Consider the following 54,832-nt stretch of genomic DNA (forward strand, 5'->3'; position numbering starts at 1 on the left):
TCAGCAGAACTTTCTTCCCCGCCTGCGCCAGTCCGATACCCAGATTTGCGCAGGTGGTTGTCTTGCCAACGCCGCCTTTCTGGTTGGCGATGGCGATAATTTGCGTGTTCATTTCAGTTTCCTCCTGTGTCTTGAACAGAAGATGGAATGTAAAGAGGGTAAACTACCCCCTTGGGTTTTCTTAAAATCAAGAACATTTCGGCATCCTTTTGATTTAGGATTCATTTATCACGGTTCTGTACCGGACACTCCCATTGCCTGCGACGCTTTTAACGCTCGGACTGTGGCTGAGTGTAAGTTTTCCCCCTGTCCCTGGATCGTGGCCTCAAGTTATCAAGCTCTTTACCGGCGATAGGGAAGTCGCTCGACCCGTAGGCGTCATAGCGTATCACCGGAGTGGCTCTCCGAGGAACGGTTGTACCTGATGTTCTTCTGAATTTTCAAGGTCCATGAGATGTAACTCTCACTTGTAGGCCACGGCAGAGGCCGTTTGTTGCGCAAAAAATAAAAAAAGGAGCAGAAAATTTTTCTGCTCCCTGTTGTGATAAGGTATAACAACCTTTTATTGTGTGTAGCCACGCTTTTTACTCCAATTTCTAATCAACAGTAAAATCGTGTTGTGCATCTGTTCACTATTGTAATGCGAGGGGAAATACTGCTTGATTTCTTCTTCTTCAACAATCATCTGCTCTCTCTGGTTTGGTTTCTTTTCCGATAAGATACAAACCAAGTAATCTTCTGTAAAGTCTGATTCACTGGCCTTTTTTCGGATGGCTTTTGCCTGAGAAATAGATGGGGTTGCTTTTAGTGCTACCATCACCTTATATAGTAGCTTCTGTTGCTTCTTGTCCAAGTAGGAAATAGATACTGCTGGATTCAATGCCATTTTTCGATTATCAACCATTTCAAGAATTTCTGGTATCAATTCAGTAAGACGGATATAGCGAGAAATTTGGTTGCGACTTTGACCGACTTGTTCAGCAATTAACTCTCTGGATTCTTTTCCGACACACTTCCGCCCAAGTTGGGCGGAAGTAAATCCTTTACGCCCCTGATGGCTCATAGCTACCAACTTCATTTTGTATGCAAAGGCTCTTTCACTTGGGAGAATCGTCTCACGCTGAAGGTTTGCATCTACCATGTTTACAACTGCCTCATCATCCGTCATAGACCGGACTAAAACAGGCATCTCAGAGTAACCCAATACTTCACAAGCCGCTTTGCGTCGATGACCAGAAATTAGTTCATAACAATCCTCACCAATCTGGCGAGCCACCGCTGGATGAATTACACCGTGAATTTCAATGCTCTCAACAAGACGCCGAAATTCCTCATCGTCTCGTACCTGAAAGGGATGATTCTTAAATGGCTTCAGTTGTTCCAAGGGAATGTTTTTTACTGCTTGCCTTTGATCGTCTCGTCTCATAATGGCCTCCTTTACTGAAAGCTGAATTCGTCCAAAATTACGGAACTGGCTGCTGTGAAAATAGCAGCGAGCATGGACAAAATGTATTTTTGAAATCAGAATACATTTTTGCGTTCCCGTTTAGATTTGTACAAACAGCCCAAAATAACAATAAAAAACCCCCGCACATTGCCCAATTGGGAATGTACGGGGGTTTTGGCGATTAGATATAAACCTCCACGGTCAAATCATGCCATTTTGACGGTTTTATGCCGTATCCATGGGATTTATAGAAGGTTTGCGCTTCATCAAATCCAATGGTGAATGACAGAACTCTTACTTGCGGGGGTTCTTGATAGCAGCCTGCGCCGCCGCCAGACGGGCAATCGGCACACGGAACGGCGAGCAGGATACATAGTTCAGCCCGACATTGTGACAGAACTCGACGGAGGACAGGTCGCCGCCATGCTCACCGCAGATGCCCAGCTTGATGTCCGGACGGGTACGACGGCCCTCTGCCACCGCGTAACGGATCAGCTTGCCAACACCGTTCTGGTCCAGACGGGCAAACGGATCGGATTCGAGGATTTTCTTCTCAAAATACGTCTCCAGAATACGGCCCACGTCGTCACGCGAGAAACCATACGTCATCTGGGTCAGGTCATTGGTACCGAAGGAGAAGAACTCCGCCTCCCGCGCAATCTCGTTGGCAGTCACAGCCGCGCGCGGCGTCTCGATCATCGTACCAATCAGATACTTCATCTTGAGGCCGGATGCTTCAATCAGCTCATCAGCCTTGGTCTTGATGACCTTCTTGACAAAGCGCAGCTCATTGATTTCGCTGACCAGCGGCACCATGATTTCCGGCGTAATCTTCAAACCGTCTTCCTTCCAGACGTTGATGGCAGCGGAAATGATGGCTTCGGTCTGCATCTCGGCAATTTCTGGATACAGCACGTCCAGACGGCAGCCGCGGGTGCCGAGCATCGGGTTAAACTCGTGCAGGTCGGCAACCTTGCCCTTGAGCTTGTCAAACGAAACGCCCATCTCGTTTGCCAGCTCCTGAATATCCTCATCCTCCTGCGGCAGAAACTCGTGCAGCGGAGGATCGAGCAGGCGGATGGTTACCGGCAGACCGCCCATTGCGCGGTAGATGGCTTCAAAGTCGCCGCGCTGCATCGGCAGAATCTTGGCCAGCGCGGTCTTGCGCTGCTCCACGGTATCGGAAATGATCATCTCGCGCACTGCCTTGATGCGCTCGGGTTCAAAGAACATATGCTCGGTACGGCACAGGCCGATGCCTTCCGCGCCGAATTTGCGCGCCTGCGTTGCATCGCGCGGGGTATCGCCGTTGGTGCGGACCATCAGGGTGCGGATTTCGTCCGCCCAGCCCATGAAGCGACCGAAATCGCCGGTCAGTTCCGCATCCTGCGTATCAATCTTGCCGAGATATACGTTACCGGTCGAGCCGTCGAGCGAGATGAACTCGCCTTCCTTGACCACCGTACCGTCGGCAAAGGTCAGGGTCTTGTTTTCCTCGGAAACCTTGATGCCGTTGACGCCGGCCACGCAGCAGGTGCCCATGCCGCGCGCCACAACCGCCGCGTGCGAGGTCATGCCGCCGCGGGCGGTCATGATGCCTTCGGAAACCGCCATGCCGTCGATATCCTCCGGCGAGGTCTCCTGACGGACCAGAACAACCTTGAGGCCGGTCTTATGAGCCGCCGCAGCTTCTTCCGCGGTGAAATACACCGCGCCGCAGGCAGCGCCGGGAGACGCCGGCAGGCCGGTGGTAATCGGGGTGGCTGCCTCGAGCGCCTCCGGAACAAACGTCGGGTGCAGCAGTGCGTCAAGCTGCTTGGGCTCCACCTTCATGATGGCCTGCTCCTTGGTGCAGACGCCCTCATCCACCAGATCAACCGCAACCTTGAGCGCGGCCTGCGCGGTACGCTTGCCGTTACGGGTCTGGAGCATATAGAGCTTGCCGTTTTCGATGGTAAACTCCATATCCTGCATATCGCCATAGTGCTGCTCAAGGCGGGAGGAGATGTCCACAAACTGCTGATACACTTCGGGCATGGTGTTTTCCAGCGCGGAAATCGGCTGCGGGGTACGGATACCGGCCACAACGTCCTCGCCCTGTGCGTTCATCAGGAATTCGCCGTACAGCTTCTTTTCGCCGGTCGCCGGGTTGCGGGTAAACGCAACGCCCGTGCCGGAAGTCTCGCCCATATTGCCGAATACCATGGACTGTACGTTAACCGCGGTACCCCAGGAGTGCGGGATATCGTTCATGCGGCGGTAGGTGTTCGCACGCGGGTTATCCCACGAGCGGAATACCGCGCGCACCGCTTCCATCAGCTGCTTCTTGGGGTCCTGCGGGAAGTCCTCACCGAGCGACTTCTTGTAATGATCCTTGAACAAAACGATAAGCTCGCTCATATCGTCCGCGTCCAGCTCATTGTCCATCTTGACACCCTTTTTCTCCTTAACCTGATCGATAAAGGTCTCAAAGGTGGACTTAGGCAGCTCCATCACGACGTCCGAGAACATCTGAATGAAGCGGCGGTAAGAGTCACGCGCAAAGCGCGGATTATTCGTCAGTTTTGCGACCGCGTCGCAAATTTCATCGTTCATGCCGAGGTTCAGGATGGTATCCATCATGCCGGGCATGGAAGCGCGCGCACCCGAACGAACCGAAACCAGAAGCGGCTTCTCCGGATCGCCCAGTGTTTTACCGGTGACCTTTTCCAATTTATCGAGGTACTCGAGGATCTGATCCTGAATATCCGGATAGATCGTCTTGCCGTCCTCATAATACCGGGTGCAGGCCTCGGTTGTGATGGTAAAGCCCTGCGGTACGGGCATGCCGAGTCCGGTCATTTCGGCCAGATTCGCGCCCTTGCCGCCAAGCAGCTCACGCATTTTTCCGTTGCCTTCCGGGAACATGTAAACGTACTTCTTCATTTGGGTCTTTCCTCCATTTCGTTTGGTGCTCTCTTTCAAACACACTTCAATCGCGCAAGAATATTATAGCATGACGAACGCTTTGTGTTCCATTGTAGAATTTCACCGATTTACCCTGCCCTTCTTGTGCAAATTGATGGATGTTATTGCTATTTCCGCAAAATTCAGGGGTTTTTACTTGTATATATTATCATTTCTTTCGCATTTTTAAACAAAAAAATTGAAAATTTTATCATAGTTGTCACTTTTAGCGCGCTTTTTGTGAAATCAAACGAAATGACGAGAGAACTTCATGAAAACCCGCAGGATGCACAAATGCCTGCAAAAGAAAGATCGGCGGCCTGTACCAGACCGCCGATCGGCTGCGAAGAGATACCGGATACGCAGATACCCAATGCCTGCTCCCCGCGAGAATAGGTTTCGATAATTTTGACAGACATCAAATACCCCGCCGAGGAGGTAAAGGCGCCGTCCGAGAACTGATAAAAGGTGTTTCCATTGAGTGCGGCATAGTATTGCAGCATCTGCCGCGTGCCGTCCCCATTCAGGTCGGACAGGCGATAATAGAAATACGTCGTACCGCGATCCTTGACGCTGTCGAGCAGCGGCACGCCGGTAATTATCGAAAAATCCGGCACGGGATACAGCTTGGCATAGCAGTTGGACGCATCCGGCTGGTGCGTGCTGGTATAAACCGCCGGGCTGACCGCCGCGCTCCCCTCCAGTGTCTCCAAAACGGAAATCGGAACCGAATACGACGGCGTACCGCTGCCGCGGCTGCTGACCGTGACGCCAACCAGACGGCCTTGTCCATCCACCAGCGCGCCGCCTGAATTGCCGCTGATGACCGAAGCCGTACTCTCGATGAGCGTTGTGAGATAATCCCCGTTTTTCGGGTTGGTCACCACGCCCGCCGTCACCTTCGCGCTGCCGCCGCCGGGATACCCGAGCGCGTACACGGTGTCCCCCGTCTGCACGTCGTTGGACGTTTCCAGATAGGGCAGACCGCTGCCCACCACGCGAATATGCGAAATATCCGCGGTTGTGTCAATATCGTAGATGGCGACCTCCCGCTTGGTGCCGTCCTGCATTTCCGCGACCAGACGCTGCACCCCGTTGGCAATATGTCCGCAGGTGACCGCATCGCCATTCGCGCTGATGATCACGCCGCTGCCCATGCTGAGCACATTGCCGCGCGTATCATACGAATAGAGTTTGAATACCGCGGGCATGCAGCGCGCAAAAATTTCACTTGCCGTCAGCTCGGTGGAAACCTCCAGCGAGAACGTGCGCCGCAGGCTGGAGTCCGCCATGCGGGTGACGATGGCGGCGGCCTCGCTGCGCTTGATTGTGCCCGTGGGCATAAATCGGCCCGCGCTGTCCGATCCGGTCAGCACGCCCGCGCGATACAGCAGGTAAACCGCCTCCGCATAGGAGGCGGAGGTCGATACGTCCGGAATCGCCCCGTCCGCAATCGTATTGATAGCGCCCAGCGCATCGGTCGGCAACGCCGCGGCCAGCACAGAGGCGAACACCGCGCGCGAGGCCGGCTGCGTATAGTCCGAACGCTCCGCTTGCAAGATGCCGTTTTGCAGCGCATAGTCCACATAGGTTCGATACCACGGGGACGAGGACGCAAATTCCGCGCTGCCGGTGTTGTAAATGCTGTGCAGGCTGGCCGCCAGCTTGACCGCTTCCGCCACGGTCAGGGAGCTGTCCGGCGCAAAACGGGTGGCCGATTGGCCGTTAATCAGGCCGTATTCATACGCCGCGCGCACATTATCCGCATACCATGCGTTGTCCGCCACGTCGGTAAACTGCCCCGGCGTATACATTGCCTGCGCGGCAAAGTTTTCATAGCCTGCAAACGCGCTCGGCAATAGCCCTAACATCAGCGCCGCCGCAACAAGCAGGCTGCATATTCTTTTTTTCACTGCGATTCCCTCCGGTTTCGGGCTGAATACAGACAGCGGAGACGCACTCCGCTGTCCTTCTTCCAGTATAGGCCCGAAGGCTTGTCGGTTTGGTGAACAATCTGTGACTTTTTTTATTTTTCCGCTCGATATGCCGCGACAATTTCCCCGATATACATGGTGTGGTAATCCTTGTCGCCATACCATCTGTCGAGCGTCTCCTGCTGAAGAATGTCCTCGGGCGCGATGTCGCTCTTGCAGCGCTTACGGCAAACCAGCACCAGCTCCGCCTCGGCAAAGGTCGGCTGGCCTTCCACCATGACCGGCGTCAGGCCGCTGTCCTTCATCTTATCCATATCGCGGCCGGACTTGCTGCCCAGCAGGCTGAGCGCGTCGCGGTGTCCATCTTGTAAAAAGGTTAATGTAAAATACTCTGAGTTATCAACAAACTCCTTTGTATAACGGCTGTGGCGGATATAGCAGGTCACCGAAGGCTTGCCCCAAATCACGCCTACGCCACCCCAGCTGGCGGTCATGGTGTTCCACTTCTGTTCCGTTCCGGCGGAAATCAGCATCCACTGCTTGCCGATTAACTCAAACGGGTTAAAATGCTGTTCCGCAATGTTGATTTTTGTAAAAGACATATGGATTCCTCCTTGCATGGTTATGGGATATCGTGCCGCCGCAGCTTCATTTCCTGCCACTCGTCTCTGGTAATCAGGATTTGCCGCGGCTTGGAGCCTTCAGACGGCCCGATGATACCGCGTTCCTCGATCTGGTCGATGATGCGCGCGGCACGCGCATAGCCCAGCTTGAGCCGACGCTGCAGCATGGACGTGGACGCCTGTCGGCAATCCATGATGACATCGATTGCTTCCTCGATCATCTCGTCCTCATCATCGCCCGCGTCGCCGGACGCGCCGCCGCCCTTGCTGTCCGCCTGCTCGGCCTGACGCTCGATATGCTCGAGGATCTCCTCATTATATTCGACCGTGCTTGTCTGCTTGATATGCGCGATGACCGATTCAATCTCATCAGACGAGATAAAGCAGCCCTGCACACGGGTGGGCTTGCCCTCGCCCAGCGGCGCATACAGCATATCGCCTTTACCGATGAGCTTTTCCGCGCCGGTGGTATCCAGAATAATGCGCGACTCAATCTGGCTGGCCACCGCAAACGCGATACGCGACGGGATGTTCGCCTTCATGATGCCGGTAATGACATCGGCGGAGGGACGCTGGGTCGCAACGACCAGGTGCATGCCCGCCGCGCGCGCCTTTTGCGCGATACGGCAAATCGAGGTTTCGACCTCCTTGGCAGCCACCATCATCAGGTCGGCCAGCTCGTCGATGACAATGACAATCTGCGGCAGCACCTGATACTGCTCGGGCGTTCCGCCCTCTTCCTGCTCGGCCTTGGCGCGCTCGGCGCGCATCAGGTCGTTATAACCCACCAGATTACGCACCTGATGGTCGGCAAACAGCTTGTAGCGGCGTTCCATCTCGCCAACCGCCCAGTTGAGCGCACCCGCCGCCTTTTTCGGGTCGGTCACGACCGGAATCAGCAGGTGCGGGATGCCGTTATAGTTGCCCAGCTCGACCATCTTAGGGTCGACCATAATCAGGCGCACCTCTTCGGGCGTGGACTTGTACAAAAGCGAAATCAGCATCGAGTTGATGCACACGGATTTACCCGAACCGGTGGTACCGGCAATCAGCATATGCGGCATCTTGGCAATGTCGCCGATGACCGGCTTGCCGGTGATGTCCTTGCCCACGGCAAAGGACAGACGGCTGCGCGCGTTGGTGAACGCGGGAGACGAAATACACTCGCGGATGAACACGGTATTCACCGTCTTGTTCGGCACCTCGATGCCGACCGCCATTTTATCCGGAATGGGTGCAATGCGCACATTGGCCGCGCCAAGCGACAGCGCAATATCATCGGCAAGCGCCGTGATACGCGAAATTTTGATGCCGCGCGGGATGGTCAGCTCAAACCGCGTGACCGACGGGCCGCGCACAATGCCGATAATCTGCGCGTCGATATTGAATGATTGCAGCGTATCGATCAGGCACTCGGAATTTTCCTTCAGTTCTGCTTCCGCACCGGCAACCGAGGTATGCTTGCCCTTGCTCAGCAGGTCGATGGGCGGATAGTCGTACACCGGCATGGGCGTTTTCTGGTTCTCGTCCATCTGCTCGCTCAGCTCCGCCTGCTCGTTCTCGCTGATCTTCTCCGCCTTTTCCGATTTTTCCGGTTTCTCAGGCTGCTCCGGCTTGGGAGACGGCTCCACCGGCGTCTCCTCCTCCTCGCGGTTTTCCACAAGGTCAAGGATGCTCACCTGTTCACCCGTCGTCTCCTCCTTCAAGGAGCGCAGATACTCGTCCGGCGCCATCGGCTTACCGCCGTGCGCATGGCGCACCGGCGCATCCGGATCCGCCCCCGGCTTGTCCTCACCGGGTGGATCGGTGTCAATCGGGATGTCAATATCCGCCTTGCGGCGGGCGGCGCGCCGCTCCTCGCGCTTTTGGGCATGCGCATTGACCGCCTCATGCACATTCGGCAGCTTGCGCGGCGCCTCGTAGCGTTCACGCTCCTCTTCATCCTCATACTCATATTCGGGCGGACGGAACATTTCCAGCAGCGCCTGCGGCGTGATGCGGCAGGCGACCAGGATCGCCGTGACCGTCAGCACCAGCAGCACCAGCAGCGCCCCCACCGAGGACAGCCCCCACTCCAACACGATATACAGGCCGCCTGCCAGCAAACCGCCGGACTTTCCTTCCGTGCCGGTTGTCAGCAGGGCAAACAGTGTTTTCATCGAAAAATCATATTCATTTGCACAGGCAAACGCATGCACAATGCTGCCGATGAACAGCGGCAGCAGCGCGATGCTCACGCCGCGCAGCCGCACCGGTCCCTTTTGCCGCGCAAACAGCAGTCCCGCCAGCGCAAGCAGCGCAAACGGCAGCAGATAGCTGCCTTTGCCAATCATCGCGCCGATGCCGCTGTGCAGCCAGTCCAGCAGCACGCCGTCAATCGGCAGAATTGCCAGCAGGCATAAAAGCCCAAGCACGCCCCATATTGCGCCCCATGTGGCGCGGGACAGGGCCGGCTCCGGCTCGGGCGCACGCCGCGCGGCTGTTTTTCCGCGCGGCGCGGTTTTCTTGGTTGTGGTTTTCTTTGCAGCCAAAGTGTTTTTCCCTCGCTTTATTTGCTTTCCCGCACAGAGCAGCGTGCGGATGCTGTCGGCCATTGGCCGGTGATTTTCGGATAAGTGCGAAGAAAAGTCCCGTTATCCGGAACTTTTCTCAACCGCCGCGGCATATGCGTCCGCGGACGGCGTCATATCATTTTTATCAGGCTCACCACGATGGTGATGGTGCCTATCAGCGTACAATACACCACGAACGGGCGGAAGTTGCCGCGCTTGGAAACAAAGCGCACCATACGGATCGCCGCAAGGCCGGACAGCATCGCCGCCAGAATACCCACCAGATAGCAGGCGATGGATACGTCACCCATTGCCGCCGCCGGGTCCTTGAACACATCGACCAGTTCCAGAATATTCGCGCCCAAAATGACCGGCAGAGACATGATAAATGCGAAACGCACGGCAAAATCACGCGAAAAACCGCGGAACAAACCGGTGCAGATGGTAGTGCCCGAACGGGACAGGCCGGGCAGAACGGCAAAGCACTGGCCGACGCCGACAATCAGCGCATCCAGCCAGGTGGCGTTTTCCTCGGTCTTATGCTTGCGCGGCGCTTTCTCCGACAGGTACAACACGGTCGCGGTCACCAGCAGCAGCAGACCAACCAGCAGCGGGGAGGAAAACGCTTCCTCCAGCTTACTCTTGATCGGCAGAATCGCAAACATCGGCACAATGGTCAGCAGGAGCATAACGATAAACCGGCGGTACGGATGACCGTTGATTTTAAAGCCGTCATGAATCCAGCCGAAAAACTCCACAAACAGCTCTTTAATATCCTTCCAGAAGGCCACAACGACGCTCAGCAGCGTACCAAAATGCAGCAGGACATTAAACAGCATGTAATTGGTTTCCACGCCGTCGCCAAACAGGGTCTGCACCAACACCAGATGGCCGGACGATGACACGGGCAGAAACTCGGTCAGGCCCTGCACCAGACCCTGCAAGATAGCAAACCATAAACTCATCAGATATGTCTCCTTTTGATGGGGCAAATATTACATACGAAATTATTATAGCATATCTGCACGCCGAATACCACCATTTTCCGCAAAAATGCTGTGTTTCACAGGATTATCCGTTCTCCGCCAAAATCCGGTCGATTGCCGCGGCCACACCGTCCTGCGCATTGGTCAGCGTCTGCCGCTTGCAGATTGCCTTGACCGCGTCGTTGGCGTTGCCCATGGCGATGGGCAGCGCAACCGCGCGCAGCATTTCCAAATCGTTTTCGCTGTCGCCGATGGCCGCTGCGTGCGACAGGTCGGTGCCCAGCTCCCGACACAGCATGCCAAGCGCCGTGCCCTTGTCCGCTGCGGGCGTGACCACTTCAATATTATCCTCCGCCGAGCTCATCACGCGCACACCCGGAATCTGCAAAATCTGGTCGCGCACCATCTGCAGGGTGACCGGCTCTTTGCTGCGGGCGAAAATTTTATCGACCGATACCTGTCCCTCGGCGATAAACTCCACAATCGAAGGCACGACCCGCTTGACCGCAAGATACCCCTCGTTGGAGTTATATTTGTCAAATTGCATTTCATCACGGGGGGTGATGAGCAGCGTCTCCCCCACGTAGACCATGACCATCAACTCGATACGCTCCACCGCCGCCGCCACGCGCACGGCAACCTCCCACGGCATGGACATACGCATCATGCACCGTCCGGTCGACACGCGCGAAATTGACGCGCCGCCCGCGGTCACCATCAAATCGTCCGTCTGCATCTGCACGGCAAGATCCCGCGCCTCGCCGCAAATGCGTCCGGTCGAAATCACGACATGCACCCCCGCTTCCCGCGCACGACGCACTGCGTCAATCGTCGCCGCAGACACCGTATTATCCGGTGTCAGCGCCGTCCCGTCCAAGTCGAGCGCGATCAGTTTGATGTCCGGCATGTTTCTTTATCCCCCTGTATCTTGCATTTCCTATTCAGGATACCGCAGCGGGCAATAAATTGCAAGCACGGAAAACGTCAAACATTTGTTCTTGTTTTTTCTCGATTTCTCGGCTATTCTTTGGCTCATGGGAAGACAAGCAAATCCACCCCCAGAAGGAGTTGATGCCATCTTGCGAAGTTCAGACGACCCCGGGAGACTTGTCGAGATACTCTACGAGATCGCCGGGGACGCCGATGCACCGGCCAACAGCCGACTGAGCGCGATCAAGGAGATCCTCGACCGGACAGTCGGCAAGGGCGCGATGCTGGTGGACGAAGAGCAGGGACCTGCGCCGATCGAAATCGTGTTTCGGGTAGTCGACGATACGAATTCCCCGTAACCCGAAGGCAGGCGACATTCGTACAGTCGGGCGCGTTTGAAACGCTGTTCGGCGGTGCGGCGGGCGGCGGCAAAAGCCACGGTCAGCTGCTCGATGCGCTGCGCTTCGCCGTCTGCTACCCCGGCTCCCGGCAGCTGATGCTGCGGCGCACCATGCCGGAGCTGGAGCGCTCGCTCGTGCCCGCGTCGCTGCGGCTGTTCCCACAGTCGATTGCCAGTTACAAGGTCAGCGACCACCTGTGGCAGTTTGCAAACGGCTCAACGCTTGAGTTCGGCTACTGCGACGCGGAAAGCGATGTGACCAAGTACCAGAGTGCGGAATACGACGTTTTGCGTTTCGATGAGTTGACCCACTTCACCGAAAGCCAGTTCACCTATCTCATCTCGCGTGTGCGCGGGGCCAACGGCTATCCCAAGCAGGTCAAAAGCACGACCAATCCGGGTGGCGTGGGGCACCAATGGGTCAAAGCGCGATACATTGACCCGATGCCTCCCGACACCGAAACCAAGTTTGACGGCGGCTCTCGGCTATTCCTGCCCGCGCGACTCAAAGACAACCCCTTCCTGCGCCGCGCGGACGCAGGATACGAAAAGCGGCTGCGGCTGCTCTCGGTACGCGACCGCCGCGCGCTGCTCGACGGGGTATGGGAGCTGGATGAAGGACGTTACTTCAGCGAGTTCAGCCCTGACCTGCATGTCGTGCGGCCGCACGCCATCCCCAGTGATTGGCGGCGGTATCTGACCATCGACTATGGTCTGGACATGCTGGCGGCGCTCTGGATTGCGCAAAGCCCGGACGGGTACAGTGTCATATACAGAGAGTTATATCAGTTCGGTTTGATTATCTCAGAAGCCGCAGCAGCCATACTCGCCTGTGAGTTGTCCGGCGAGCATATCGACTGCCGGCTGGCCCCGCCCGACTTATGGAACCGGCGGCAGGAGACTGGCAAAAGCGCGGTGGAACTGTTCGCGGACTGCGGACTGGATTTTGACAAAAGCAGCAACGAGCGCGTGGCCGGCTGGCTGGCGCTGCATGAGCTGCTCGCCCCGCGCAAAGACGAACAGGGGCAGCCCCGCCCGCGTCTGACCATCTTCGACACCTGCCGCAACCTCATTCGCACACTGCCTGCCTTGCAGCACGATGCGCGCAACCCGTCCGATGTGGCAAACACGCCGCACGAACTTACCCACGCGCCCGACGCGCTGCGCGGCTATGCCGCGACCGTATACGAGCCGCCCGCCCCCAGCCGCCCCACGGCGTATGACTGCGAAGTCGGCGAATTTCTCGCCTATTAGCTCCAGGGGGTATCCATGCCCTCTGGATACGCCAAAAGTTCCAGCAGAACCTTTTGGCGATACCCCCCGGATCGCCGCCAAGCGGCTTGGGTCAACGTATATTTTCCGCGGCAAAGCCACGAAAAATATGGATTGCACGTCGCTTTGCTCCCTTTATCGAGTATTTTCACGGATTTACGAGGAGGAACCCAATGACCATTTTACTTTACTGCATCGGCGCGGCACTTCTGGTGCTGACCGGCGCGGTCGTGTCCGGCGGTCTGCGCCTGCCGCACCGTCCCGCAAAGAGCGACAGCGACACGCCCACATCCGTGGACGATGCGCTCAGCCGCGATTTGGCCGCGCTGATGGCTTACGGACGGGAGGACAGCAGCGATGAAATTTGATCCGTCCCCCGCCGCCATCTGGCGGAAATACGAGCGCGACCGCGACTATAAACGCTCGATTGGCTTATACGACCGCGTGCGCCGCAACGAGGCGTTCTATCTCGGCCGTCAGTGGGAGGGGCTGCGCGTGCAGTCACTCGACCCGCTGATTTTCAATGTGCTGCGCCGCTGCGTCAACCTGTTTGTATCCATGCTGGTCTCGGACGACGTCGCGGTACGCGCCCAGCCGTTCGACATGGACGATGACGGCCGCAAAACCGCCCGTGTGCTCGAGCGCGCGTTCGCGTCCGCGATTGAACGCTCGGGCGTGAAAGCCCTCGGCCGTCCGCTGCTCAAGAACGCCTGTGTCGACGGCGACGCATGCTTCTACATTCACTTTGACCCCGCGCTCGAAACCGGACAGGCGGTGAAAGGCGATATCGTGGCCGAGCTGATCGATTCTACCAACGTCTGCTTCGGCAATCCGGCCTCCGACGAGGTGCAGCGTCAGCCGTATCTGATTCTTTCCATGCGGCGTGACGTGGATGAGGTGCGCAGGGAAGCGCGGGAAAACGGCCTGTCCGCGGCTGAAGCGGACGCGATTGTGCCGGACGATACCGAGGACTATCTGCGTTATCGGTTAAACGGCGAAAACGACCGCGTGACCGTGCTGCTGCACATGCGCAAAACGGAAAACGGTATCGCGTTCACCAAAACCACGCGCACCGCGACCGTCATGCGCGAAAAGGTGCTGCCCTACCGCTATTATCCGGTCACGCACCTGTGCTGGAACCGCGTGCGCGGCTCGTGCCACGGCGAAAGCCCGCTGACCGAGGCCATCCCCAACCAAATCGCTATCAACAAGCTGTACTCCATGTATGTGCAGTGCATCAAGCAGGTGGCCTTCCCAAAAATCATCTACGATATGACCCGTTTCCCGAATGGATGGTCAAACGATGTGGGCAAGGCGGTCGGCATGCGCGGCAACCCGAACGAGGCCATTGCGACCGCGTTCAAAGCACCCGATATCTCCTCACAGGTGCTGGGGCTGCTCAAGCAGATGATGAACGACACCGCCGAGCTGATGGGCGCGAGTGAGGCTGCGCTCGGCACGGTCAAGCCGGACAACACCTCGGCTATCGTTGCTGTGCAAAACGCGACCGCTGCCCCGCTCGAGCTGACCAAGATGGAGTTTTATCGCTTCACCGAGGACTGGGCGCGCATCTTCCTCGACCTGATGGGCGCGCACTACGGCACCCGCACGCTTGTCGTGGCCGACGAGCCGGGCGAGACACCCTATCGGCAGAGCTTCGACTTCTCCCAGCTCGCCGGACAGGATCTGCGCTTGCAGGTGGATGTGGGCGCGGCGAGCTACTGGTCGGAAACCATGCAGACCATGACCAACGACCATCTGCTCGAAAGCGGCGTCATCACCGACCCGCTTGTGTATTTGGAAAACGTGCCTGATTATCAGGTGCGCGGCAAAAACGACCTGCTGCACGCACTCCGCATGCAGCGACAGCAGCAAAAGGAGGCAAATACAAATGCAAACCAAGCAGAAACCGACCAGTAACCAGATGCCCGGCGCAACCCCTGCCGCGCCTGTTGACCCGTTTGCGGTCGACGCCGCGCAGACTGCGCAGATGCCGCCCAACGAGCAGGCGGCGCAGTCCGGACAGCAGACCTATCCGGTGCCGGTCGACGGCGAAATGCGTGAGCTGACGCTGGATGAGCTGATTCAGGCGGCAAGTCTGGGCCTGTCCAAGCAGAACGCTTACATTCGCCGCAATCGCGCGGCAAACGGCATGCCCAACGGCCAGATTTACGCCGCATTTGTCGAGGAGTATCCCGATGTGCGGCCGGACGAAATCCCGCCGCAGGTGTGGGAATGGGCGCAGCAGGAAGGCTCGCTCGTCTCGGCCTACCGCAAATGGGAAATCCTGACGCTCAAGGACGAGCTGGCCGCGCTCGAGATGAACCAGAAAAACCGCCGCGCCGCGGTCGGTCCCGCGCAGTCGGATGGCGAACCGGCGGGTGTTGACCCGGTGACGCTGGCGCTGCTGGGCAAGTAAACGAACAGTATAAACAGGAGGTATTATACTTATGGCTATCAATCTTGCAACCAAATATTCCGATCAGATTGCAGAAGTATTCACCCGCGCGTCCTTTATCAAGGGCAAGACCGCCGAGACTTTCGACCTGACCGGCGTGAAAACCCTCAAGGTATACACGCCCATCACGGTGGAAGAGGTCGACTACGACCGCGATGGCGGCCTCAAGCGCTATGGTGACGTGACCGAAATGCAGGACGTTGTGCAGGAGCTGACCATGACGCAGGACAAGGCGTTCACGCTGACCATTGACAAGGGCAACAACCTTGACCAGAATCTGGTTAAGAACGCGGCCGACATGCTCCGCCTGCAACTGAACGAAAAGTCCACGCCCGCGGCGGACAAATATGCCTTCCAGCGCTTTGTCACCATGGCGGGCACGCTGGCCGAAAGCGACAAACCGACCAAGTCCAACATCATCTCCAAGATTGCGGACGCCTCGCAGGCGCTCGACGACGCGCTGGTGCCGGATGACAACCGCTATCTGTATCTGACCAGCGAAATGTACAAGCTGGTCTGCACCTCGGACGAATTCGCGGGCGTGGATGTGCTGGCGCGTCAGTCTATCGCCAAGGGCGTCTGCGGCGAGGTGTTCGGTATGAACGTCGTGCGCGTCCCCAAAAGCTACCTGCCCAGCAACGTCTATTTCCTTGTCACGCACAAGGATGCGGTGCTCATGCCGTACAAGATTGCGGACGCGAAGGTACACGAGGACCCGGTCGGCGTGTCCGGTGCGCTGATTGAAGGCCGTCACTACTACGACGCCTATGTGCTGGGCGCAAAGTGCGGCGGCGTGTATGCGCTGGTCGAGACTGGTTCGATTTCCGCCGCGCCGAGCGTATCGGGCGGTAAAATCACCGGTACGGGCACGATCCGCTACACGCTGGACGGCTCGGATCCGCGCTATTCGGATTCCGCGAAGGACTATGTTCTGGATACCCCGCTGTCTCCCGAGGATGGCTGCCAGATTCGTGCTTATGCGGTCGATAGCAGCAAATATCCGTCTCCCGTAGCCGCAGGTAACTAAAAAAGCCGCCCCATAGGGCGGAATAGATAGGCTCCCAGCCTGACAGAAAGGCGGCTGCACTGCTTTGAAAGCCGGTCGATGTACTGTTTTGCCTGCACCAAATCCAAGCCTGTTTTCTCCCGCAGGGATTTGACCGCTTGCACCATCTGTCTGTTTTGCTTCATCTGCTCCCATTCATTTTGTAATATTTTATTGATATAATCCGTTTTGTATTCATTCTGTCCCATTTGAGCCACCAAGCCATCCAGCCGCTCTTCCCCTATTCGCATGCGCCGCCGCAGCGTCTAAAAAGATAAGAAGCCTGCGAGCATCAGGGCTGCTATCGCCAGCAAAAGCAGGTATTCCATTACCTTGTTTAACCAATCGTATATGTTACGCGCGGCGCAAGTGGCTCAACAAGCGGTAAACTTTTTTATATCTGCCTTTCTGTCAGGCTGGGAGCGATTTCTTACGAGGAGGAACTCTATGACCGGAACTGAATGTTACTACGCCGCGCTCAACCTCTTGAGCGAAACACGCGACACCGGCGCATACTATGAACAATTTGCGCTCGGCGCACTCAATCAGCTGCTGTCGTGCAGTCTGCGAGAAATCAACGCGCTTCGCACGGCGCAGCGCGAAGAGGCGCTGACCGTGCCGCCGCGCTTGACTGCGCTGGAAGAGGACATTCCCGCGGATGACTGTCTTGTCAGCGAATGTTTCCCTTATGGTTTGGCTGCGCTGCTCGTGGCCGACGATGATAAGGCCAAATTCAACTGGGCGGCCTCGGAATATGCCGAACGTCTGCTGCGTCACTGCCCGGCGCAGTTGACCGCCGTACAGGAGATGATCTGATGCGCGCCTATCAATTCCCGCAGACCGAGGTCGTGCGCGAAACGGTTGTCAGCAGCTTCGGCGGCGTGGATTTCCGCACCCATCCGACCAAGCTGTCGCTTTCGCGCTCCCCTGATATGCAAAATCTCATCTGTGACCAGAATGACTATCTGGTCAAGCGCACGGGCTGGCAAACCAAATTCACCTTTGAAGGCCCAATCTACGGTCTGTTTCCCCTGCCGGACAGCGCGGGGTTCGCGGTACACGCGGGCAAAAAGCTGTATATCCGGCCAATCAACGGCACGCAGACCGAATTGTGCACGGATATGAACGCGGACTTCTCTCAGTCTTTCGTGATGAACGGCGTGCTCTATCTGCTTGACGGCATGACCTTCCGCGCCGTGCGCCGTAAACAATCCGGAGATGGCTGGGAGGCTGTGCGCGTGCAGGACATCGCCTATGTGCCGACCACAACCATTTCCGCTCAGCCGACCGGCGGCGGCACCAGCCATGAAGCGATCAATTTGCTGACTCCCAAGCGCATCAACACCTTTATCGGAAACGGATCGGCGACGCAGTTTCAGGTGGATGCAAAGGATCTGGATGATGCCACGGTAACTGCCGCGGTCAATAACAAAGCGGTGACGGTTTCATCCGTCAACCGGGCAACCGGTCTGGTGACGCTTGCCGCCCCGCCTGCAAGCGGCAACGGACTGGCAAACGTCGCCATCACCTTTTCCAAGACCGTTGCGGGTTATGCCAACAAAATCAACCGCTGCCGCTTTGCCGGTCTGTACGGCGGCAAAAACGACACCCGCGTATTCCTCGCGGGCAACCCGGATGAGCCTGCCTGTGACTGGCAGAGTGGGCTGTATGACCCCACCTATTTTCCGGATACCGGTTATACCCGCATGGGCACGGATGCCTCGGCAATTGTCGGCTATCTCAAACAGTATGAAAGCCAGCTCATTGTCAAGGCTGGCGGCGCACAGGAATCCGCCAGCTACCGACGTACGTTTACCCTCTCCGACGACGGCACGGCGCTTTATCCGCTCACGCAGGGCGCGCAGGGCGAAGGCGCGATTTGCTCGCGCAGCTTTGCCTCCCTGAACGATTTGCCCGTGTTCCTGTCCGCCCACGGTGTACAGGGCGTGTTCGGCACGAGCGTTGCCGAACAGCGAACCATCCATTCCGTATCGGATGTGGTCACGCCCCGTCTGGAAACAGAGCCGGGGCTGGAAAACGCTTGCGCGATTGTATTTGAGGGCAAATATTATCTGGCCATCAATGAACATGTCTATATTGCGGACGGCACGCTTGCCGATACCGACGGCAGTCCCACATGGTTTTACTGGACCAATGTACCCGCGCAGTGTCTGGCCGTTCTGGACAACGAGTTATGGTTCGGCACAGCGGATGGCAAGCTATGCCGCTTTCGGCAAGCGGAGGAAGATAACGCCTACTGCGATGATGATGCCGCCATCGACGCCTATTGGCGCACCCCCACCCTTCCGCTCGGCGACTGGGGACGGGTGAAAACCGTGCGCGACGTCATCCCCACACTGATGCCACATTCACGCTCAGGCGCAACCGTACAGTACGAAAGCGAGGACGGAAAAGTTCTGGCGCTCTCGCGCAACATGGATTTGTTCTCGTTTAAAACACTGGATTTCTCACGGTTTTCTTTCCGCTGCATTCCGGGTGCACTGAGCTACCGCACCCGCTACCGTCAGCATCGCATGCCGCTGCTCGCTGTGCGCATCGGCAACGACCGGATTGGCGAGCCGTTCGGACTGCTGGCGTTAACCATCCGGTGGACAACCGGACAAACCATTATCTAAGAAAGGAGGAGGTTTCGGATGGCAACCAGTTACAACAAGGATTTTGACTATGCTGAGGCGATTGCGAGCACACAGGATGCCGGTGAACGGCAGCAGCTGCTTGCCGCGCGCCAGAGCAAAATCGAGGGCGAGGGGCTGGCAGGAAAGGTTGCGTCCAATGACGCTGTTTCCACCTGGAATGGCGGTTACCGTCCCTATTCGGTCTCCAGCACGGAACGCGGCGGCAGCGAGGTCAGCCGATTATACGATGCAGCCGAACAAGCACGGTTGCAGCGCTTGGAGGCTGCTCGTACACGCATCCAACAACAGCTTCAGAGCAACCTATCCGCAATCGAAAGCGATTATATCGCCGGCATGAGGCAAACCGATATCAACGCACGCCAATCCGTGATTTCCAACGAGGAAACGCTGGCTGCACTCGGTCTGAACATGGGCGCACGGGGCGCCGCCGCTACCTCGGGCGCTGCGGAAACCAGCCGCATTGCCATTGACAACCAATACCGCAGCGATCTCAACGCGCTGGGTCAGGCGCGTCTTGCCGCGCGCGCCGCCGCACAGGACAGCGCCTCCGCGCAGCAAGCCGCTTTGGAGAACGATTATTTCACCGCCTCGGAAAACGCGTCGCTCCAGCAGGCACAGTCCGCGCTGACGCAGTTCAACACCGACCGGAATTACAGCCTGTCGGTCGCCGGACTGACCGGTTTTCTTAACGGCACGCCTACACTGGCCTATCGGGATTATGCTTCCGGTTTGACCAGTCAGGCGCAGACACAGGCTTACGAACAAGCCTTCAATCGCTGGAAAACATCCGGCTACGTGCAGTCGGGTGACGCCGCTATTCTCGGTGTGCCTGCCGGCACGCCGACCGCGGATGCCAGCTACAAAAACGCCAGTCTGTCCTTACAGCAGTGGAAGGCCGGATATTGGTATTAACATACATTTTTCTGTATAAAAAGCCGGTCTCTGCATTTATCGCAGAGACCGGCTTTTGAAAGAAATGAAGATGTGGGCTAAGTTATTTAATGTTTTACACCATAGTTGTTCGTTATTCTACAACGGAGCAATCAATCATCTTGTATAAACAATCATATCACAGCCCTATTCTGAGGTCAACACTTTTCTCTTACAAATACTTGTATAATTTCTTATATGTTCCATATTCTTGGATTTTTATGCCTTTTTCGTGGAGAAATCTGTATTTTCGACCGACATCAAATTTACTCTCCGCAAAGCAAAAGCCGTTCATCTTTCGATGAACGGCTTTTAAACCTATGCGAATACTTACTTGTTCTTCAGGTTGAAGAAAGCGTCCTTGCCGAGGTACTTTGCAACGTCCTCGCCCAGCTCTTCCTCGATGCGGAGCAGCTGATTGTACTTGGCAACGCGGTCGGTACGGCTCGGTGCACCGGTCTTAATCTGGCCGGCGTTGAGCGCAACAGCGATGTCAGCAATGGTAGCATCCTCGGTCTCACCCGAACGGTGAGAAACAACCGCGGTATAGCCCGCACGGTTTGCCATCTGGATAGCATCCAGCGTCTCGGTCAGAGAACCGATCTGGTTTACCTTGATGAGGATGGAGTTTGCAACACCCATGTCAATGCCCTTCTTCAGGCGGGTGGTGTTGGTAACAAACAGGTCGTCGCCAACCAGCTGGATCTTGTCGCCAAGAGCCTTGGTCAGCATCTCCCAGCCTTCCCAATCCTCTTCAGCCATGCCGTCCTCGAGTGAGATGATCGGGTACTTCTCAGCAAAGCCCTTCCACATCTTAACCAGCTGCTGCTGGGTCATCTTCTTGCCGGACTTGGGCTGGATATAGCACTTCTCTTCGTCGTTCCACCACTCGGAGGAAGCAGCGTCAATTGCAATCATGAAGTCCTCGCCGGGCTTGTAGCCAGCCTCTTCGATTGCCTTAACGATAACCTTGAGCGCGTCCTCATCCTTCTTCAGGTTGGGAGCGTAGCCGCCCTCGTCGCCAACGCCCGCAGCCGGGGTGCCGTTCTCCTTGAGGGTGCTCTTGAGCTGATGGAATACCTCTGCACAGCGGCGCAACGCCTCACGGAAGGACGGAGCGGAAACCGGCATAATCATGAATTCCTGAATCTCAACGTTGTTGGTCGCGTGCGCGCCGCCGTTGAGAATGTTCATCATGGGCATCGGCAGGGTCTTGGCATTGCAGCCGCCGATGTAGTTGTACAGCGGCAGGCTCAGTGCTTCAGCCGCAGCCTTGGCAACCGCCAGAGATACGCCCAGAATAGCGTTTGCGCCGAACTTGGTCTTGTTCGGGGTGCCGTCCGCATCGATCATTGCCTTGTCGATAGCCTGCTGATCGAGTGCGTTCATGCCGATGATGGTCTCAGCGATCTCGCCGTTGACAGCGTCAACCGCCTTCAGAACGCCCTTGCCATTGTAACGGGACTTGTCGCCGTCGCGCAGCTCGCAAGCCTCAAAGATACCGGTGGAAGCGCCGGACGGAACAGCCGCACGGCCCATATAGGCGCCGGTGTCGCCCTCAACGTAAACCTCAACCTCGACGGTCGGGTTGCCGCGGGAGTCCATAACCTCGCGGCCGAGTACATCAACAATTTCAATGTAGCCCTTCATAATTCTTACTCCTTTTTATTTGAAATTTGGGGGTACGCAATAAATAATTACTTGATGAGCAGGCTGTGGCCGGTCATTTCCTCCGGCTGCGGCAGGCCCATCATCTCGAGCAGCGTCGGCGCCAGATCCGCCAGCACGCCGCCCTCTGCCAGCTTGCCCGGATGGCCCACCATCACCAGCGGCACCGGATTGGTCGAGTGTGCGGTGAACGGGGTTACGCCGTCTGCATCGAGCATCTGGTCAACGTTGCCGTGGTCGGCGGTGATCAGGCACTGACCGCCCATCTTGAGGATGGCGTCCACTACCTTGCCCACGCCGTCATCGGTCGCTTCGATGGCCTTGACGGCAGCATCGAACACGCCGGTATGGCCGACCATATCGCAGTTGGCAAAGTTCAAAACGATTACGTCATACTTGCCGGACAGGATGCGCCGCACGCACTCCTCGGTCACGGCAGGCTCGCTCATCTCCGGTTGGAGGTCGTAAGTGGCCACCTTGGGAGACGGAATCAGCGCGCGGTCCTCGCCCGGGTATTCCTTCTCCACGCCGCCGTTGAAGAAGAAGGTAACATGCGCGTACTTCTCGGTCTCTGCAATACGCAGCTGGGTCAGACCCTTGTCCGAAATATACTCGCCGAAGGTGTTCTTCAGGCTCTGCGGCTTGAAGGCAACCTCAACGCCGGCGATGGTCGCGTCATACTGCGTCATGCAGACGTAGTGAATGTTGCGGCGCTGGCGCTTGAAGCCGTCAAACTCATGGTCGACAAACGCACGGGTGATTTCACGCGCACGGTCGGGACGGAAGTTTGCAAAGATGATCGCGTCGTCATCGCGAACGGTCGCGCCCTCGGTCACGATGACCGGAACGACAAACTCATCGGTGACGCCCGCGTCATAAGACTTCTGCATGGCCTCATGCGCGGTAGCAGCGTGCTCGCCGATGCCCTCGGCAATCGCCTGATAGGCTTTTTCCACGCGGTCCCAGCGCTTGTCGCGGTCCATCGCGTAGTAACGGCCGGAAACCGTGGCAATGCAGCCAAGCTCCAGCGTATCGATCTTGTTCTGCAGACGGTCGATATACTCGATACCGGACTGCGGAGGCGTGTCACGACCGTCCATAAAGCAGTGGAAGCATACCTTGCGCAGACCGTTGCGGCGCGCCAGCTCGAGCAGCGCGAACATGTGGTCAATGTGCGAGTGTACGCCGCCGTCGGACAGCAGACCAAAAATGTGCAGCGTGGAATCAAACCACTTGCACTGGTTGATTGCGCTCATCAGCGCCTCATTCGAGAAGAAATCGCCGTCCTGAATGGACTTGGTGATGCGGGTCAGCTCCTGATAGACGATGCGGCCCGCGCCAATATTGGTGTGGCCAACCTCGGAGTTGCCCATCTGGCCATCCGGCAGACCAACATCCAAGCCGGAAGCGCCGATATATACCAGCGGGTTTTCCTTGAAGATACGGTCAAGATTCGGAGTGTTCGCCGCCTCAATCGCGTTACCCTTTTTCTCTTCGCGGTGACCAAAGCCATCCATGATGATCAGCGCGGTCGGCTTTTTCGGCTCGTCCGCCTTGTTTGCCGCCGCCTTGCGGGTGGTGGTCTTTTTGGCAGCCGTTGCCTTTTTGGCAGCGGGCTTTTCCTCCGCCTTGACTTCCGTCTGGGAAGCCTCTGTCACGGCTACATTTCCCTCTTCGATTGCCGCCTTGCTCGGCACATTTTGCTTTTTCATACTCTTACTTACTCCTTTACAAAGGCGGACGAAAGGGGACAACGCTGTTTCCGATGTCCCCTCCCGCACGCACGGCGCGGGGAGTAAACCCTCACCGTAATTCTTATCTTATTGATTCGCTGCTTCGACAATGGTGGCGAAGTCAGCGCTCTTCAGGGAGGCGCCGCCGATCAGGCCGCCGTCAACATCCGGCTGAGCCAGCAGCTCGGCTGCGTTCTTGGCGTTCATCGAACCACCGTACTGGATGGTGATACCGCGGGCTGCACGCGCGCCATACTTCTCGCGCAGGCAATCGCGGATAGCGCCGCAAACCTCGCCCGCCTGCTCGGCGGTAGCGGTCTTGCCGGTGCCAATCGCCCAGATCGGCTCGTAAGCGATAACAACCTTCTTGACATCCTCCACAGCAACGCCCTGCAGAGCGATCTTAATCTGCTTGCGGATAACCTCCATGGTTACATCCTGCTCGCGCTCGGTCAGGCTCTCGCCAACGCACAGGATCGGACGCAGGCCGTTTTCCAGCGCAACCAGAACCTTCTTGTTGCAGGCCTCGTCAGTTTCGTTGAAGTACTGACGGCGCTCAGAGTGGCCGATGATAACGTACTTCACGCCCAGTTCCTTGAGCATATCAGCAGAAATCTCGCCCGTGAACGCGCCGGACTTCTCAAAATGCATATTTTCCGCACCGATGGCAATTTTGGAGCCCTTGGCCGCCTTGACAGCAGCCTGAATATCGGTAAACGGCACGCAAAGAACCATCTCGCACCACTTGGTCTTGGAGAGCAGCGGCTTCATCTCTTCGATGAGGGCCTTTGCTTCGCTCGGCGTCTTGTTCATCTTCCAGTTGCCGGCGATGATGGTCTTACGGTATCTGCGATTCATTTTGGTTTTACCCCTTTCAAACTTTTCGACGGCGTATCCGTCCTGATCAATATGTACTATAGCGGGGCAGCTTACGCCCCGATATAAAGTACATTTTCGCGCAAAATGCGCAAATTACTTGTCCTGCAGGCAAGCAATGCCGGGCAGCTCCAGACCCTCGAGGAACTCGAGAGACGCGCCGCCGCCGGTGGAGATGTGGGTCATCTTGTCCGCAAAGCCCAGCTTCTCAACCGCAGCTGCAGAGTCACCGCCGCCGATGATGGAAACCGCACCGGAAGCCGCGATTGCCTTTGCAACCTCCTTGGTGCCGACAGCGAAGGTGTCAAACTCGAATACGCCCATGGGGCCGTTCCAGACAACCGTGCCGGCGTTCTTAACCGCATCGGAGAACAGCGCAATGGTCTTCGGGCCGATGTCCATGCCCATCATGTTGTCCGGCAGCTGGCCTGCTTCGTAAACAACCGGCTCCGCGTCCGCACCGAAATGGTCGCCGCAAACCGTGTCAACCGGCAGCAGGAGCTTGACGCCCTTTTCTTCCGCCTTCTTGATCAGGCCGAGCGCCAGATCCATCTTGTCGTCTTCGCACAGCGAGGTGCCGATCTTGCCGCCCTGCGCCTTGGAGAAGGTATAGGCCATGCCGCCGCCGATGATGACGGTGTCGCACTTGTCGATCAGGTTGTTGATAACATTAATCTTATCGGAAACCTTCGCGCCGCCCAGAATAGCAACGAACGGACGGGCCGGATCGGAGAGCGCCTTGCCCATGATGGAGATTTCCTTATTGATGAGGAAGCCGCAGACAGCCGGCAGATAGTCGGCAATACCGGCGGTAGAAGCATGCGCACGGTGGGACGTGCCGAATGCGTCGTTGACAAAGATTTCAGCCATATCGGCAAACGCCTTTGCCAGAGCGGGATCGTTCTTGGTCTCGCCCTTCTCGAAGCGAACGTTCTCGAGCAGAACCGCCTCGCCCGGCTTGACTTCCGCCGCGAGCTTCTTGGCATCCTCGCCGACGACATCCTTAGCCAGCTTCACTTCCTGGCCGAGCAGCTCGCCCAGACGCTTTGCAACCGGCGCGAGAGAATACTTCATATTAACCTCGCCCTTCGGACGACCGAGGTGCGAGCACAGAATCACAGCCGCATTGTGATCCAGCAGATACTTGATGGTTTCGAGCGACGCGCGAATACGCTTGTCGTCCGTGATGTTGCCGTTCTCATCCTGCGGAACGTTAAAATCGCAGCGAACGATAACCTTCTTACCGTTTACGTCGATGTCCTCCACGCTCTTCTTGTTATACTGCATAAATATCCCTCTCCCTTTCTGAATATAAAAGTTAGCGATACGGAGCAAATTTCCGGCCTTCCCATAAAAAGAATTCCGTTTCCATTACAAAATTATACTCGTTTCTCCCGTGATTCGCAAGCCAAATTGTGAAAAACCTTATCTATCCGTTCTCTTTTAGAGGATTTTTGCGTTTTGCCGGAAATAATTGTGAAATATTAAACAATATGACCAATTGACCTTAGCCGCGAGGCTGTCCATAAAATGCAACGGCAATCGCCTGCGGGCCGGTATTGGTCAGCACGGACGGCCCTATCGGACTGCGCCGCACATTCATAAAGCCTATCTCTGTACGCAGGCGTTTTTCCATTTCATCGATACGGGCAGCCGGTATATCACCGTAAAGCAGCAACGCCACCTGTCTTTCCGGCTGCACCACACGAGCGGACACCTTGCGAATGATGCCGCTGACCAACGCCTTTTCTCCGCGCACCTTGTCGCAAACCTTGACCTCGCCGCCGCACACATGGCTGATGGGCTTGAGTCCCAGCGCCTCGCCGACAAAGGCCGCGCCGCCTGAGATGCGTCCGGATTTTTTCAGATGCGTCAGGCTGTACACCCCGAGGAATGCTTCCACGCGATTGAGCCGGCTGTTCACCACGCTGCAGATCGCATCAAAGCTGTCTCCCTGATCGCGCATCTGCGTTGCCATCACCACGATATGTCCATAGATATAGGTATAGGTAGCCGAGTCAATCAGTTCAATCCGCATCGCCTCGCCCGCCTCCTCGCGGAACATGTCGCGCGCAAGGCAAGCCGCCTGATAGGTTCCCGAACCGTTGGCATTGATGAGCACACCCAAATAATGCGTGCAGCCGCGCGCAGCCGCACGCCGGTAGGAATCCAGAAATACGGTCGGCGTGATCATCGCGGTCGTCGGAATCTCCCGGCTGCTTTCAAGCAGCTTGCAGTATTCCTCGGGCGTGATGTCATAGTATTCGCGGATGGTTCTCCCCTCATGCGTGAGCGTGATGGGAATGATTTCAATGCTGTGCGACTCCACCAGCGCCTGCGGGATATCCGCGGACGAGTCGGTCATAATATGTATTTTTTCCATGTTTCCCTCCTTATCCCCGCGGGAATGGTCCCGCTCTCCTGAGGTTTTCAAAACCGGTCTGCCGCAGCGCTTCAAACGCAATCACCGCCACCGAGTTGGACAGGTTGAGGCTTCTCGCACCCTCGCGCATCGGGATGCGCACGCAGCGTTCCGGATGCGCAATCAGCATCTCTTCGGGCAGTCCCTTTGTCTCCTTGCCGAACAGCAGATAGTCGCCGTCGCGGTATGCCGCTTCATGATAGGCGCGCGGCGCCTTGGTGGTCGCGTAGAAGTAGCGGCCGTTTGGGTTCTTCTCAAAAAACTCGTTTAAATTTTTATACATGCGAACGTCCAGCAGATGCCAGTAATCCAGCCCCGCGCGTTTCATCCGCTTGTCATCGATTGCAAAGCCGAGCGGCTCTATCAAATGCAGCACGCAGCCCGTTGCCGCACAGGTGCGGGCAATGTTGCCGGTATTCTGCGGAATCTCCGGCTCGACCAGAACAATATGCAGCATATGTCTCTCCTCATTTTTCAAAGCTCTTTTTATTTTAGGCGATACCCATGCATTTTTCAAGATATTTGCTGTTTTTTCGCAAAAATAAATCCCCCAATCAGAAAAGATTGGGGGAAAATAACACTCTGTTATGCAATTTCCGCGTAAACGCCGTAAACATATCCTTGCTCGGCGGCCTGCTCATCAGTCAGCACCTCGCCGGTAAGCCGCATACCACTGCCGTCATCCGGGTAGGTGACGCCCAGTTTGCCGGTGTGCAGGGTGAGGGTCTGGGTGTCGGTCGTTCCATCGGTGAAGGTCACCGTGACGGTCAGCACCGCGCCGTCAAATTCGTCGATGCGGCCGTGCCACGCTTCGCGTAGATCGGCATTGGGATCATACGGCTTGGGCTCGCCCCAGAATCCATAACTTACTTCCGGATCATAGTCGTCCACAAAACCGTTTTCCAGCTTCCAACAGGCATCGATCTCGGATGCATTCTCTGTTTCGCCTAAACCGTATGACATCACCTCATCCGCGCCTTCCAACCGTGGGTCGGATGCAGCTTCCGCTGCCGCAACAGCGGAACTTTTCCCTGCCCGCAAGGCCTCTTCCGCCGCTGCCGTCATCTGATAATATGCATCTACATCAAAACCGGTCAGCGTCTTGGTGCGATACAGACCACCTTTATCCATCGACGCGCTCACGCTTTGGATATTCTCGCCTGTCACCTTGAACAAACAGCCGGAGAAAAATCCTTTTTCTGGGTCGTCCACGCCAGCTCCATCATCGAACACAATCTTGCTGTTCTTTGGCTCCAGCACCTCCCCTGTTTCCGCAGCATACGCCACGATGCCGAACGAGTGCGCGACCGCCTCAGCCACTGCATCGGAAGCGGGCTGGCCGCTTTGCTGCGACTTCCAAACCGCCGTGCCGCCGACCACCACGCCGAATGCACATGCCACGGCTACAATCCTCTTTGCCATGCCGAACCGGCGGCGCGGCGCAGCTGCCAGATGCTGCGGTGTGTTCTGTTGCTCTTCCCGACGCGCCTGCCGCGCTGCTGCAAGGGTGCGCTCCTTCAGTTCATCTGGCGCTTTGATATTCTTCAGTCGGTTCCAGTTGTTCCGGTTGTCCATCATCATTTCCCTCCAGTTCGATTCTCAGTTTTTTGCGGGCGCGGTGCAGGCGGGTGCGCACCGTCGCGGGGCGGCAGCCCACCAGCGGCGCGATTTCGTCCGTACCATACCCCTCGACGTAGTGCAGCCAGACCACGATACGCAAATCGTCCGGCAGTGCGCGCACCGCCTGCCAGAGTTCGTCGTTTCCGTCTTGTGCCGGTGCTGCGGCATCTGGAGCGGCCTCAAGCGGCGCAGTGCGCCGAAACCATGCCGACCGACGCAGGTCGTTGCAGCAGTTGACTGTCACGCGCAGCAGCCACGCCTTGAGATGCTCGTCATCGCGGAAGTCGGTTGTGTCGCGCAGCAGCCGCAGGAATACCTCCTGATACACGTCCTCCGCATCCGCGCGGCTGTCCAGCCGGCAAAGTGCCAGCCGATACACCGCGTTGCCGCAGCGCTCCATCGCGTTACACAGAAATGTGTCTGAACGCAGGTTGGTTTGCATCTTGCTCCATCCTCCTTTCTGCCAACAACACGAGGAAAATTGCCGGATTGTTCCCAATTCCGCACTTCCTTTTCCCCCTTTTTCGTCGCTGTCCAACCATTCTTTGTTAATAATGTTCATTTTTACCGCCCTTATATGGTCATATTGAACAATAATGCTTCGCATTTTTCAGAAATATTGAATAAATTTCATCTTGCAGTTTTATATAAAATCACTATAATAGAATTATCAAATCAAGTGTGAGGTCAACCGCTTGTTGTTCCACATCGGTGCCGATCACGCTTCACGCCGCGTTTCCTGTTAAGATCGCGCTTTCCTTTTTTGACAGTCTCCAATTACCTTTTCTCTTTTATACTATTCTCTTTCACGGGGCTGCCCATATGGGCAGCCCTTCCTCTTTGCCTTGTTTTTCCCACACAGGAAACGGGCGGCATCCTTCGATGCCGCCCGTTTTGTTTTCATGGTTTATTTTGCAAAAAATTGTCGTGTCTGCTTGATATTCTCGTCGATTGCTGCGCGCAGCGCCTCGGCTGATTCAAAGCGTTTTTCCGGCCGCAGGAACTTGTGCAGCTCCACATGAACCATCTTGCCGTACAGGTCGCCCGCAAAATCGAGCAGATGCGGCTCAATGGTCGGCGCACCGCCGTCCATAAACGTCGGCTTGATGCCGATGTTGGTTGCCGCAATGTAACGTTTACCGCCCACCAGCACACGCGTCGCATACACGCCATAGGGCGGCAGCGCCATTTCAGGCGGCAGCGCGAGGTTGACGGTCGGCACTTGCAGCACACTGGTTCCCACTCGCCGACCATGCTCGACCACACCGGTCACGGTGTACGGATGACCGAGGAAGCGTGCCGCACCCTCCATGTCGCCCTGCGAAATCAGCTGTCGAATATAGGTCGAGGAGACCACAATACCGTCCACCTTAACATCCTCAATGCAGTCATAGCCGATACCGGCCTTGCGACATTCCTCTGCCATGCCCTCGGCATTTCCCTTTCCCTTATAGCCGAAACGGTTGTTGCGGCCCGAGATGAGCCAGCGCGCACCAAACTGCTCGATGAGCATTTTGTGAATGAAATCGCGCCAGTCCATGTGCTGCATATGTTCGTCAAAATGGCCGAAGATGACCTCATCCACGCCGCCGAGCACTTTGATTTCCTCGCGGCGATAGGCATTGGCCGTCAGCAACGGCACCTGACGCCCCAGCACCACGGAATCCGGATGTACGTCAAACGTGAACACTGCGCTTGTGCCGCCAATCTGCTTTGCGCGCTCAACCGCGCGCTCCATCAGTGCCTGATGGCCCAGATGGACGCCGTCAAAATAGCCCAGCGCAATCGCACGCGGCTTTTGATATTCCCGCATAGGGTTGCCCCCTTCTGAACACCTGCCCGCAGGCAGACTGTATTATTTGAAATTCTTATAGACAAACAGGCCCAATCCGCCTTTATTGAGCACGCGCACCTGTCCAAGCAGGAGAAACTGCTTTTGATGGTACACGCGGCACAACGCACTTTCGGTTTCTGGCATGCCTGCCGCCTGACGCGGAAAAACCACCGCGCCCCGCGCAATGCGTTCCGCGCCCTCGTCAGTAAGTGTCACCGCGGGATATTCGGCAAACAGGCCGTCCACGGGCAGCAGTAAATCCTGCACCGTGCCGTCCTGCATCGCCCGCTCAACCGCATCAAACGTGTGGCAGGCATCCAGCGGATACGCTCCCGCGCGCGTGCGCACCAAGCTGTGCATCACTGCCAGCGTACCGAGCGACACGCCCATATCATGCACCAGCGTGCGCACATACGTTCCCTTGCTGACACGCAGCCGCAATGTGCCCTGCTGAGTATCCTCATCGAAATCCGCAAGTGACATCTCCTGCACAAAGATATCACGTGCGGGCCGCTCCACCTCCTTGCCCTTGCGGGCAAGGTCATAGAGTTTTTGGCCATTGACCTTGACTGCCGAATACATCGGCGGCACCTGCTGCTGCGCGCCCAAAAAGCGCGCCGCCGCCTGCGCGACCTCGTCGCGCGTCGCGGTTCGGCCGCTGCGGCGCAGCGTTTGGCCGGTCACGTCCTGCGTGTCGGTTTCATAGCCGAGCGTGAAGCCCGCAACGTATTCCTTGTCCTGCGCGGCGGCGAAATCCGCCGCTTTGGTCGCCCCGCCGACAAACACCGGCAATACACCGGTCGCCATCGGGTCGAGCGTGCCGCCGTGCCCGATGCGCCGCGTGTGCAGGATACCGCGCAGCTTGGCGACCACATCATGCGAGGTAAACCCTTGCGGCTTGTCCATCAGCAGGATACCGCAAAGTTCAGTTTGCTGCATGGTACTGCTCCCGTGCGGCTACAAGGATAGCTGCCTTGGCCTCTTCCATGCCGCAGTCAAAGCTCGCGCCGCCCGCGCGGATATGTCCGCCGCCGCCGCATTTCCTGCAAATGGCCGACGCATCCATTTCCTTGGTCGTGCGCACGGATGCCTTGACCGTTTTATCCTTGTTTTCGGTCAGCGTGATACCGATTTGCACGCCCTCGATCTGCCGTGTGAGCGACGCGATCGAGTCCAAATCATCCATATCCGCGCCCGTGCGGTCGATATCCGCGCGCCACAGCACCGCCACCGCAATCGTGCCGTCCTCATAGAACTCCATCGTATCAAAGATGATGCGCTCCATCTGGAAACGCGGCATGGTCTTGGTCTCAAACAGGGCGCGGTTGATTTCGCCGCCGTCGATACCCGCGGTCAGGCACGCCGCCGCGACCGCGTGGGTGTGCGCGGTCGTATTGGAGAACTTAAAGCATCCGGTATCGGTCGAAACGCCAATATAAACGCACTCGGCAATGTCGGTGGTCAGCTTCACGCCGAGCGCCATAATCACGTCATACAGCACCTCGGCGCACGCGCCCGCGTCCGGTCGAACCAGATTTTTCTTGCCGAAACCGAGATTGGAGCGGTGATGGTCGATCACCAGATCGACCTTGCCCTTGTACTCCTCCGCCGTATCCGGAAACAGCTTTTCCTCCGCAATGTCGGTGGAAACCACAAACCGCGGCTGAAAGCCCTCGGGCGGATAGCAGGGCACGATGAGCGGCGCATAGCGTTTGGTGATCTCGGGATTTTGCAGAATAAATGCGGTCTTACCGATCTGCCGCAGCGCACGGCACAGCGCGCCCGCGCAGCCCGTGGTATCGCCATCCGGGCGGCGGTGGCACAGGATGAGGATGTCGTCCGCGCCTTGCAGCGCCGCGGCAGCGCCCGCAACGTCTACGGTCATTCCTCGTCCTCCCCTCCAAGCTTGCCTTCATTTTTCAGTTCGTGCAGCATTTCTGAAATATGCGCGCCGTGGGTAATCGAGTTGTCCAGCTCGAACACCAGCTCGGGCGCATAACGCAGCTGCACCCTGTGGCCCACCTCGCGCCGCAGCCAGCCCGCGGCGGATTTCAGGCCCTTCATGACCTCCTTGGCCTGCGTTTCGCTTCCCAGTACGGAGATATAGCACTTGGCATAGCGCAAGTCGTTGGTCACTTCGCAGTGCACCACCGAAACCAGACCGTTCTGCACGCGCGGGTCCTTAACTTCACGCATGGCTTCGGCCAGTGCCTTCATGACTTCTTCCGAAATGCGGTCAATTCGTGTAGACAAAATACATTCCTCCTTTTATGAGGGATGGGTAAATTTGCGGCGCGCATCGCGCCGCATGTATTCCGCTTTCTCTGGAGAGAAAGCGCAAAAAGCCGCGACATGTGCGTGGCTTTTTGCCGCCCGTGCTGTGCCGTGTCTCACACGGCACAGCGCCCTCGTTTGAAAGCGTGCTTTCAAATGAAGCCCGTCAGGGCTTTACTTCCTCCATCACGAAGCATTCAATGATATCCTGCTCCTTGATGTCGTTATAGTTTTCAATGCTCATGCCGCACTCGTAGCCGGATGCGACTTCCTTGACATCGTCCTTAAAGCGCTTGAGCGTATTGAGGTGGCCCTCGTGGAACACGATGCCGTCGCGCACCACGCGCACCTCGGCGTTGCGCTGAATCTTGCCATCCTGCACATAGCAGCCGGCAACCGCGCCCGCGCCGGTAATCTTGAACACCTGACGCACTTCAGCATGGCCGAGCACCACTTCCTTGAACTTCGGCTCGAGCATGCCCTTCATCGCCTGCTCCATTTCCTCGATCGCGTCATAAATGACACGGTACATGCGCATATCCACGCCCTGCTGTGCAGCAGAGTCGGTTGCGGTGCGGTCAGGACGCACGTTAAAGCCGACAATGATCGCGCCGGACGCTGCGGCAAGCATAACGTCGGACTCGTTGATTGCGCCGACCGCGCCGTGGATAACCTTGACGCGCACTTCGTCGTTGGTGAGCTTTTCGAGCGACGCACGGATCGCCTCAACCGAACCCTGTACGTCGGCCTTGACGATGATGTTCAGCTCCTTCATCTCGCCTTCCTGAATGGAAGCGAACAGGTTGTCGAGCGTGACCTTGTGGAACTGCTTGTTGCGCTCTTCCTTTTCCTTGTCCTTACGCTGCGCAACCAGCTCGCGCGCCATCTTCTCGTCGTCTACCGCGTCGAAGATATCGCCCGCGCCCGGTACCTCCGCCAGACCGATGATCTCAACCGGAACGGACGGGCCGGCTTCCTGAATCTTCTTGCCGTCGTCGTTGGTCATCGCGCGCACACGGCCAACTGCCGTGCCTGCAATAACCGTATCGCCCGCATGCAGCGTGCCGTTTTGTACCAGCAGCGTCGCCACCGGACCGCGGCCCTTGTCAAGCTTGGCTTCGATAACCGTACCGTGTGCCTTGCGGTTCGGGTTGGCCTTGAGGTCTGCCACCTCAGCGGTCAGCAGCACCATTTCGAGCAGATTTTCAATGCCCTGACCAAACTTTGCCGAAATCTGGCACACAATCGTGTCGCCGCCCCACTCTTCAGGCACAATTTCGTACTCGGTCAGCTGCTGGAGCACGCGGTCCGGATTGGCGCCCGGCTTGTCGATTTTGTTTACCGCCACGATAATCGGCACATTTGCCGCCTTGGCGTGGTTGATCGCCTCAATGGTCTGGGGCATCACGCCGTCGTCCGCCGCCACGACCAGAATCGCAATGTCGGTAACCTGTGCGCCGCGGGCACGCATGGACGTAAACGCCGCATGGCCCGGGGTATCCAGGAAGGTGATCGGCTTGCCATCCACCGCGACGCGGTATGCGCCGATGTGCTGGGTGATGCCGCCGGCCTCGCCCTCGGTCACCTTGGTTTTGCGGATCGCATCAAGCAGACTGGTCTTACCGTGGTCTACGTGACCCATAACAACGACAACCGGATCGCGGGGCTGCAGTTCGTCCTCGCTGTCCTCGTGCTCGTCAAACAGACGCTCCTCGATGGTAACGTGCACTTCCTTCTCGACCTTGCAGCCCATTTCCTCGGCAACGATTGCCGCGGTATCAAAGTCGATGATCTCCGAGATGGAGGCCATGACGCCCAGCTTGATGAGACCCTTGATAACGTCCGCCGCGGTGCGCTTCATACGGGAGGCCAGCTCGCCGACCGAAATTTCGTCCGGTATCATGACCTTAACCGGAATCTTCTTGAGCGCTGCCATCTGCTGCTGGCGCTGCAGGCGCTTCATTTTCTCCTGCTCCTCCTGACGGCGCTTGTTGCCGAAGGGCTTGGAGCGCTGGTCGGACTTCTTGGTCAGCTTCTGCTTTTTCTGGCCACGCGATTCCATGCGCTCGGCCTTGGCGTCCACCAGCTTATCGACATGGTCGTCATACTTGGCCAAATTGACGTCGCCGGTGCCGCGGGTATCGATGCGGTGCACCTGCTTGACCTTGCTGCTGGCCGGCTGCGCCGGTTTCTCGCTTTCCGGATTGGTTTCCTTCGCCGTGCCCGCTTCCTTCGGCGCATCCGTTACCGCCTGCTCCTTTGCCGGCTTTTCCGCCTTTTCTGCTTTGTCGGACGCGCCGGACGATGCCTGACGGTTGAGCACCTGCTCCAGATCGGCAACCTGATTATGCTGCGTCATATATTCAAAGATAACGCTCAATTCCTCATCGCCGAGCACCTGCATATGGTTTTTAGGTGTGGTGCAGTACTCAGTAAGGATTTCCGTAATCTCCTTGGTAGATGCACCGAAATCCTTTGCGACCTCGTGTACGCGATATTTATTCTCTATTGCCATGGGCAACTCCTCCTATACACTGTTCTTCGATACAGCCGTACAGGCTGCATCGAGAGGGGACGCACCGCGTGAAACGCGGATGCGTCCGAAGCTGCGCAAAGTTCCGATGCGCGAAACTTTGCTCCGCTCTGGTATCCCATACGCCGGCAAAGCCGGTGTAGGGGATGAAAATCACCGCTCTGCTTTGCTGCGCGGGGATTTTGTATGAAAGACGCGCTTTGCGCGTGGGTTTTTGGTGGGTTTGTGCTGCGCGGTCGGACGGCTGCTCGTTCCCGTCTTGCGGAAATGGCCGCTGCCGTTTCCGCTGTGCTGCGAGGCCGTGCGTCTGCGTTCGTCCGTCCTGCGCTGCGGTTTGGCAGGCCCGGACGGTTTTTCGTCCGTCTTAGCCTGTGTCTCCCGGTCACGGGGTTTCTTTTTGCCCCGTCTCGACTGGATGCGCACATTCTTTTCGCTCAGCTGCGCCGCTACAGTCTCATATTGCGTATGCGTCGCGGCCAGCTTACCGATGGCCGCAGCCGCCATGCCAATGTCGCTGAGCGCGCACACGGCGCAGCCGTTCTTGCCAATCGCCGCGCCCAACGCCTCCTTGCCGTGCGGCAAGGTGATGCACGGCACGTTCGCACGCTCGGCGTACATTGCCGCTTTTTTGGCCGTGCTTTCGCCCGCGTCCGCGGCTACCAGCACACAGCGCGCTTTATGGTCGGCGCAGAGCTGACGCACCAACTCATCACCAAACGCCAGCTTACCGGCGCGTCGCGCCAGCCCCAGCATACCGAGACAGGGATCACTCGCCATGCGCACCCTCCTGTTCCATCTGCTGCTCCAGCTGGTCGTAAACCTCTTCGGGAACCGATACGGACAGTGCGCGCTCAATTGCACGGCTCTTACGCGCCTTTTTCAGACAGTCCGGCTTGCCGCACAGATACGCCCCGCGACCGGGCGCTTTGCCCTTGAAATCCAGCGTGATTTCACCTTCGGGTGAACGCACCACGCGGATGAGTTCACGCTTGGGAAAATGTTCGCGGCAGCCAAGGCATTGCCGCATGGGGATTTTCTTCTGCACCATATTCTGCCGCACCCCCGTTTTGTTATTCGCCCTGCGAAGCGGGAGCGATGTCAATTTTGCAGCCGGTCAGCTTGGCGGCAAGGCGCGCGTTCTGGCCTTCCTTGCCGATGGCCAGCGACAGCTGATCATCCGGCACAATCACGCGGCAGGACTTGTTGTCCGCCTGCATAGTCGCGGAGATGACGTCCGCCGGCGCAAGGGCCGCGGAAACAAACTGCGCGGTATCCTCGTTCCACTTGATGATATCGATTTTTTCGCCGTTCAGCTCGCCCGTGATATTGGCCACGCGCGCGCCGCGCGTACCGACGCATGCGCCGATGGGGTCGACGTTCTCCTCGTGCGACACAACCGCTATCTTTGTGCGATTGCCCGCCTCACGCGCGATGCTCTTGACCTCGACCACGCCGGAATGGATTTCCGGTACTTCCAGCTCGAACAGGCGCTTGACCAGTCCCGGATGCGTGCGGGAAACCACAACCTGTGGGCCGCGCGTGCCACGGCGCACTTCAATCAGGTAGACCTTGAGGCGCTGACCCTCGACCAGCTCCTCGCCGCGCACCTGCTCGGTGGCGGAAAGCACCGCTTCGCTCTTCTCGCCGCCCGAAACCACATCCAGATACGCATTGCCCGAGCGCGGGTCGATGCGGGAGATGACGCCGGTCAGAATTTCATGCTCCTTGCTCTCAAATTCTGAAATTACCATGCCGCGCTCCGCTTCGCGGATGCCCTGAATGATGACCTGCTTGGCAGTCTGCGCCGCGATGCGGCCGAATGACTTGGTCGGAATATCAATGTCGATAATGTCGCCCACCATCGGGTTTTTCTTATATTCCGCGGCCTCTTCCAGCGTAATCTCCTCATACGGCTCGTAAAGATCCTCCGCCCTGACCACGGTTTTGCGCACATACATTCGGATGGTTTTCTTGTCGCGGTCCGGCTCGACAAATACGTTATCCGTCATGCCATCGTTGTCGCGCTTGTATGCGGTGATCAGCGCCTGACCCACGCGGTCCAGCATGTAGTCCACCGGGATCCCCTTTTCCTTTTCGAGCTGCTCCAGCGCGTCAAAAAATTCTGCGTTCACCATTTTTTCCAATCAAACTCCTTACTTATATCTCAACCGCAAGCCGTACCGCGGCGATATCCGCCGGCTCATAAACCGTGCGCTGTCCGCCGGTTTCCAGCGTTACATTGCCGTTTTCATAGGCAATCAAGGTGCCTTCGACCTGTTTTGCTCCGTTTACCGGCTTATAAAATCCAACCTCGACCGGGTGGCCGAGAAACGCCGCGAAGTGCTCGGGCTTTTTCAGCCGCCGCGACAGCCCCGCCGAGGATACGCACAGCGTATAGGACGGCATGCTGTCAAATTCCTTTTCGTCCAGCATCGGGTCAAGCGCGCGCGACACCTGCTCGCACTGGTCGATATGCACGCCGTCCGGATGGTCGACGGTGACGGTCAGCATATACTGTCCGCCTTCCTTTTCAAATTCCACGTCCCATAGGGAAACGCCGGCCTGCTCGCACAGGGGACGGACCAGCTCCTCCACGCGGGCGACGATCTGCTTTGCCTGCAAAGCCATCCCTCCTTCAAAAAAACTCCAAGCAAAGCGTAAGGAGTGGCTTTCGCCACTCCTTACGGTTACTTTCTTACTGAACGTGCTTAGTATATCACGTTTCCGCTGTAAATGCAAGGTATTTTCGTGCAGAAAACACGTTTTTTCTAAAATTTGTTTGTTATGCCGGTCATCTTGCACATAAAAAATGTTATCCAGTAAGCACGCTACTGGATAACCTTTTTCAAAGCAGTCTTTACTTGACCAGCTCAATGATCGCCATTTCGGCAGCGTCGCCGCGGCGGGGACCGGTCTTGATGATGCGGGTGTAGCCGCCGTTACGGCTTGCATACTCCGGCGCAATCTCAGAGAACAGCTTTGCCACTACAGCCTCCTTGGTGATGAAAGCCATCGCCTGGCGGCGGGAAGCCAGCGTGTTCTTCTTGCCAAGGGTAATCATCTTCTCCGTCAGCGGGCCGACTTCCTTGGCGCGGGCAACAGTGGTCTCAACCTTGCCGTTCTCCAGCAGGTAGGTCACCATCGCACGCAGCATCGCCATACGGTGATCCGTCGGACGGCCGAGCTTGCGATTGTTAGCCATTCGTGTTTACCTCCAAAATAAAGTAAAGGCGGCGGCGCGGCTTAACGTGCCGCCGCGTTGTAGTTCTTATCATGAACCGATACGGTTATGCGGCAACCGTCCGGATCATTCCTCGGACTTGGCCAGATGCAGGCCCATGGCCTCCAGCTTGCCGATAACCTCTTCCAGCGACTTGCGGCCCAGATTGCGGACCTTCATCATGTCCTCTTCGGAAGTGTTGATCAAATCCTCGACGGTGTTGATGCCTGCGCGCTTGAGGCAGTTGAACGAACGCACCGAGAAGTCCAGCTCCTCAATGGTCATTTCAAGCACCTTATCGTGCTGCGCTTCAGCCTTCTCCACCACCGTGGACTTGGAGCCAATCTCCTCGGACAGGTCGACGAACAGGTCGAGGTGGTCGCGCAGGACCTTCGCGCCGAGCGAAACCGCGTCGCGCGCGGTGATCGTGCCGTCGGTCCATACCTCGAGTGTGAGTTTATCATAGTCGGTCAGATCACGCACACGGGTATTTTCCACCGTGTAGTTGACCTTATAGACCGGCGTGTAGATCGAATCCACCGGAATGACCCCGATAGAGGTCTGATGCTGCTTGTTTTTCTCAGCCGGCACATAGCCGCGGCCGGAAGTCAGCGTGATCTCCATGGACAGACGCGCGTCGCTCATCAAGGTAGCGATGTGCATGTCGGGATTGAGAATCTCAACCTCGCCGTCGGCATGGATATCACCGGCCTTGACCTCGCCCTCACCGGCGGCCTCAATGTAGACCGTCTTGGGGCCGTCGCAATGCAGCTTGGCAATGATGCCCTTGATGTTCAGCACAATCTCGGTCACGTCTTCTTTAACGCCCGGAATGGTGGAAAACTCATGCTGCACGCCGGCAATCTTGATGCTGGACGCTGCCGTACCGGGCAGCGAGGAGAGCAGGATGCGGCGTAGGGAGTTGCCCAGCGTGGTGCCATATCCGCGCTCCAGCGGCTCTACGACGAACTTACCGTAAGAACCGTCCTCAGCGAGCTGTTCACAGTCAATACGCGGCTTTTCGATTTCGATCATTTGGTACCCTCCTTCACATTGGTTGGAAACTCTAAGCGGAGCAAGCGAAGCAGACGCCTCGCCAGCTCCAAAAGCGAGGGTCTATTATTTCGAGTACAACTCGACGATGAGGTGCTCTTCAACATCGTAGTCGATGTCATCGCGGGCCGGCATCGCAACGATCTTGCCCTCGAAGGAGTCCTTGGCCTTGTCAATCCACTTGGGGCAGGCCTTCTTACCGTTCTCCTCCAGCAGGGTCTTGAACTTGGTGGAGGTGCGGGACTTCTCACGGACAGCAACAACATCGCCCGGCTTTACCTGATAGGACGGGATGTTGACGCGCTTGCCGTTTACAGTAAAGTGCGCGTGGTTTACCAGCTGACGCGCCTCGCGGCGGGTGTTGGCAAAGCCCATGCGGAAAACGACGTTGTCCAGACGACGCTCGAGCTCCTGCAGCAGGATAGAACCGGTGATGCCCTGCTTGCGGTCAGCCTTCTCGTAGTAAGCACGGAACTGCTTCTCGAGAACGCCGTAGATGAATTTTACCTTCTGCTTTTCAGCCAGCTGCATGCCATACTCGGACTGCTTACGGCGGGTCTGCTTGGGCTGACGCTTGGTGGACTTGGAGTAGCCCAGAACCGCGGGGGAGAGACCAAGCGTCTTGCAGCGCTTGAGAACGGGCTGTGTATTCTTAGCCATTTATCGGTTTCCTCCTCTATTAGACTCTTCTTCTCTTGGGCGGGCGGCAGCCATTGTGCGGGATCGGGGTTACGTCCTTAATCATGGTAACCTCGAGGCCGGCAGCCTGCAGCGCACGGATCGCAGCCTCACGGCCGGAACCGGGGCCCTTGACGTAAACTTCAACAGTCTTGAGGCCGTGCTCCATCGCAGCGGCGGCAGCGGTCTCAGCTGCGGTCTGCGCCGCGAACGGAGTGGACTTACGCGAGCCGCGGAAGCCCATTTCGCCGGAGGAAGCCCAGGAAATCGCGTTGCCGTTCAGGTCGGTGATGGTAACGATAGTGTTGTTGAAAGAGGAACGGATGTGAGCCGCGCCCTTTTCAATGTTCTTGCGCTCGCGGCGGCGCGTACGGGTCGCCGCGCCCTTCTTCTGTACCTTAGCCATTTATACGTTCCCCTCCTTACTTCTTCTTGTTCGCAATGGTCTTCTTCGGGCCCTTGCGGGTACGCGCGTTGGTCTTGGTGCGCTGGCCGCGAACCGGCAGGCCGCGACGGTGACGCAGGCCGCGGTAGCAGCCGATTTCAACCAGGCGCTTGATATTCAGGCCGATTTCGCGGCGCAGGTCGCCTTCGACGTTGTAGTCGCGGTCGATTACTTCACGCAGCTTAGCGGCTTCTTCTTCAGTCAGATCCTTGACGTGGGTATCCGGATTGATACCGGTCTTGGCAAGGATTTCGTTGGATGTCTTGCGGCCAATGCCGAAGACGTAGGTCAGGCCGATCTCCACGCGCTTCTCGCGGGGAAGGTCAACACCGGCAATACGTGCCATATTTTCTATAACCTCCGATTTGTTACACTGAGGCGTGTTGGCAAACACAGTATAGGGACCGCCTCCGCCCCTGCAGCGCCGCACTCGCCGTGCGTGCTTGTCGTGTTCACGTAAACCATCATCCCGCGCCTTATGCGCGGCAATTTATCCGAAAACGGGAAAACCCGGTTTTCGTACTGTTGCGCCGTCAGGCGCATTTCATCAGGCAACCGCCGCGCAGTTGCCGTAAAAACCCGCGACATGCGCGTGGGTTTTTACACAAACCGACGGAGAATTGTGCCCATAGGGCGCGATTCGCAGTCGGTAAACTCGATCGAAAGCGTGGTTTCGATCGAAATCATCCCTGCTTCTGCTTGTGCTTCGGGTTCTGGCAGATAACCATAACCTTGCCCTTGCGGCGGATGATCTTGCACTTCTCGCAGATCGGCTTTACAGACGGTCTTACCTTCATGACATTTTACCTCCATCAAAATTTTTGGTGGGATGGGACACCGGCATAACCGGCGACCGCTGGCGCTCGGGTCACATACGCGCCTCCGCCCGCTTTTTTCTTACTTGGAACGCCAAGTGATACGACCGCGGGTCAGGTCGTAGGGCGACATCTGAACGGTGACCTTGTCGCCGGGAAGAATACGGATAAAATTCATGCGGAGCTTGCCGGAGATATGGGCAAGGATCTTATGCCCGTTGGGCAGCTCCACCTGAAACATCGCGTTAGGCAGCGCCTCTATGACGGTACCTTCCAGTTCGATTACATCATCTTTTGCCATTTACGGGATACCCTCCTCGGTCAATTTGCGTCCTCCGCCCCCGTCCAGAGGGCGAGCGCTTTACGGATATCGCTGTTGGTCAGGCGGCCGTTTTCCAGCAGCTTGTGCTGGGTGCGTTCATCGCACCGGCCCTGACGGCTGACATGCCGGCGGCGCTTGCGCTTCGGGTTTTCCGCCCGACGGCCGCGCCCGTTGGCCAGCAGAAGAAACTCCCCCTCTTCCGCGACAACCAGCATCAAAAGCCCCTTATCCCTTCCGGTCAGCGACAGGACAATGTCGGCTGTATGAGTCTCTGCCATTACAGCACCTCGCCGTCGATATTGGTCATAATCTCCGGCTCTCCATCTGTGATGGCAATGGTGTTTTCGTAGTGGGCGGACAATTTGCCGTCCTTGGTTTTGACGGTCCAGCCGTCCGGCAGGACCTTAATGTCATACACACCCACGTTGACCATGGGTTCCACTGCGATGGTCATACCGCGCTGTAAACGGAGGCCGTGGCCGGGGCGGCCGAAATTCGGCACTTCGGGGGATTCGTGCAGATTCTCGCCCACGCCGTGACCGACGTACGCACGCACGACCGAAAATCCGTTTTTCTCCACATAGGCCTGTACGGCCGCGGAGATATCCGAAACGCGATAGCCCTCGCGGGCAAATTTGATACCCTCATAGAAGCTCTGCCGGGTCACCTCGATCAAGCGCTTGGCTTCGTCGCTGACCGCACCGCAAGGTACGGTGCAGGCACAATCGCCATGGAAGCCGCCGATATAGGCGCCAACGTCCACCTTCACAATATCGCCCTCGTTGACCACGCGGGTGTCGGAAGGGATACCGTGAATGACCTCGTCGTTGATCGATACACAGGCGCTGCCGGGAAAGCCGGCATAACCGAGGAAGGAGGGCTTACCGCCCGCCTGCTCGATTGTTTTACGGACAATCCGGTCAATCTCGCCCGTAGTGACACCGGGGTGGACGGCGTCCGCCGCCGCCTTACGCGCAATGGCGGTCAGGCGGCAGGCAACGCGCATCCGTTCGAGCTCCTGCTCTGTTTTAATGCGTATCATATCTTACAGACCCAGCGCGGCAACCGCGAGCTTTTCGGTTTCCCGAATGCCCTGCGCGCCGTCGATGCTCTTGAGCTTGCCCTGGGCCTCATAATAGCCCTTGAGCGGCTCGGTCTGCTCGCGATAGGTTTCCTGACGGCGCTTGACTACGTCCGGCTGGTCGTCGCTGCGGATAACCAGCTTATCGCCGCAGATATCACATACGCCTTCCACACGCGGCGGGTTGGCATCGATGTGGTAGGTTGCGCCGCAGCGCAGGCACACGCGGCGACCGGTCATACGCTTTGCAATCACCTCGTAGGGTACCTCGAGGGAGAGTGCGCAATCAATTTCGGCAATCTTGTCCAGCGCTTCCGCCTGCGGAATGGTGCGCGGAAAACCGTCGAGGATGAAGCCGCTCTTGCAGTCACGCTGCGCGATGCGCTCCTCGAGCAGGTTGATTACCAGCTCATCCGGCACAAGCTGGCCGGCATCCATGAAGCCCTTGGCCTTCTGGCCGAGGGGGGTATTGTTCTTGATTGCCTCACGCAGGATATTGCCAGTGGAGATGCTGGGAATGCCCATCTTCTCAATCAGATAGGATGCAAGCGTTCCCTTGCCGGCGCCCGGAGCGCCCAGTAAAATCAATTTCACTTTCTAATACGCCTCCAGCATTATTCCAAGAAGCCCTTGTGATGACGCATGAGCATCTGCGCCTCCATCTGCTTGACCGTATCAAGCGCAACGCCGACCACGATGATGACCGAGGTGCCGCCCAGCGCCACATTGGACAGCGTGGGAGAAATGGCACCGACAATCAGCGGCAGAATCGCAACGACTCCCAAGAAGAGCGCACCGACAAAGGTGACCTTGCCCAGCGCCTTGGTGATGAAGTCCGAAGTCGGCTTGCCCGGACGGAAGCCCGGAATAAAGCCGCCGTTCTTCTTGAGATTGTTGGCGATCTCGATCGGGTTGAACTGAATGGATGCGTAGAAATACGCAAACGCAAGGATCAACAGTGCATAAACCACGATATAGAATGGGTTAGACTGTGAGAACAGGTTCATGATATGATAGCCGACCGTACCCGACTGCGGCTGCCAGAACATCGAAATGGTCTGCGGCAGGGAGAGGATGGACGATGCGAAAATAATCGGCATAACGCCGGACGCATTGACCTTGATCGGCAGGTGGGTGGACTGGCCGCCGTACATCTTACGGCCAACCACACGCTTTGCGTACTGTACCGGAATGCGGCGCTCCGCATTGGACATGAACACAATGAACACCACGATGGCCAGACCGATGACAATCATCAGCACAGCCGACAGGATGCCCTGACCGCCCGTCTGCACGAGGTTCCACAGCGTGCGAACCAGAGACGGACCACGCGAAACGATACCGGCAAACAGGATAATCGAAATACCGTTGCCGATGCCGTTCTGGGTGATATGCTCGCCCAGCCACATGATCAGCGCGGTGCCCGCGGTGAAGGTCAGGATGATTGCAGCGCCGGCCAGTGCGCCCGTGTTGGACAGGAAGCCCTGGCTGCGCAGCAGCGCGTAGTAAGAGAAGCCCTGCAGAAGGCCCAGGATAACCGCCAGATAGCGGGTCCATGATGCAATCTTCTTGCGGCCTTCCTCGCCGCCGTCCTTAACCATGCGCTCGAGGGCGGGGATGGCAACGGTCAGCAGCTGCAGAATGATGGATGCGTTGATATACGGGGTGATCGACATGGCGAAAATCGTCGCCTGTGACAGACCGCCGCCGGTAAACATATCCAAATAGCCGAGCATCGAACCGCCGACAGCAGCCTGCTCAAAATACTGCGCCAGCAGCGTGGTGTTGATAAACGGAACGGGAATGCACGAGCCAAAGCGGAAGATCAGCAGAATAAACAGCGTGTACAGGATCTTCTTGCGCAGCTCGGGCATATGCCAAGCGTTTTTAAGGGTTTGAAACACCTTAAATCACCTCGGCCTTTCCGCCTGCGGCTTCGATCTTCTCCTTTGCGGACGCAGAGAACGCTGCGGCTTTCACCGTCAGCTTCTTTGTCAGCGTGCCGTTGCCAAGGATCTTGATGCCGTCGAGAGCATTCTTGACGATACCGGCCTCGCGCAGGGACTCTGCGGTGACCTCGGTGCCGTCCTCAAACTTCTCCAGAGCGGAAACATTGACCGGTGCGTAGGTGGTGCCGAAAATATTGTTGAAGCCGCGCTTGGGCAGACGACGAGCCAGAGGCATCTGGCCGCCTTCAAAGCCGGGGCGGACGCCGCCGCCCGAACGGGCCCACTGACCCTTGTGACCGCGGCCTGCGGTCTTGCCGTTACCGGAACCAGCGCCGCGGCCCTTGCGGTAAGCGGGCTTTGCAGAACCCGCGGCAGGCGATAATTCGTGAAGCTTCATGGGTTACGCCTCCTCTACAACTTCGAGCAGGTAACCGATCTGCTTTACCTTGCCGCGCGTCTGCGCGTTGTCCGGCTGAACGGTTACATCGTTAATCTTCTTAAGCCCCAAAGAATGAGCGGTCGCGATGTGCTTATCCAAGCGGCCGACCAGGCTCTTTTTCAGGGTAATCTTCATGTTAGCCATTGTGAGTTACCCCTTTCTTACAGTTCTTCTACGGCTTTGCCGCGAACAGCCGCTACCTGAGCAGCGTCGCGCAGGCTCTTGAGGCCTTCCATCGTTGCGGTTACAACGTTCTGCGGGTTGTTGGAGCGCAGGCACTTGGTACGGATGTCCTTGATGCCGGCAGCCTCAACGACTGCACGAACCGCGCCGCCGGCGATAACGCCGGTACCGGGAGCGGCGGGCTTGAGCAGAACGCGGCCCGCGCCGAACTCACCGATCACCTCATGCGGGATGGTGGTGCCCTTCAGCGAAATCTTAACGAGGTTCTTCTTGGCGTCCTCGATGCCCTTACGGATCGCATCCGGAACCTCGGAAGCCTTGCCGAGGCCGAAGCCGACCGTGCCCTTGCCGTCGCCAACAACGACCAGCGCCGCAAACTTGAAGATACGGCCGCCCTTAACGGTCTTGGCAACGCGGTTGAGCGCGACTACATTCTCGGAGAACTCGTCCTCGCGCTTATCGTTTCTGTTAAACTGAGCCATGTTTTACCTCCTCCCGACTTAAAACTGCAGGCCGCCCTCACGGGCGCCTTCCGCGAGTTCCTTCACGCGGCCGTGGTACAGATAACCGCCGCGGTCAAACACGACGTTTTCAATGCCCTTGGCCTTGCAGCGCTCGGCAACCAGCATGCCAACCTTCTTGGCTGCGTCCTTGTTGCCGCCGTACTCGGTGAAGTCCTTCTCGGCAGTCGAGGCGGATACGAGGGTAACGCCGGCCACATCGTCGATGACCTGTGCGTAGATATTCTTTGCGGAACGGTAAACGTCCAGACGCGGACGCTCGGTGGTGCCGCTGATCTTTGCGCGTACGCGCTTGTGGCGCTGCAGACGCGCCTTGTTGGAATCCTTCTTCGAAACCATTTAAATTCGCCTCTCCTTTCCTTACTTCTTCTTCGCGCCGGTCTTGCCTTCCTTGCGGCGGACATACTCGTCAGCGTAGCGAATTCCCTTGCCCTTGTAGGGTTCCGGCGGACGCTTCTCGCGGACTTCCGCTGCAAACTGGCCGACCTTCTGCTTGTCAGGACCGGAGATGATGATCGTGTTCGGATTCGGAACGTCGATCGTGATGCCGTCGATTTCGCTCATGGTAACCTGATGCGAGTAACCGAGGTTCATAACCAGATCCTTGCCCTGCTTCTGTACACGGTAACCAACACCCTGTACGCTCAGCTCCTTCTTGAAGCCGTCGGTCACGCCGACAACCATGTTGTTGACGAGCGAACGGGTCAGGCCGTGCAGGGCACGGTTTTCCTTGGCGTCGTTCGGACGGGTGACAAGGATTTCATTTCCCTCCACCGCTACCGTAATGTTCGGGTGGATTTCGCGGGTAAGGGTTGCCTTTGCGCCCTTGACCGTTACGACATGGCCGTCAACCTTGACCTCCACACCGGACGGGATGGCAATCGGCATTCTACCAATTCGAGACATATTTTATACCTCCCCTTACCATACGAATGCGAGGACTTCGCCGCCGACGTTCAGCTCGCGGGCCTTCTTGTCGGTCATGATGCCTCTCGAGGTGGAAATGATGGCAATACCAAGGCCGCGGAGCACCTTCGGAAGCTCCTGCGCACCGGCATACACACGCAGGCCGGGCTTGGAAACGCGCTTGAGGCCGGTGATGGCCTTCTGGCGGCCGTCCACATACTTGAGCGTGATGCGGATGATGCCCTGGGTGTTGCCCTCGACGGTCTCAAAGGACTTGATATAGCCCTCATCGAGCAGGATCTGGGCAATTGCCTTCTTCATTTTGGACGCGGGTACGTCCACGCTGGCATGACGAGCATTGCCGGCGTTGCGGATACGGGTCAGCATATCCGCGATAGGATCAGTGATCTGCATAAATGCTCTCCTTTTCAAGAAGTTTGGGGGTAGTGCAGCAATCGGAGCGGGGCTGGGTTGGGTCCCCTCTTGATTGACCTGTTTGCCTCCCACTTTTCTTTACACTGCCTGTGGCCCTTCCACGGACAGCGGCTGGGGGTTGGCTGTTTTATTGTTACAGCCGATAAGCCCGCAAGGGCGGGCTATCGATTAATTATAGCACGCTTTTTCGCGCATTGGCAAGCAACAAAATGACTATTTTTCAAAAATATTCGGCTTTCGTTCCCGTCAAAACGCAATAAAACGGTATTTGCCGACACACTTCGGCAGCATTTGCGAAAAGCGGGCGCCAGAGCGCCCGCTTTTTGTCGTTTTCAGTCGACGCAAGCCTTACCAGGAAGCCTTGCGAACGCCCGGGATCTGGCCCTTGTAAGCCAGCTCGCGGAAGCAGATACGGCAGATACCGAAATCACGCAGATAAGCGTGCGGACGGCCGCAGATCTTGCAGCGGTTGTAAGCGCGGGTAGAGAACTTCGGCTTCGCCTGCTGCTTGAGGATCATTGCCTTCTTAGCCATGTTGTTTCTCCTCCCTTACTTTGCAAACGGAGCGCCCATCAGCGTGAGCAGCTCTTTGGCTTCTTCGTCGGTTTGTGCGGTGGTGCAGATAACGATGTCCATACCACGGATCTTGTCGATCTGATCGTAGGAGATTTCCGGGAAAATCAGCTGCTCCTTCAGGCCGAGGGCGTAGTTGCCGCGGCCGTCGAACGCGTCGCCGTTGATGCCGCGGAAGTCGCGGACACGGGGAAGCGCTACGTTGAACAGACGATCGAGGAACTCCCACATGCGGTCGCGGCGCAGGGTAACCTTAACGCCAACCGGCATGCCCTCGCGGAGCTTGAAGTTCGCAACCGACTTGCGGGCGTGGGTGACAACCGGCTTCTGGCCGGTGATGGCTGCGATGTCGCGGACAACGGACTCGATCACCTTGGAGTTGCCGTTGGCTTCCTTGCCGCAGCCGACGTTAACGACGATCTTATCGATGGTCGGGATCTGCATCGTGCTCTTGTACTGGAACTTCTTCATCAGAGCAGGCGCAACATCCGCAGTATACTTGGCTTTCATATTCGGAACCATTTATTGCTTGCCTCCTCTTCTTAAAGCGTCTCGCCGCAGTGCTTGCACACCGTCAGCTTTGCACCGTTCTCAGCGAACTTGTGTGCGGGGCGGGTCGGCTTGTTGCACTTCGGGCAGACACGCATAACCTTGCACGCACGCAGCGCGCCCTCGCGCTCGATGATGCCGCCGGTTTCACCCTGACGGCGGGGCTTGGTGTGGCACTTAATCATGTTCACACCTTCGATAACAACCATACCCTTCTTCGGGTTTACGGACAGAACCTTGCCGCGCTTGCCCTTTTCCTTGCCGGAAAGAACGACTGCGGTGTCGCCCGTCTTAACATGCAGAGTATTCATATTCTTGGCGACCTCCTTACAGTACTTCCGGAGCAAGCGACAGGATCTTCATATAGTCCTTATCGCGCAGCTCGCGAGCGACAGGCCCAAAGATACGGGTGCCGCGGGGGTTTTTATCGTCACGGATGATGACGCCGGCGTTCTCGTCAAAGCGGATATAGCTGCCATCCGCGCGGCGCAGGCCCTTGACGGTGCGGACGATGACCGCCTTAACGACGTCGCCCTTCTTCACACCGCCGCCCGGGGTGCACTTGCGCACCGAGCAGACGACTACGTCACCGATGTTGCCGTACTTGCGTGCGGAGCCGCCGAGAACACGGATTACCTTCAGTTCCTTCGCGCCGCTGTTGTCAGCCGCACGCAGAAAAGTTTCCTGCTGAACCATGTGCTCTCCTCCTTACTTTGCCTTCTCGATGACTTCAACCAGTCTCCAGCGCTTATCCTTGGACAGCGGACGGGTCTCCATCACCTTCACCTTGTCGCCGATGCGGCACTCGTTGTTCTCGTCGTGCGCCTTCAGCTTGTAGGTGTGCGGAATAACCTTCTTATACAGAGGATGCGCTACGCGATCCTCAATTGCGACGACAATGGTCTTGTCCATCTTGTCGGAAACGACCTTGCCTACTCGCGTTTTGCGTAATGCTCTTTCGCTCAATTCGTTTCCCTCCCTTTACGCCTTCTCCGCGAGCTGCTTCTCACGGATTACGGTGTTGACACGCGCAATGTCGCGCTTGACCTCAGTGATCTTGTTGGTGTTGTCGAGCTGGTTGGTAGCGAGCTGAAGACGGAGGTTGAAGAGGTCCTTCTTCAGGTCGCCCAGCTTTGCAGCCAGTTCCTCGGCCGTCAGTTCTCTGATCTCAGATGCCTTCATCATGCTTCACCGCCATTCTTGGTCTCACGGGCAACGAACTTGGTCTTGCACGGCAGCTTGTGGCTGGCCAGACGCAGAGCCTCGCGGGCGACCTCTTCGGATACGCCGGCGATTTCAAACAGTACGCGGCCGGGCTTTACGACCGCTACCCAGTACTCGGGCGAGCCCTTACCGGAACCCATTCGGGTCTCGGCCGGCTTCTCGGTAATCGGCTTATCGGGGAAAATCTTGATCCAAACCTGACCGCCACGCTTGGTGTAACGGGTCATGGCGATACGAGCGGCCTCAATCTGGTTCGAGGTGATCCAGCAGGGCTCGGTAGCCTGCAGGCCGAAATCGCCGTTGGATACGAAGTTGCCGCGCATGGCCTTGCCCTTGAGGCGGCCACGATGCACGCGACGGTACTTAACTCTCTTGGGGAGCAGCATTAGCGGTTGCCTCCTTCCTGACGGGGTGCGCGACGCTCGCCATTGCCACGGTTGAAGTCGCGACGGCCGCCACGGCGGTCATCACGGCCACCGCGACGCTCGCGGCGCTCGAAAGCGGGCTTGGGAGCCTCGATGGAACGGCCCAGACGCGGACCGCCGTGGAGAACCTCACCCTTGTAGATCCAAACCTTAACGCCGATGCGGCCATAGGTGGTCGCGGCCTCGGCAAAGCCATAGTCGATATCCGCGCGCAGGGTCTGCAGCGGGATGGTGCCCTCATGATAGTGCTCGGTACGGGCGATTTCCGCGCCGCCCAGACGGCCGCTGCAGGAAACCTTGATGCCCTTGGCGCCCATGCGCATTGCACGGCCCATGGACTGCTTCATGGCACGACGGAAGCCGATGCGCTTCTCAAGCTGTGCGGCAATGTTCTCCGCAACCAGCGTTGCATTGGTGTCCGGGTTCTTGATCTCGATGATAGAGCAGCGAACCTTCTTGCCATACTTGCGGGTCAGCTCTTCCTCGAGCTTCTTGATGTCCTCGCCGCCGCGGCCGACAACCATGCCGGGACGCGCGCACTGGATCATGATCTTGATTTCGTCGTTCTTGCGCTCGATTTCGATTGCCGGAACGCCTGCGTCGTACAGACGCTTTTTCAGTTCCTTACGGATGTTGTAGTCTTCCACGAGGAGGTCGCCGAACACATTGTCCTTTGCGAACCAACGGGAATCCCAATTCTTGATAACGCCGACACGGAGACCGTTCGGATTTACTTTCTGGCCCATTGATTACCCTCCCTTATTCTCTCTCGCCAAGAACCAGCGTGATGTGCGAGGTTCTCTTGAGGATTCTGAATGCACGGCCCTGTGCACGCGGCATAACGCGCTTCATGATCGGGCCGGGACCGACGTGTACTTCCTTGACATACAGCTTATCGGTGTTCATGCCGTGGTTGTTCTCGGCATTGGCGACTGCGCTCTTGAGGAGCTTTTCCATCGGCTCGCAGGCCGCCTTGGGGGTATTCATGATAATAGCCATCGCTTCGCCCGCATCCTTGCCGCGGATCAGATCGCAGATCAGCTTGATCTTACGCGGGGTCATGCGCACGTTGCGTACGATTGCTCTTGCTTCCATGTTTCCTTAACTCCTCCTTACTTGCCGTTATTGGAGGTCTTGCTGCCCGCGTGACCCTTGTAGGTACGGGTGGGAGCAAACTCGCCCAGCTTGTGACCAACCATGTCCTCGGTGACATACACCGGAACATGCTTGCGGCCGTCGTGCACCGCGAAGGTGTGACCGACGAACTCCGGGAAGATCGTGGAAGCGCGGGACCAGGTCTTGAGAACCTTCTTCTCGCCCTTTTCGTTCATTTCAACGACTCTTTTGATAAGCTCAGGAGCCACAAAAGGGCCCTTCTTGACACTTCTGCCCATAATCGTTTAACTCCTTTCTTACTTGCCGTTGCGACGACGCACGATCTGCTTATCCGTGCGGTGATTCTTCTTACGGGTCTTGTAACCCATCGCCGGCTTGCCCCACGGGGTAACCGGGCTGGGACGACCGATCGGGCTCTTGCCTTCGCCGCCGCCGTGCGGGTGATCGCACGGGTTCATAACAGAACCGCGGACGGTCGGGCGGATACCCATATGACGGGTACGGCCGGCCTTACCGATCTGGACGTTGGAGTGGTCGGAGTTGCCGACAACACCGATGGTTGCCTTGCACTCCAGACGGACGTAACGCAACTCGCCGGAGGGCAGACGAACCATCGCCTTGCCGTTCTCCTTTGCCATCAGCTGTGCACCGACGCCTGCGGAACGAACCAGCTGCGCGCCCTTGCCGGGGTACAGCTCAATGTTGTGAATCATGGTACCAACCGGGATGTTCTCAACCGGCAGGCAGTTGCCCGGCTTGATGTCGGCATCCTTGGAGGATACGACCTTGTCGCCGATCTTGAGGCCTTCCGGCGCGAGGATATAAGCCTTGACGCCATCCTCATACTGAACCAGCGCGATGTTCGCGGAGCGGTTCGGGTCGTACTCGAGCGTCAGCACAGTTGCCGGCATATCCAGCTTCTGGCGCTTGAAGTCGATGATACGGTACTTTTTCTTGTTGCCGCCGCCAATGTGACGAACGGTGATGCGGCCGTAGCTGTTGCGGCCGGCGGTCTTCTTGACCTTTTCGAGAAGGCTCTTCTCGGGCTTCACCTTGGACAGACCCTTGTAGGAAAGCACAGTCATATTTCTGCGCGAGGGCGTCGTCGGGTTGAAAGTCTTGATAGCCATTTGGATTTTCAACTCCTTGATTCGTTATTATCGGGGTGGCTCCCCCATACATACGCGAACCGGGTTCGCGTCATTTCATCGCCCCGCAGGAGTATTGTTTTGAGCGGACTTAGCCCGTTCAAAACTCCACTGCTTCGGGACACGTGTCCCGAACCGCGTTTGCGTGCAAACGCGAGGGGGTTATCCGCAAAAGTTTCCATCAGGAACTTTTGCGGTATCTAAGGGGGACTGGTCCCCCTTAGAAGATCTTACATCATGTTCTCAAAAAGCTCGATGCCCTTGGAGTCCGGGGTCAGGGTAACAATCGCCTTCTTGATGTCGGGGCGCTTGCCAACGTGGACGCCCATGCGCTTCCACTTGCCCGGCAGCTTGATGGTGTTGACCTTCTGCACCTTTACGCCGAAGATCTCTTCCACAGCCTTCTTGATCTCGATTTTGCCGGCGTCAGCGGCAACTTCAAAGGTGTACTTGTTGTTCTGGGAACCCATCATGGAACGCTCGGTGATGACCGGCTTCTTGATAATATCGTAAGCGAACTTCATTATGCGTACACCTCCTGCAGCTTCTCAACCGCCGCCTTGTCGATGATGAACTTGTCGGCGTTGAGGACTTCGTAAACATTGAGGGTAGACGCGATCGTCGTGCGCACGCCCGGGATGTTGGCGGCGGACTTGACGACGTTCGTGCGAACCTCGGGGGTAACAACCAGGCTCTTGCCGGTAGCTTCCACAGACTTGAGGAAGCCGACGAAGGTCTTGGTCTTGATTTCGCTCATATCCAGACCGTCGATGACAATGATTTCGCCGGCAGCCGCCTTCGCGCTCAGCGCGGACAGCATCGCCAGACGGCGGGTCTTCTTGGTCAGGGAGTAATTGTAAGAACGGGGCTTCGGGCCGAGGGCAATACCGCCGTGGGTCCACTGCGGAGAACGAATCGAACCCTGACGGGCACGGCCGGTGCCCTTCTGACGCCACGGCTTGATGCCGCCGCCACGGACCTCAGCGCGGGTCAGCGTGGACTGGGTGCCCTGACGCTGATTTGCCAGATAGTTCTTTACTGCGGCGTGAACCACAGCCATGTTGGGCTCGATGCCGAAAACGGCCTCGTTCAGCTCCATCTCGCCGGTCTTCTTACCGGTCATATCAAAAACTGCTACTGTAGGCATGAGTTGCTCCTCCTTCCCTTACTTTCTCGCGGAAGCCTTCTGCGGGTTCTTGCTGACGCCAGCCTCGCCCTTGGCAACCTTGTTATTCTTGACGGTGTTCTTCAGCACCACGATGCCGCCCTTCGGGCCCGGAACCGCGCCGCAAACGGCGATGAGGTTGAGCTCCGGATCCACCTTGACCACGTCGAGGTTCTGAACCGTAACCTGCTCAGCGCCCATATGGCCCGGCATCATTTTGCCCTTCATGATCTTGGAGGGGTCAGAGCACGCGCCCATGGAGCCCTGATGACGGTGCATCGGGCCGGCGCCGTGGCTCATCGGGGAACGGCCCGCGTTGAAGCGCTTGATAACGCCCGCGTAGCCCTTACCCTTGGAGGTGCCGGTCACGTCGACATAGTCGCCTGCGACGAACATGTCGGCCTTGACCACATCGCCAAGCTGGAAGGTGGAGCAGTCCGCAAAGCGGAACTCCTTGAGGTACTTCTTAAGGGAGTCGCCAGCCTTTTTCAGGTGGCCCTTCTCCGGCTTGTTGAGCTTGCGCTCCTTGATGTCCTCAAAACCGAACTGAACCGCATTGTAGCCGTCCTTTTCCTCGGTCTTGAGCTGGGTGACAACGCAAGGGCCTGCCTCGATAACGGTGCAGGGGATCACCTTGCCGTCAGCATTGAAGATCTGGGTCATGCCGACCTTCTTGCCGATGATTGCTTTCTGCAGCATAGTGTTTTTCCTCCTTAAAGGTTATTGGTTGACGGCATTTGGCCGCCAACATGACCTCGCCGCGCGTGTCGCGGCAGGGCTTCAAGCAGCCGGTTGGGTTAGTCCGTCTGCCTGTTGACAGAAATTAGAGTTTCACCTCGAACTCGACGCCAGCCGGCAGGTCGAGGGTGGTCAGCGCCTCGATGGTGGCCTGATTCGGGTTAATAATGTCGATCAGGCGCTTGTGGGTGCGGCGCTCGAACTGCTCGCGGGAATCCTTGTACTTGTGTACCGCGCGCAGGATGGTGACAATCTGCTTCTCGGTCGGCAGCGGGATCGGGCCGGAAACCTTTGCGCCGTTGCGCTTTGCGGTCTCGATGATCTTCTCCGCGCTCTGGTCGATCAGCTCGTGGTCATACGCCTTGAGGCGAATGCGAATCTTCTGTGCGTTTGCCATGGTGGTTTTTCCTCCTCGTATGTGTGCCATACATTAAATAATGTTTTGACTCGCTACGGAGAGAAACTGCAACCCCGCCGTGTGTATCACGCGCGGGCATGAAAATAACCGGGCACACTGATAGTGTAACGATCCGGTCACAATAAGAAACACAAGTGGTTCGGACTATCGGCTTTACGGCGCACGCGCCGCGAGTCCCGAATTTACGCGCGAACATTGCATTTTTGCCAAAAGGCAAGCAGCCTTTGGCTGATAGCAGTTATCTCAACCGCCCGATTGTCGGACCTACTCCGCCGAAGTTACCTGCGCA

General features: G+C 57.4%; 67 protein-coding genes. 9 read left to right on the forward strand and 58 right to left on the reverse strand.

Annotated elements, in window-relative coordinates; translation table 11 throughout:
* From ACTQ3V_RS04205 to ACTQ3V_RS04240, 8 genes are all read right to left on the reverse strand, one after another.
* The coding region (locus ACTQ3V_RS04205; protein WP_441466500.1) for a ParA family protein at positions 1-112 on the reverse strand (112 nt) is incomplete at its 3' end.
* A 450-nt stretch (positions 113-562) separates the two neighbouring features.
* A complete protein-coding gene (locus ACTQ3V_RS04210) occupies positions 563-1,426 on the reverse strand; it encodes a ParB/RepB/Spo0J family partition protein (protein ID WP_441466416.1) in 864 nt (287 codons plus the stop codon).
* 315 nt (positions 1,427-1,741) lie between these two features.
* Positions 1,742-4,372, reverse strand: coding sequence for a pyruvate, phosphate dikinase (gene ppdK, locus ACTQ3V_RS04215; protein WP_441466417.1), 2,631 nt, complete (start codon positions 4,370-4,372; stop codon positions 1,742-1,744).
* A 290-nt stretch (positions 4,373-4,662) separates the two neighbouring features.
* Complete coding sequence (locus tag ACTQ3V_RS04220) at positions 4,663-6,306, reverse strand: trypsin-like peptidase domain-containing protein (RefSeq protein WP_441466418.1); 1,644 nt, start codon at positions 6,304-6,306, stop codon at positions 4,663-4,665.
* A 113-nt stretch (positions 6,307-6,419) separates the two neighbouring features.
* On the reverse strand, positions 6,420-6,929 hold the full coding sequence (locus tag ACTQ3V_RS04225) for a flavin reductase family protein (RefSeq protein ID WP_441466419.1): 510 nt from the start codon (positions 6,927-6,929) through the stop codon (positions 6,420-6,422).
* A gap of 20 nt (positions 6,930-6,949) precedes the next feature.
* Positions 6,950-9,481 carry a DNA translocase FtsK gene (locus ACTQ3V_RS04230; RefSeq protein ID WP_441466420.1) on the reverse strand — a complete coding sequence of 844 codons (2,532 nt, stop codon included), beginning with the start codon at positions 9,479-9,481 and terminating at the stop codon, positions 6,950-6,952.
* Positions 9,482-9,633: 152 nt separating this feature from the next.
* Positions 9,634-10,467, reverse strand: a complete 834-nt coding sequence (locus ACTQ3V_RS04235) for an undecaprenyl-diphosphate phosphatase (protein ID WP_441466421.1) — start codon at positions 10,465-10,467, stop codon at positions 9,634-9,636.
* Between the two features lie 106 nt (positions 10,468-10,573).
* Entirely contained in the window at positions 10,574-11,395 is an 822-nt protein-coding gene (locus ACTQ3V_RS04240) for a Cof-type HAD-IIB family hydrolase (protein WP_441466422.1), read from the reverse strand.
* A gap of 172 nt (positions 11,396-11,567) precedes the next feature.
* On the opposite strand from ACTQ3V_RS04240, the gene ACTQ3V_RS04245 reads away from it, so the two are divergent.
* From ACTQ3V_RS04245 to ACTQ3V_RS04270, 6 genes are all read left to right on the forward strand, one after another.
* Positions 11,568-11,777: a hypothetical protein gene (locus tag ACTQ3V_RS04245; RefSeq protein WP_441466423.1), complete on the forward strand. Its 210-nt coding sequence runs from the start codon at positions 11,568-11,570 to the stop codon at positions 11,775-11,777.
* 44 nt (positions 11,778-11,821) lie between these two features.
* On the forward strand, positions 11,822-13,072 hold the full coding sequence (locus ACTQ3V_RS04250; RefSeq protein ID WP_441466501.1) for a phage terminase large subunit: 1,251 nt from the start codon (positions 11,822-11,824) through the stop codon (positions 13,070-13,072).
* A gap of 191 nt (positions 13,073-13,263) precedes the next feature.
* Positions 13,264-13,458 carry a hypothetical protein gene (locus ACTQ3V_RS04255; RefSeq protein WP_441466424.1) on the forward strand — a complete coding sequence of 65 codons (195 nt, stop codon included), beginning with the start codon at positions 13,264-13,266 and terminating at the stop codon, positions 13,456-13,458.
* Positions 13,448-15,010, forward strand: a complete 1,563-nt coding sequence (locus ACTQ3V_RS04260) for a portal protein (RefSeq protein WP_441466425.1) — start codon at positions 13,448-13,450, stop codon at positions 15,008-15,010. The genes ACTQ3V_RS04255 and ACTQ3V_RS04260 overlap by 11 nt, the downstream gene beginning before the upstream one ends.
* Positions 14,982-15,509, forward strand: coding sequence for a hypothetical protein (locus ACTQ3V_RS04265; protein WP_441466426.1), 528 nt, complete (start codon positions 14,982-14,984; stop codon positions 15,507-15,509). The genes ACTQ3V_RS04260 and ACTQ3V_RS04265 overlap by 29 nt, the downstream gene beginning before the upstream one ends.
* A 31-nt stretch (positions 15,510-15,540) precedes the next feature.
* Positions 15,541-16,575 (forward strand): FN3 associated domain-containing protein, encoded by a 1,035-nt coding sequence (locus tag ACTQ3V_RS04270; RefSeq protein ID WP_441466427.1) that lies wholly within the window; start codon positions 15,541-15,543, stop codon positions 16,573-16,575.
* Here ACTQ3V_RS04270 and ACTQ3V_RS04275 read toward each other — a convergent pair.
* Positions 16,572-16,844 (reverse strand): hypothetical protein, encoded by a 273-nt coding sequence (locus tag ACTQ3V_RS04275; protein WP_441466428.1) that lies wholly within the window; start codon positions 16,842-16,844, stop codon positions 16,572-16,574. The genes ACTQ3V_RS04270 and ACTQ3V_RS04275 overlap by 4 nt on opposite strands.
* Before the next feature lie 196 nt (positions 16,845-17,040).
* Between ACTQ3V_RS04275 and ACTQ3V_RS04280 the strand changes: the two genes are divergently transcribed.
* The 3 genes from ACTQ3V_RS04280 to ACTQ3V_RS04290 are packed head-to-tail and all read left to right on the forward strand — an operon-like array spanning position 17,041 to position 20,162.
* Entirely contained in the window at positions 17,041-17,409 is a 369-nt protein-coding gene (locus tag ACTQ3V_RS04280; protein ID WP_441466429.1) for a hypothetical protein, read from the forward strand.
* Complete coding sequence (locus ACTQ3V_RS04285; protein WP_441466430.1) at positions 17,409-19,229, forward strand: hypothetical protein; 1,821 nt, start codon at positions 17,409-17,411, stop codon at positions 19,227-19,229. The genes ACTQ3V_RS04280 and ACTQ3V_RS04285 overlap by 1 nt, the downstream gene beginning before the upstream one ends.
* A gap of 18 nt (positions 19,230-19,247) precedes the next feature.
* On the forward strand, positions 19,248-20,162 hold the full coding sequence (locus ACTQ3V_RS04290) for a hypothetical protein (protein WP_441466431.1): 915 nt from the start codon (positions 19,248-19,250) through the stop codon (positions 20,160-20,162).
* Positions 20,163-20,510: 348 nt separating this feature from the next.
* Here the strand turns inward: ACTQ3V_RS04290 and eno are convergent, their stop codons facing one another.
* From eno to rpsJ, 49 genes are all read right to left on the reverse strand, one after another.
* Positions 20,511-21,830: a phosphopyruvate hydratase gene (eno, locus tag ACTQ3V_RS04295; protein WP_441466432.1), complete on the reverse strand. Its 1,320-nt coding sequence runs from the start codon at positions 21,828-21,830 to the stop codon at positions 20,511-20,513.
* 47 nt (positions 21,831-21,877) lie between these two features.
* Complete coding sequence (gene gpmI / locus ACTQ3V_RS04300) at positions 21,878-23,560, reverse strand: 2,3-bisphosphoglycerate-independent phosphoglycerate mutase (RefSeq protein ID WP_441466433.1); 1,683 nt, start codon at positions 23,558-23,560, stop codon at positions 21,878-21,880.
* Positions 23,561-23,668: 108 nt separating this feature from the next.
* Positions 23,669-24,439 carry a triose-phosphate isomerase gene (tpiA, locus tag ACTQ3V_RS04305; RefSeq protein WP_441466434.1) on the reverse strand — a complete coding sequence of 257 codons (771 nt, stop codon included), beginning with the start codon at positions 24,437-24,439 and terminating at the stop codon, positions 23,669-23,671.
* A gap of 114 nt (positions 24,440-24,553) precedes the next feature.
* Positions 24,554-25,744 carry a phosphoglycerate kinase gene (locus ACTQ3V_RS04310; protein WP_441466435.1) on the reverse strand — a complete coding sequence of 397 codons (1,191 nt, stop codon included), beginning with the start codon at positions 25,742-25,744 and terminating at the stop codon, positions 24,554-24,556.
* A 220-nt stretch (positions 25,745-25,964) separates the two neighbouring features.
* Positions 25,965-26,840 carry a DegV family protein gene (locus ACTQ3V_RS04315; RefSeq protein ID WP_441466436.1) on the reverse strand — a complete coding sequence of 292 codons (876 nt, stop codon included), beginning with the start codon at positions 26,838-26,840 and terminating at the stop codon, positions 25,965-25,967.
* Positions 26,841-26,850: 10 nt separating this feature from the next.
* The gene (trmL, locus tag ACTQ3V_RS04320) at positions 26,851-27,336 is read right to left on the reverse strand and encodes a tRNA (uridine(34)/cytosine(34)/5-carboxymethylaminomethyluridine(34)-2'-O)-methyltransferase TrmL (RefSeq protein ID WP_441466437.1); all 486 of its coding nucleotides are present in this window, start codon (positions 27,334-27,336) and stop codon (positions 26,851-26,853) included.
* A gap of 128 nt (positions 27,337-27,464) precedes the next feature.
* Positions 27,465-28,454 (reverse strand): hypothetical protein, encoded by a 990-nt coding sequence (locus ACTQ3V_RS04325; RefSeq protein WP_441362034.1) that lies wholly within the window; start codon positions 28,452-28,454, stop codon positions 27,465-27,467.
* Complete coding sequence (locus tag ACTQ3V_RS04330) at positions 28,402-28,941, reverse strand: RNA polymerase sigma factor (protein ID WP_441466438.1); 540 nt, start codon at positions 28,939-28,941, stop codon at positions 28,402-28,404. The genes ACTQ3V_RS04325 and ACTQ3V_RS04330 overlap by 53 nt, the downstream gene beginning before the upstream one ends.
* 465 nt (positions 28,942-29,406) lie before the next feature.
* Positions 29,407-30,312: a riboflavin biosynthesis protein RibF gene (gene ribF, locus ACTQ3V_RS04335; RefSeq protein ID WP_441466439.1), complete on the reverse strand. Its 906-nt coding sequence runs from the start codon at positions 30,310-30,312 to the stop codon at positions 29,407-29,409.
* Positions 30,313-30,354: 42 nt separating this feature from the next.
* Entirely contained in the window at positions 30,355-31,272 is a 918-nt protein-coding gene (gene truB / locus ACTQ3V_RS04340; protein ID WP_441466440.1) for a tRNA pseudouridine(55) synthase TruB, read from the reverse strand.
* A complete protein-coding gene (locus tag ACTQ3V_RS04345) occupies positions 31,259-32,218 on the reverse strand; it encodes a DHH family phosphoesterase (protein WP_441466441.1) in 960 nt (319 codons plus the stop codon). The genes truB and ACTQ3V_RS04345 overlap by 14 nt, the downstream gene beginning before the upstream one ends.
* Positions 32,215-32,586 (reverse strand): 30S ribosome-binding factor RbfA, encoded by a 372-nt coding sequence (gene rbfA, locus ACTQ3V_RS04350; protein WP_441466442.1) that lies wholly within the window; start codon positions 32,584-32,586, stop codon positions 32,215-32,217. Before rbfA ends, ACTQ3V_RS04345 begins: the two co-directional genes overlap by 4 nt.
* A 187-nt stretch (positions 32,587-32,773) precedes the next feature.
* Complete coding sequence (infB, locus tag ACTQ3V_RS04355) at positions 32,774-35,122, reverse strand: translation initiation factor IF-2 (protein ID WP_441466443.1); 2,349 nt, start codon at positions 35,120-35,122, stop codon at positions 32,774-32,776.
* Between the two features lie 171 nt (positions 35,123-35,293).
* Positions 35,294-35,917, reverse strand: coding sequence for a L7Ae/L30e/S12e/Gadd45 family ribosomal protein (locus ACTQ3V_RS04360; protein WP_441466444.1), 624 nt, complete (start codon positions 35,915-35,917; stop codon positions 35,294-35,296).
* On the reverse strand, positions 35,907-36,188 hold the full coding sequence (gene rnpM / locus ACTQ3V_RS04365; RefSeq protein ID WP_441466445.1) for an RNase P modulator RnpM: 282 nt from the start codon (positions 36,186-36,188) through the stop codon (positions 35,907-35,909). Before rnpM ends, ACTQ3V_RS04360 begins: the two co-directional genes overlap by 11 nt.
* A gap of 22 nt (positions 36,189-36,210) precedes the next feature.
* Positions 36,211-37,275, reverse strand: a complete 1,065-nt coding sequence (gene nusA / locus ACTQ3V_RS04370; RefSeq protein WP_441466502.1) for a transcription termination factor NusA — start codon at positions 37,273-37,275, stop codon at positions 36,211-36,213.
* 22 nt (positions 37,276-37,297) lie between these two features.
* Complete coding sequence (gene rimP, locus ACTQ3V_RS04375; protein ID WP_441466446.1) at positions 37,298-37,762, reverse strand: ribosome maturation factor RimP; 465 nt, start codon at positions 37,760-37,762, stop codon at positions 37,298-37,300.
* A 235-nt stretch (positions 37,763-37,997) separates the two neighbouring features.
* Positions 37,998-38,342: a 50S ribosomal protein L17 gene (gene rplQ / locus ACTQ3V_RS04380; protein ID WP_297275428.1), complete on the reverse strand. Its 345-nt coding sequence runs from the start codon at positions 38,340-38,342 to the stop codon at positions 37,998-38,000.
* A 105-nt stretch (positions 38,343-38,447) separates the two neighbouring features.
* Positions 38,448-39,395, reverse strand: a complete 948-nt coding sequence (locus tag ACTQ3V_RS04385; RefSeq protein ID WP_125115738.1) for a DNA-directed RNA polymerase subunit alpha — start codon at positions 39,393-39,395, stop codon at positions 38,448-38,450.
* An 84-nt stretch (positions 39,396-39,479) separates the two neighbouring features.
* The gene (gene rpsD / locus ACTQ3V_RS04390) at positions 39,480-40,073 is read right to left on the reverse strand and encodes a 30S ribosomal protein S4 (RefSeq protein WP_441466447.1); all 594 of its coding nucleotides are present in this window, start codon (positions 40,071-40,073) and stop codon (positions 39,480-39,482) included.
* Between the two features lie 19 nt (positions 40,074-40,092).
* Positions 40,093-40,497 (reverse strand): 30S ribosomal protein S11, encoded by a 405-nt coding sequence (gene rpsK / locus ACTQ3V_RS04395; RefSeq protein ID WP_031472201.1) that lies wholly within the window; start codon positions 40,495-40,497, stop codon positions 40,093-40,095.
* 16 nt (positions 40,498-40,513) lie between these two features.
* Positions 40,514-40,882 carry a 30S ribosomal protein S13 gene (gene rpsM, locus ACTQ3V_RS04400; RefSeq protein ID WP_441466503.1) on the reverse strand — a complete coding sequence of 123 codons (369 nt, stop codon included), beginning with the start codon at positions 40,880-40,882 and terminating at the stop codon, positions 40,514-40,516.
* Positions 40,883-41,219: 337 nt separating this feature from the next.
* On the reverse strand, positions 41,220-41,333 hold the full coding sequence (rpmJ, locus tag ACTQ3V_RS04405; RefSeq protein WP_031472205.1) for a 50S ribosomal protein L36: 114 nt from the start codon (positions 41,331-41,333) through the stop codon (positions 41,220-41,222).
* A gap of 100 nt (positions 41,334-41,433) precedes the next feature.
* Positions 41,434-41,652: a translation initiation factor IF-1 gene (gene infA / locus ACTQ3V_RS04410; protein WP_016148769.1), complete on the reverse strand. Its 219-nt coding sequence runs from the start codon at positions 41,650-41,652 to the stop codon at positions 41,434-41,436.
* 20 nt (positions 41,653-41,672) lie between these two features.
* Complete coding sequence (locus tag ACTQ3V_RS04415; protein ID WP_441466448.1) at positions 41,673-41,951, reverse strand: KOW domain-containing RNA-binding protein; 279 nt, start codon at positions 41,949-41,951, stop codon at positions 41,673-41,675.
* Entirely contained in the window at positions 41,951-42,715 is a 765-nt protein-coding gene (gene map / locus ACTQ3V_RS04420; protein ID WP_441466449.1) for a type I methionyl aminopeptidase, read from the reverse strand. The genes ACTQ3V_RS04415 and map overlap by 1 nt, the downstream gene beginning before the upstream one ends.
* 3 nt (positions 42,716-42,718) lie before the next feature.
* Entirely contained in the window at positions 42,719-43,348 is a 630-nt protein-coding gene (locus ACTQ3V_RS04425; RefSeq protein ID WP_441466450.1) for an adenylate kinase, read from the reverse strand.
* 20 nt (positions 43,349-43,368) lie between these two features.
* A complete protein-coding gene (secY, locus tag ACTQ3V_RS04430; protein ID WP_441466451.1) occupies positions 43,369-44,658 on the reverse strand; it encodes a preprotein translocase subunit SecY in 1,290 nt (429 codons plus the stop codon).
* 1 nt (position 44,659) lies between these two features.
* Entirely contained in the window at positions 44,660-45,100 is a 441-nt protein-coding gene (gene rplO / locus ACTQ3V_RS04435; RefSeq protein WP_441466452.1) for a 50S ribosomal protein L15, read from the reverse strand.
* A 3-nt stretch (positions 45,101-45,103) separates the two neighbouring features.
* Positions 45,104-45,286, reverse strand: a complete 183-nt coding sequence (gene rpmD / locus ACTQ3V_RS04440; protein WP_031472218.1) for a 50S ribosomal protein L30 — start codon at positions 45,284-45,286, stop codon at positions 45,104-45,106.
* Between the two features lie 17 nt (positions 45,287-45,303).
* Complete coding sequence (gene rpsE / locus ACTQ3V_RS04445; RefSeq protein ID WP_054326956.1) at positions 45,304-45,807, reverse strand: 30S ribosomal protein S5; 504 nt, start codon at positions 45,805-45,807, stop codon at positions 45,304-45,306.
* An 18-nt stretch (positions 45,808-45,825) separates the two neighbouring features.
* Positions 45,826-46,185 carry a 50S ribosomal protein L18 gene (gene rplR, locus ACTQ3V_RS04450; protein ID WP_441466453.1) on the reverse strand — a complete coding sequence of 120 codons (360 nt, stop codon included), beginning with the start codon at positions 46,183-46,185 and terminating at the stop codon, positions 45,826-45,828.
* Positions 46,186-46,206: 21 nt separating this feature from the next.
* Positions 46,207-46,752, reverse strand: a complete 546-nt coding sequence (gene rplF, locus ACTQ3V_RS04455) for a 50S ribosomal protein L6 (protein WP_441466454.1) — start codon at positions 46,750-46,752, stop codon at positions 46,207-46,209.
* Between the two features lie 15 nt (positions 46,753-46,767).
* On the reverse strand, positions 46,768-47,166 hold the full coding sequence (rpsH, locus tag ACTQ3V_RS04460; protein WP_373164377.1) for a 30S ribosomal protein S8: 399 nt from the start codon (positions 47,164-47,166) through the stop codon (positions 46,768-46,770).
* Positions 47,167-47,535: 369 nt separating this feature from the next.
* A complete protein-coding gene (locus ACTQ3V_RS04465; RefSeq protein WP_125115726.1) occupies positions 47,536-47,721 on the reverse strand; it encodes a type Z 30S ribosomal protein S14 in 186 nt (61 codons plus the stop codon).
* A 15-nt stretch (positions 47,722-47,736) separates the two neighbouring features.
* Positions 47,737-48,282: a 50S ribosomal protein L5 gene (gene rplE, locus ACTQ3V_RS04470; RefSeq protein WP_373164375.1), complete on the reverse strand. Its 546-nt coding sequence runs from the start codon at positions 48,280-48,282 to the stop codon at positions 47,737-47,739.
* Positions 48,283-48,302: 20 nt separating this feature from the next.
* On the reverse strand, positions 48,303-48,620 hold the full coding sequence (rplX, locus tag ACTQ3V_RS04475) for a 50S ribosomal protein L24 (protein ID WP_302666247.1): 318 nt from the start codon (positions 48,618-48,620) through the stop codon (positions 48,303-48,305).
* A 16-nt stretch (positions 48,621-48,636) separates the two neighbouring features.
* Entirely contained in the window at positions 48,637-49,005 is a 369-nt protein-coding gene (gene rplN / locus ACTQ3V_RS04480; protein ID WP_054326962.1) for a 50S ribosomal protein L14, read from the reverse strand.
* Positions 49,006-49,017: 12 nt separating this feature from the next.
* Entirely contained in the window at positions 49,018-49,275 is a 258-nt protein-coding gene (gene rpsQ, locus ACTQ3V_RS04485) for a 30S ribosomal protein S17 (protein ID WP_031475647.1), read from the reverse strand.
* A gap of 15 nt (positions 49,276-49,290) precedes the next feature.
* Positions 49,291-49,491 carry a 50S ribosomal protein L29 gene (gene rpmC / locus ACTQ3V_RS04490; RefSeq protein WP_054326964.1) on the reverse strand — a complete coding sequence of 67 codons (201 nt, stop codon included), beginning with the start codon at positions 49,489-49,491 and terminating at the stop codon, positions 49,291-49,293.
* The gene (gene rplP / locus ACTQ3V_RS04495; RefSeq protein ID WP_441466455.1) at positions 49,491-49,919 is read right to left on the reverse strand and encodes a 50S ribosomal protein L16; all 429 of its coding nucleotides are present in this window, start codon (positions 49,917-49,919) and stop codon (positions 49,491-49,493) included. The genes rpmC and rplP overlap by 1 nt, the downstream gene beginning before the upstream one ends.
* Positions 49,919-50,704 (reverse strand): 30S ribosomal protein S3, encoded by a 786-nt coding sequence (rpsC, locus tag ACTQ3V_RS04500; RefSeq protein ID WP_441466456.1) that lies wholly within the window; start codon positions 50,702-50,704, stop codon positions 49,919-49,921. The genes rplP and rpsC overlap by 1 nt, the downstream gene beginning before the upstream one ends.
* Before the next feature lie 13 nt (positions 50,705-50,717).
* Entirely contained in the window at positions 50,718-51,053 is a 336-nt protein-coding gene (rplV, locus tag ACTQ3V_RS04505) for a 50S ribosomal protein L22 (RefSeq protein WP_125115721.1), read from the reverse strand.
* 17 nt (positions 51,054-51,070) lie between these two features.
* Positions 51,071-51,352 (reverse strand): 30S ribosomal protein S19, encoded by a 282-nt coding sequence (rpsS, locus tag ACTQ3V_RS04510; RefSeq protein WP_054326968.1) that lies wholly within the window; start codon positions 51,350-51,352, stop codon positions 51,071-51,073.
* A gap of 18 nt (positions 51,353-51,370) precedes the next feature.
* Positions 51,371-52,204, reverse strand: coding sequence for a 50S ribosomal protein L2 (gene rplB / locus ACTQ3V_RS04515; protein ID WP_373164372.1), 834 nt, complete (start codon positions 52,202-52,204; stop codon positions 51,371-51,373).
* A 248-nt stretch (positions 52,205-52,452) separates the two neighbouring features.
* Positions 52,453-52,746, reverse strand: a complete 294-nt coding sequence (rplW, locus tag ACTQ3V_RS04520; RefSeq protein ID WP_373164371.1) for a 50S ribosomal protein L23 — start codon at positions 52,744-52,746, stop codon at positions 52,453-52,455.
* Positions 52,746-53,369 (reverse strand): 50S ribosomal protein L4, encoded by a 624-nt coding sequence (rplD, locus tag ACTQ3V_RS04525; RefSeq protein WP_441466457.1) that lies wholly within the window; start codon positions 53,367-53,369, stop codon positions 52,746-52,748. Before rplD ends, rplW begins: the two co-directional genes overlap by 1 nt.
* Positions 53,370-53,387: 18 nt before the next feature.
* Positions 53,388-54,083, reverse strand: a complete 696-nt coding sequence (rplC, locus tag ACTQ3V_RS04530) for a 50S ribosomal protein L3 (RefSeq protein WP_373164609.1) — start codon at positions 54,081-54,083, stop codon at positions 53,388-53,390.
* 127 nt (positions 54,084-54,210) lie between these two features.
* A complete protein-coding gene (gene rpsJ, locus ACTQ3V_RS04535) occupies positions 54,211-54,522 on the reverse strand; it encodes a 30S ribosomal protein S10 (RefSeq protein WP_054326972.1) in 312 nt (103 codons plus the stop codon).
* Positions 54,523-54,832: the final 310 nt, after the last annotated feature.

This window comes from Candidatus Agathobaculum pullicola (assembly GCF_052117205.1).
Classification (GTDB): Bacteria; Bacillota; Clostridia; order Oscillospirales; family Butyricicoccaceae; genus Agathobaculum; species Agathobaculum pullicola.

What these genes read in the sequence shown, in the direction of transcription:
- ribF (WP_441466439.1), bottom strand. Translation starts at nt 30,312, where the DNA reads ATGCGGGAATATCAAAAGCCGCGTGCGATTGCGCTGGGCTATTTTGAC.
- ACTQ3V_RS04240 (WP_441466422.1), bottom strand. Translation starts at nt 11,395, where the DNA reads ATGCCGGACATCAAACTGATCGCGCTCGACTTGGACGGGACGGCGCTG.
- ACTQ3V_RS04275 (WP_441466428.1), bottom strand. Translation starts at nt 16,844, where the DNA reads ATGCGAATAGGGGAAGAGCGGCTGGATGGCTTGGTGGCTCAAATGGGA.
- rpsM (WP_441466503.1), bottom strand. Translation starts at nt 40,882, where the DNA reads ATGGCACGTATTGCCGGTGTTGACCTTCCCCGCGAGAAGCGCGTGGAG.
- ACTQ3V_RS04385 (WP_125115738.1), bottom strand. Translation starts at nt 39,395, where the DNA reads ATGATCGAAATCGAAAAGCCGCGTATTGACTGTGAACAGCTCGCTGAG.
- rplF (WP_441466454.1), bottom strand. Translation starts at nt 46,752, where the DNA reads ATGTCTCGAATTGGTAGAATGCCGATTGCCATCCCGTCCGGTGTGGAG.
- rplP (WP_441466455.1), bottom strand. Translation starts at nt 49,919, where the DNA reads ATGCTGCTCCCCAAGAGAGTTAAGTACCGTCGCGTGCATCGTGGCCGC.
- ACTQ3V_RS04415 (WP_441466448.1), bottom strand. Translation starts at nt 41,951, where the DNA reads ATGGCAGAGACTCATACAGCCGACATTGTCCTGTCGCTGACCGGAAGG.
- rpsS (WP_054326968.1), bottom strand. Translation starts at nt 51,352, where the DNA reads ATGGGCAGAAGTGTCAAGAAGGGCCCTTTTGTGGCTCCTGAGCTTATC.
- tpiA (WP_441466434.1), bottom strand. Translation starts at nt 24,439, where the DNA reads ATGAATCGCAGATACCGTAAGACCATCATCGCCGGCAACTGGAAGATG.
- gpmI (WP_441466433.1), bottom strand. Translation starts at nt 23,560, where the DNA reads ATGAAAAAGCAAAATGTGCCGAGCAAGGCGGCAATCGAAGAGGGAAAT.
- rplD (WP_441466457.1), bottom strand. Translation starts at nt 53,369, where the DNA reads ATGCCTACAGTAGCAGTTTTTGATATGACCGGTAAGAAGACCGGCGAG.
- ACTQ3V_RS04225 (WP_441466419.1), bottom strand. Translation starts at nt 6,929, where the DNA reads ATGTCTTTTACAAAAATCAACATTGCGGAACAGCATTTTAACCCGTTT.
- rplV (WP_125115721.1), bottom strand. Translation starts at nt 51,053, where the DNA reads ATGGAAGCAAGAGCAATCGTACGCAACGTGCGCATGACCCCGCGTAAG.
- ACTQ3V_RS04210 (WP_441466416.1), bottom strand. Translation starts at nt 1,426, where the DNA reads ATGAGACGAGACGATCAAAGGCAAGCAGTAAAAAACATTCCCTTGGAA.
- rnpM (WP_441466445.1), bottom strand. Translation starts at nt 36,188, where the DNA reads ATGGTGCAGAAGAAAATCCCCATGCGGCAATGCCTTGGCTGCCGCGAA.
- ACTQ3V_RS04285 (WP_441466430.1), top strand. Translation starts at nt 17,409, where the DNA reads ATGCGCGCCTATCAATTCCCGCAGACCGAGGTCGTGCGCGAAACGGTT.
- ppdK (WP_441466417.1), bottom strand. Translation starts at nt 4,372, where the DNA reads ATGAAGAAGTACGTTTACATGTTCCCGGAAGGCAACGGAAAAATGCGT.
- rplW (WP_373164371.1), bottom strand. Translation starts at nt 52,746, where the DNA reads ATGAAGTTCGCTTACGATATTATCAAGAAGCCGGTCATCACCGAGCGT.
- ACTQ3V_RS04235 (WP_441466421.1), bottom strand. Translation starts at nt 10,467, where the DNA reads ATGAGTTTATGGTTTGCTATCTTGCAGGGTCTGGTGCAGGGCCTGACC.
- ACTQ3V_RS04265 (WP_441466426.1), top strand. Translation starts at nt 14,982, where the DNA reads ATGCAAACCAAGCAGAAACCGACCAGTAACCAGATGCCCGGCGCAACC.
- rpsJ (WP_054326972.1), bottom strand. Translation starts at nt 54,522, where the DNA reads ATGGCAAACGCACAGAAGATTCGCATTCGCCTCAAGGCGTATGACCAC.
- ACTQ3V_RS04255 (WP_441466424.1), top strand. Translation starts at nt 13,264, where the DNA reads ATGACCATTTTACTTTACTGCATCGGCGCGGCACTTCTGGTGCTGACC.
- rplQ (WP_297275428.1), bottom strand. Translation starts at nt 38,342, where the DNA reads ATGGCTAACAATCGCAAGCTCGGCCGTCCGACGGATCACCGTATGGCG.
- rpmD (WP_031472218.1), bottom strand. Translation starts at nt 45,286, where the DNA reads ATGGCTAACATGAAGATTACCCTGAAAAAGAGCCTGGTCGGCCGCTTG.
- ACTQ3V_RS04290 (WP_441466431.1), top strand. Translation starts at nt 19,248, where the DNA reads ATGGCAACCAGTTACAACAAGGATTTTGACTATGCTGAGGCGATTGCG.
- rplO (WP_441466452.1), bottom strand. Translation starts at nt 45,100, where the DNA reads ATGAAGCTTCACGAATTATCGCCTGCCGCGGGTTCTGCAAAGCCCGCT.
- rplE (WP_373164375.1), bottom strand. Translation starts at nt 48,282, where the DNA reads ATGGTTCCGAATATGAAAGCCAAGTATACTGCGGATGTTGCGCCTGCT.
- rpsC (WP_441466456.1), bottom strand. Translation starts at nt 50,704, where the DNA reads ATGGGCCAGAAAGTAAATCCGAACGGTCTCCGTGTCGGCGTTATCAAG.
- nusA (WP_441466502.1), bottom strand. Translation starts at nt 37,275, where the DNA reads ATGGTGAACGCAGAATTTTTTGACGCGCTGGAGCAGCTCGAAAAGGAA.
- ACTQ3V_RS04330 (WP_441466438.1), bottom strand. Translation starts at nt 28,941, where the DNA reads ATGCAAACCAACCTGCGTTCAGACACATTTCTGTGTAACGCGATGGAG.
- eno (WP_441466432.1), bottom strand. Translation starts at nt 21,830, where the DNA reads ATGAAGGGCTACATTGAAATTGTTGATGTACTCGGCCGCGAGGTTATG.
- rplX (WP_302666247.1), bottom strand. Translation starts at nt 48,620, where the DNA reads ATGAATACTCTGCATGTTAAGACGGGCGACACCGCAGTCGTTCTTTCC.
- rpsE (WP_054326956.1), bottom strand. Translation starts at nt 45,807, where the DNA reads ATGGCTCAGTTTAACAGAAACGATAAGCGCGAGGACGAGTTCTCCGAG.
- rplR (WP_441466453.1), bottom strand. Translation starts at nt 46,185, where the DNA reads ATGGTTTCGAAGAAGGATTCCAACAAGGCGCGTCTGCAGCGCCACAAG.
- infA (WP_016148769.1), bottom strand. Translation starts at nt 41,652, where the DNA reads ATGGCAAAAGATGATGTAATCGAACTGGAAGGTACCGTCATAGAGGCG.
- truB (WP_441466440.1), bottom strand. Translation starts at nt 31,272, where the DNA reads ATGCAGCAAACTGAACTTTGCGGTATCCTGCTGATGGACAAGCCGCAA.
- ACTQ3V_RS04345 (WP_441466441.1), bottom strand. Translation starts at nt 32,218, where the DNA reads ATGACCGTAGACGTTGCGGGCGCTGCCGCGGCGCTGCAAGGCGCGGAC.
- rpsK (WP_031472201.1), bottom strand. Translation starts at nt 40,497, where the DNA reads ATGGCTAAGGTACAGAAGAAGGGCGCGGCGACCCGTACGCGCCGCCGC.
- rpmC (WP_054326964.1), bottom strand. Translation starts at nt 49,491, where the DNA reads ATGAAGGCATCTGAGATCAGAGAACTGACGGCCGAGGAACTGGCTGCA.
- rpmJ (WP_031472205.1), bottom strand. Translation starts at nt 41,333, where the DNA reads ATGAAGGTAAGACCGTCTGTAAAGCCGATCTGCGAGAAGTGCAAGATC.
- rplN (WP_054326962.1), bottom strand. Translation starts at nt 49,005, where the DNA reads ATGGTTCAGCAGGAAACTTTTCTGCGTGCGGCTGACAACAGCGGCGCG.
- ACTQ3V_RS04310 (WP_441466435.1), bottom strand. Translation starts at nt 25,744, where the DNA reads ATGCAGTATAACAAGAAGAGCGTGGAGGACATCGACGTAAACGGTAAG.
- infB (WP_441466443.1), bottom strand. Translation starts at nt 35,122, where the DNA reads ATGGCAATAGAGAATAAATATCGCGTACACGAGGTCGCAAAGGATTTC.
- ACTQ3V_RS04280 (WP_441466429.1), top strand. Translation starts at nt 17,041, where the DNA reads ATGACCGGAACTGAATGTTACTACGCCGCGCTCAACCTCTTGAGCGAA.
- ACTQ3V_RS04315 (WP_441466436.1), bottom strand. Translation starts at nt 26,840, where the DNA reads ATGGAAAAAATACATATTATGACCGACTCGTCCGCGGATATCCCGCAG.
- ACTQ3V_RS04465 (WP_125115726.1), bottom strand. Translation starts at nt 47,721, where the DNA reads ATGGCTAAGAAGGCAATGATCCTCAAGCAGCAGGCGAAGCCGAAGTTC.
- rpsH (WP_373164377.1), bottom strand. Translation starts at nt 47,166, where the DNA reads ATGCAGATCACTGATCCTATCGCGGATATGCTGACCCGTATCCGCAAC.
- trmL (WP_441466437.1), bottom strand. Translation starts at nt 27,336, where the DNA reads ATGCTGCATATTGTTCTGGTCGAGCCGGAGATTCCGCAGAATACCGGC.
- map (WP_441466449.1), bottom strand. Translation starts at nt 42,715, where the DNA reads ATGATACGCATTAAAACAGAGCAGGAGCTCGAACGGATGCGCGTTGCC.
- ACTQ3V_RS04260 (WP_441466425.1), top strand. Translation starts at nt 13,448, where the DNA reads ATGAAATTTGATCCGTCCCCCGCCGCCATCTGGCGGAAATACGAGCGC.
- ACTQ3V_RS04360 (WP_441466444.1), bottom strand. Translation starts at nt 35,917, where the DNA reads ATGGCGAGTGATCCCTGTCTCGGTATGCTGGGGCTGGCGCGACGCGCC.
- ACTQ3V_RS04325 (WP_441362034.1), bottom strand. Translation starts at nt 28,454, where the DNA reads ATGGACAACCGGAACAACTGGAACCGACTGAAGAATATCAAAGCGCCA.
- rpsD (WP_441466447.1), bottom strand. Translation starts at nt 40,073, where the DNA reads ATGGCTAAGAATACACAGCCCGTTCTCAAGCGCTGCAAGACGCTTGGT.
- rplB (WP_373164372.1), bottom strand. Translation starts at nt 52,204, where the DNA reads ATGGCTATCAAGACTTTCAACCCGACGACGCCCTCGCGCAGAAATATG.
- ACTQ3V_RS04270 (WP_441466427.1), top strand. Translation starts at nt 15,541, where the DNA reads ATGGCTATCAATCTTGCAACCAAATATTCCGATCAGATTGCAGAAGTA.